Origin of the sequence: Streptomyces canus (assembly GCF_030816965.1) — a bacterium.
Classification (GTDB): Bacteria; Actinomycetota; Actinomycetes; order Streptomycetales; family Streptomycetaceae; genus Streptomyces; species Streptomyces canus_E.
The window spans coordinates 1-57,671 of sequence record NZ_JAUSYQ010000002.1 but is presented as its reverse complement, the minus strand read 5'-3'; the positions used below and the strand labels follow the sequence as shown (position 1 = coordinate 57,671).

Below are 57,671 nucleotides of genomic sequence, written 5' to 3'. Positions count from 1 at the left end.
GGCCCCAGGGCAACAGGCCGTTGGTGCAAGAACGGGAGACGTACTTCCTACTTGTGGATCAAGGAATGAGCTTTGCCGAGGCTGCCAGGACCGTCGGCATCAGCACCCGCACCGGCGAACGTTGGCGCAACGGACGAGGTGCCTCGGGTCGGATCAAGGCGTATCCACCGCTCAACGCGGCACCCGTCGAGGAATCGAGCAATCCCTCGCGCTATCTCCGCGAGGCCGACCGCGTTCACGTAGCCGACCGGCTACTGGAGAAGGCCACCATCCGGGCGATCGCTGCCGAGCTGGGCCGCAGCCCATCGACGATCAGCCGCGAAGTCCGCCGCAACGGCACCGTCCTGGCCGACGGCCGCTGGCACTACCGGCCCTATACCGCCCAGCGCCGCGCTGACGCCCGCCGGCCTCGTCCAAAGACGGGGAAGATCGGCCAGAACCCGGAACTGCACGACTTCATCCAGTCGCACCTGACCCTGCGCTGGAGCCCTGAGCAGATCTGCCACGCTCTGCGCAGACGCTTCACTCATCGGCCGGACATGCACGTGAGTCACGAGACCATCTACCAGGCCCTTTACACCCAAGGCCGCACAGAACTCCGCCGCGAACTGACCCAAACTCTACGCACCGGACGTGTCAGACGGCTCCCTCGCCGCCTGGCCGATCGTCGGCGCTTCCGGGCAGTCAAGAACAAGGTCATGATCAGCCAACGGCCACCCGAGGCAGCCGACCGGGCCGTCCCCGGGCACTGGGAAGGCGACCTGATCCTCGGCCGCAAGAAGCACTCCGCGATCGCCACCCTGGTCGACCGCAGTACCCGCTACCTGATCCTGGTCCACCTGCCCGACGGCTACAACTCCGCAGCCGTGCGCGACGCCCTCATCGCCGCGGTAAACCCTCTGCCACCTGACCTGAAACGGTCACTGACCTGGGATCAGGGCACTGAAATGGCCGCTCATCGCGGCTTCAGCATGGCCACCAACGACCCGGTCTACTTCTGCGACCCCGGCAGCCCGTGGCAGCGCGGCTCGGACGAAAACACCAACGGCCTGCTCCGCCAGTACTTTCCCAAGGGCACCGACTTGTCCGTCCACACTCGCGAACACCTGAACGCGGTCGCCGCCGAACTGAACAGCAGGCCCCGCAAGACGCTCGGCTGGGAAACGCCGACCGAGCGCCTGTCTACACTGCTCAAGGCCCAACAGAGCCGGTCGTCGGCTTTCCGTCGACACACGGCAGAACCGCGGCAGGGGGAGCGGTGAGAGTACCTGCGGAGCTGGTCGGCACCCGTGTCACACGCACGGCCTTCGACCACCAGGTCCGGATCAGCTTCACCGATCACGCCCCAGACAGCCGCATCCGCATCGAGGGCGAGCTCGTCATCGAGACACCGTTCACCCTCACGGACTCCTCGGGCCACCAGGCCCTACTGATGCCAGCCACCGGACCGTCCCTGGCGCCGGTACTCGACCTGTTCGCCAAGTGCGTCACCGAAACCGAGGTCACCGGGCAAGGCACCCTGTCCCTCGGCTTCGACGACGGCACTCGGCTCAGCATCGAGCCAGACCCCGACTACGAGTCGTGGAGCCTCACCGGCTCAGGAATCGATCCCGTCCTGGTTGGCCCAGGCGGCGAAACCGACTGGCAACACTGATCATCGCCGCAACCCACACACCGTTGCGGCACTCAACCTGTTGCAACGACCCCTGGAATCCGCCCCAGGGATCCGACCATGAGGCCGACCACGGCTCCCGCCCGCACCGCACGCAGCCCGACCACGGCTCGTCAGCGCGGTGCGGGGTTCTCCCTCCTGCCGCCTCCACCCGACCGAGTAGGGCCCGGCACATGGTGACCATCAACGAGGTGCTGGCGGCGCTCACCGAACTGCGCAGCGATCTGGAAACCCACGCCTGGCAGCCCGATGAGCACGAGCACGCATCGCAGGACGGACGCGAACTGCGGCTCGCCCCGGACGACGTCCTGGACCTGGGCGTGCGCGCGACCGGCGACCAGCTCCAGATCGTGGGCACCGAATCGCAGGGCGACACCGTGACCAGCCCGCCCGGCCGCCGCTTCACCTCATAACGCCCGGTGTTGCGGTAGAGGTTGCGCCAAGTGTTGCGGTAGGTGTTGCGCTGGCCTCCACAGCGCCCCGAAGTCCGCCGAGGTCACCATGATGAGGATCTCTGGAATCGGCCAGGGCTACTCGTCGCCCCACTCGCTTCGCCCCTCAACCGAGTGGGGAGCGAAGACGAGCGCCTCGCAGGTGAAGGCCGGGCCCGCACGGAGCGGGGTGTGCGGGCCGCGCCGAACCGTCACGGTGTGCTCAGGCTCCCCAGTCCGGGGCGACGGCGCGGCTTACGCAGTCTCGGAGCAGGGTGCGCCGCTGTTCGTGGACGCTCGCGGGCTCCTGGGCGGAGGCGGCGTAGACGTTGCTCACCGGAGACCAGGCCATGGACATGGCGATGACCATGGCCATCACGTCGAAGGGGTCTCCCTGTCTGATGCGCCCGGCGGCCTGGGCCTCTGCGATGGCGCGGAGTTTGTGGTCGTCGTAGCGGTCGTGGTCCGCCACGAGATACCCGGACGGGCGCCGCTCCAGGCGCGCCCAGGTCGCGAGCCGGATCAGATCGGGGCGGCTGAGGTACTCGTCGTAGAGGCGCACCGCCCAGTCGGCGAGACCCGTGGCGTCGATGGGGACGACATTGGTGATCCGCTCCAGTGAGGCGAAGAAGATCGCGTCGAAGAGCTGCTCCTTGTTGCCGAAGTAGCCATAGAGCTGCGCCTTGTTGGTGCGTGCGGCGGCGATGATCCGCTCGATGCGTGCACCGGCGATGCCGTACTGCGCGAATTCCTGGGTGGCGGCATCGACGATGCGCTGGTAAGTCGCTGCTCCGCGGCTGCTGGATGGCTGGTCAGGCATACTCCGCACCTTAACAGACAGACTCGTCTGTTTGCTTCTTTGCTCGCATGTGTCTACTGTCAGACAGACCGGCAAATAGACCGAACAGTCTGTCTTAGGAGTCAGAGATGCGTTCCACGACCGGATGGCAGGCGGACAGCACGACGCGGACTCTGCGCCGCGCAGCGCTGGAGCGCCGGGACCTACGCCCGGACGACATCGCGGTACGTGTCGAGTACTGCGGTGTCTGCTACACAGACCTTCACGCGCTGCAGGCGCACGAGAGCGACGCGAACGGCGTGCTCGTACCTGGGCATGAGTTCACAGGCGTGGTAACCGAGGTCGGCAGCGCGGTTCCCGACTTCTCCCCGGGCGACCCCGTGGCCGTCGGCAACATCGTCGACTCATGCCGCATGTGCCGCATGTGCCAGGCCGGCCAGGAGAACTTCTGCCGTGAGTTCCCGACACTGACCTACGGCGGAGCCGACCGGCAGGACGGGGCGACCACGCTGGGCGGGTACTCCCGCGAGTACGTTGTGAGCAATCAGTTCGCCTACCATCTCCCTGCGGGCCTCGACCCGGCCGCCACAGCCCCCCTGCTCTGCGCCGGCGTCACCGTCTGGGAACCGCTGCAGGCGCTCGGAGTGGGCCCAGGCAGTACCGTCGCCGTGGCCGGGCTGGGCGGCCTGGGACACCTCGCGGTCAAGATGGCGACCGGGCTCGGCGCCACGACCTCCGTCATCAGCCAAACCCCGGACAAGGCTGACGAAGCGCGCGGCCTGGGAGCGCAGGGATTCGTCGTGTCCACCGACCCGAAGGAGATGGAAGCGGTCCGCGACCAGTTCGATGTGATCATAGACACCATCTCCGCTCCCCACGACCTGGCTCCGTACCTGCGGGTGGCCGCCATGGACGGCACCCTCAGTCACCTCGGCCACCTCGGGCCGGTCACCGTGGAAACCATGGACCTGCTCATCGGCCGCAAGAAGCTCAGCTCCGCAGGCAGCGGCGGCCGCCCCTCCACCGCCGCCATGCTGCACTTCTGCGCTGAGCGCGGCATCACCGCCGACATCGAGCTGCTGCCGTCGTCCCAGGTGAACAGGGCTCTCGAACGCCTGGCTCGCAACGACGTCCGCTACCGCTTCGTGCTCGACATGTCCGACCTGGACTGACCGACGGTGCGGCTTGCCCGGCGATAACCACGAGAGCCGCCCGGACGCAGGCCAGGTGCCGCATGGGTGGGGAGATCCATCGAGCAGGTCCGGGTCACCCCCGAGCAGGAAGTGGTCGTTTTCAAGGCTCTGTCCGCAGTTCCGTGAACCCCCAGATCCGCGGCGGGAACGCGGGATCGTTTCGGCAGAGTGTTTCCTGCCGTGGCGGGCAGGACGGTCGATGATGTGCTGATTCCCGGGATCAATGTGCGGGTGGAGGGGGTGAGTCACTGCTCCGACATCCTGCCGGTGGAAGCGGTGTCGACGGCTCGTCCGGGCCGCTGTCCGGACTGCCAGAAGCAGGCGCGACGTGTACACAGCATGTATCAACGTACCTTGAATGAGCGGCCGTTGGGCCCTCGCCGGGTCATAGTCCGGCTGCGGGTGCGCCGGTACTTCTGCGACCGGAAGTGCTGTTCCCGCAAGACGTTCGTTGAGCAGGTGCCGGGCCTGTCCGAGCGGCACCGCCGCTCCAGAACCGGGCTGACGGGCTGGCTGAGGTCGATCGCGATCGAGCTTGGCGGTCGCCCTGCCGCTCGGCTGTGCCGCCGACTGCGGCTGACCGCGGGCCGGACTCAGCTGCTCAGGCTGCTGAGGGCGCCGATGGTGTCGGCCCGTGCACCGCGGGTGCTGGGGGTGGACGAGTTCGCCTTCCGCAAGGGCTGCACCTATGGCACCGTGCTGGTCGACGTCGAGGCCGGCCGGGTCGTGGACGTGTTGCCCGACCGCACCTCCGAGACGTTCGCGGCCTGGCTGACCAAGCACCCTGGAGCCGAGATCATCTGCCGGGACCGGGCCACCGCCTACATCAAGGCGGTCAAAGAAGCTGCCCCCGACGCCGTCGAAGTCGCCGATCGTTGGCATTTACTTCAGAACCTGTCCGCCGCGGTGGAGAAGACCTGCCACCAGCACCGCGACTGCCTGCGTAAACGCGCTGAGGAGGAGACAGTGACCGAAGTGCCCGAGGCAGCACCGATGCTGTTATCGCCCGCGGAGCTGCCACGCACCCAGACCATCGAGCGCACCCGTCACCGCTACGAGGGCATCCACCACCTGCTGGAGAAACGCTGGACAATCAGCGCGATCGCCCGCCGGCTGAACCTCGACCGCAAGACCGTCCGCCGCTTCCGCGACACCGACCTCGACCAATTGCTCGTCTCGGCGCGCGACCGCCGTCCCAACGGCGTCCTGGAGCCGTTCAAAGCGTACCTGGACACCAGCTTCATCGAAGCGCAAGGCCAGGTCAGCGGCACCCGGCTGTTCATGGAGATCCAGGCTCGCGGCTATCGGGGCAGCCGCCAGGTCGTCCGCAAACACCTCGCTGCCCTGCGGGCGGGCACGGCCGGACCGGTCCGGGCCGACATGCTCAGCCCTCGCAAGATCACCTCCTGGATCATGCGGCCCCGCGACACGCTCACCAAGAGCCAGGACGAGCGGCTGCTTCAGGTCCGGCTCGCCTGCCCGGACATCACCCGGGCCTGCGACCTCGCCCGAGCCTTCGCCGATCTGGTCCGTCACCGGCGCGGATACCTGCTGCTGGAGTGGATCCGCCAGGCCGAGCAGGACGCCCCGAAACCGATGAAGGGCTTCGCCGGCTTCCTCCGCCAGGACCTCGATGCCGTCACCGCCGGACTCACGCTGCCGTGGAGTTCCGGTGCTGTCGAAGGGAACGTGAACCGGGTCAAAACACTCAAGAGAGCAATGTATGGCCGAGCCTCGTTCGAACTCTTGCGAACCCGCATCCTCACCCAGTCATGAACTGCGCCATGAAAACCGCCTCGTCAGTCGCCACCACGCCGGGTACGTTCGTCTCGTGTGTTACTACGCCGAGAGGCCCTACAAGCTTCATTACGTGTGCGTGCCCTGCCGCGTCGCGTTCAAGCGGCACCACGGGCCCGGCGGGCACCGGTGCACCCGATGCGCCGAGCCCATGCTCTGTGCTGGCCATGACTTTGCCGCACCACGGCGCCGAGACACCAAGGCGTGGACCGTCGTGGCTGCGGTGCTGGACGCCGGACTGCGTTACGAGAGCCGCGAACCCTGCGGCTGCGGCAAGGAACTCAAGTTCCGTCCCCGTACCCGAGCCCAGTTGCGAGCACGTCGAATCGCAGCAGTACGAACCGGGACTCCCCTCGCCGACATGCTCGGACGCGCAGATCCACAGACGCCCGCATGACCTGACACTCCGGTAACCCGCTGCACGTGGCCTGCCGCTGCACCCGCGAGATCATTCACGGAACAGCGGCCAGAGCCGTTTTCAACAAGTGCCATCACACCAAGGGCGGTGTCCCGATAGGAGCCTTGGCCTTGAAGGCACCGTCACAGTCCTGACCGCTGCTCTCACCCACCGGATCATCCGCATCTGTGAGCGTCCGCGAGATGCCGAACGAGCTGGTCCACACGGCGAAGGCCTTTCGCGCGCGCCCACCACTACAGCGGCTCGTGGCCCCGCCGTCCTCGCTGGAGCGTGATCACCCCTGTCGCCTACGGGCCCGCTCAGCCTCAGCCTCGATCGGCCGAGCTTCCCGAGCCCGCACTCAGTAACTCTCGGTGAAGCCGTACCCAGTTTCACCGGTGTCAAAGTCATCTACTTGACCCCAGGCAAGCGAAGTCACACCGGCGTCGTTGACCATCGCGGTGTAACAGGTGAATCCGTTCAGGACGTCGCTCCAGTCCGTGTTGTCACAGTAGTAGGACTTTTTGTCGGAGATGCGGACCACGTGCGCTTGCCCATTGCCCGCAAGGTAGTACGCCGTGACGCGCCCCCAGGCAGTCCGGCAGCTGGTGCTGTACCGGAGTTCGATCTTCCCGATCTTCTCGCCGTCCACGTAGATGTTCTCCGCGCGCGCTGTGATGGCGCTGTTGGCACACCCTGACGTCACCGGGCTCTGCCCGTCGTAGGCCGCGGCCGACGCCCCTGTCGCTGGCAGGATGGCGAGCCCGCTGCCCAGGGTGAGGGCGGCCGTAGCCAAGGCGAAGCGCTTACGGATGATCATGCAGGCTCCTTCCGGCCGCGGGCCGGGTCCCAGGTTGGGCCCCCCGAGCAGCCCACGCGGCTGCGGCTGCACTCGACGAGCGTGCCGATGGGCTTCACGGTAGGAGCGTGCCCGCAGCTGACGCATCCCGCAGCAGGTGGAACTCTGGCTCCACCGCACGCGGTATCCGCGAGGGTTGTACAACTCCCGTGGTACCGCAGAAGATCCTTGAGCTTCCCGGCGCCCGTCGGCAGCGACGGTGCGGGCGGGGACGGCTCCGACGGTAAACCCGTACCCAGGTACAAGGTGCAAACCCAACTCAGGGCAGGTGCCTCCGGTTGTCGTGAATGGAGTGAACCGATCAGACGGGTTGGGCTGACGGATTCTCGACTACTCGGCCGCAGCCTGGTCTCCACCGCGACGCACAGCTCGGCGGAAGCCGCGGCGGGCGGTGCCGCCGTGGCATGAGGGTAGGAGCGGTGGCGCACCTGTCACGGGACGCACTGGGTGGAACTCCCGTCCCACCCAGTGCGGTAGCTGCGCGGATCTGCAACTTTCGCGGTAGTGGTTGCTGCAACTTCCGTGGTAGCCCGCAAGGTTGACGCTTTCGCGTGTACACCGGCGTTACGCTGCGGCGATGTGCATGCGTACACCCCGCCCGCTGTTCGTCGACACGTTGATCGCGCTCGCCATGGTCTGGGTGGCCTTCCGGCTGGGTCAGGCGTCGGTGGCGCGAGGTTGGCCGGAACTCGATGCGCGGGCCTATGGGCTGCTCGCTCTGGCGCATCTGCCCGTCGCTCTGCGGCGCAGGGCACCGCTCACGGTCTTCGCCGTCGTGCAGTTGGCCGGCGTCGCCTACATCAGCCTGGCGTACTGGCCGGTGGCGTCCGCGTTGGGCTCGATGCTCGTCCTGTACACGGTGGCGTCGTTGTACCCGACTCGGATTGCCGTCGGCTGTGCGGCCGTGATGACCGCCAAGTGGCTGTACGCCGGTGTGATCAGCGACAACCTGTCCATGACGCTGGTGGTGAGCCAGGCCCTGCTGTTCAGCTTGGTGCTGGTGTGGTCCGGCACTCTGGCCCGCCGCTCCCGCGAACTCGCCCGGCAGCTGCGCGCCGAGCTGGCCGAGCGGGCCCGCCGTGAGGTCACCGCCGAACGCGGGCGCATAGCACGTGAGCTGCACGACGTCGTCGCCCACCACATGTCGGTAATCTCCGTGCAGGCAGGCCTGGCCCGGTTCGTCCTGGACTCCGATACCGTGACGGCCCGGGGCGCGCTCGGCACCATCGAGGACACCAGTGCCGAAGCCCTGGAGGAACTGCGGCGCATCCTGCACGTCCTGCGGGAACACGATCTGGGCGGCGCCGAGTCAGCCGCGCCCATGCCCACCCTCGCCCGCCTCGGCGACCTGCTCGAACGTATCCGGGCCGGAGGCATCCCGGTCGAGTTAAGCATCCAGGGCACCGTGCGCCCGCTCGCCCCGGGCGTCGAATTGTGCGCGTACCGCGTCGTCCAGGAGGCCTTGACCAACGTCCTCAAACACACTCAGCACGCCGACGCGCAGGTGCGACTGCACTACCGGCAGCATGAACTGACCGTCATCGTCACGGACAACGGAACGGGCAACAAAGACGGGCTGAATCCGGCCAGAGTCCCGGCAGGCACCGGACACGGCTTGATTGGCATGCGGGAGCGGGCCAAGCTCTACGGCGGGACGATCAGCGTCGGCCCACACGCCGAGGGGGGTTTCGCGGTCCGCCTGACCCTGCCGACGTCGACAACCGGCACACGGTGGGGAGACGAGCGTAGGAGATGACCAGAGTCCTCGTCGTCGACGATCAGTTCCTCATCCGCGCTGGCCTCGTCGGCCTGCTCGACGCCGCGGCAGGCTTCGAGGTCGCCGGCGAGGCGGGGGACGGCGAGGAGGCGGTGCGGCTGGCCGCCAAAACGCGCCCCGACGTGATCCTTATGGACATCCGCATGCCCGGCATGAACGGCATCCAGGCCACCAAGCGCATCATCGCGGACGCGGCCGGCCCCGCGCCCAGGGTGCTGATCCTGACCACCTTCGACCTCGACGAATACGTCTACGGAGCATTGCGCGCCGGCGCGTCCGGCTTTCTGCTCAAGGACTCCGGCCCCGAGCGGCTGCTTGCCGCGGTGGCCGCGGTCGGGGGCGGCGACGCACTCTTCGCCCCCAGCGTGACCCGGCGGCTCGTCGAGGCATACGTTCCACAGAACCGATCCACGCCCGACGCGCAAAGCCTGCCGGACCTCCACACGTTGACCCCCCGCGAGGTCGACGTCCTCAAACTCACCGCACGCGGCCTGTCCAACCCGGAGATCGCCGACCAGCTCTCCATCAGCGAGGCGACGGTCAAGACCCACCTCAACCGCACCATGACCAAGCTCGACCTGAACAGCCGGGCCCAGGCGGTAGTGATCGCCTATGAGACAGGGCTAGTGACACCGGGAGGGTAGGAGGGCCACGCGGCAAGCTCCCTCAACGGCATGGGAGTAGTCTCGTGGCCCAACGTGGCCGGTATGGGCCTGATACCCCAACTCGGCCGTGATGGCGATGAATCGGCAGGTAGGCGCGCAGGCACGGTTTCCGGTGATCACGGAGTGTCGAGTTCGCTGATCACCAGAACGGAAGACCGTGCCTGCCGTGTCATCATCGCCCATTCCTGCAGGGCTGGGCCAACTCGCCGGATCCGATCCGGCCCGCTCCGATGAACTGCACGACCTGCTGGACCGGTTGCGCCGCCTGCCCGACCCGCGCCGCCTGCGGGGCCGGCGCCACCCGCTGTCGTACGTCCTGGCCCTGGCCGCCTGCGGGGTCCTGGCCGGAGCGAAGTCCCTCACGGCAATCGAGGGGCCGGACAGCGGGCCCTCCCTGGACCAAAGATCCGCCCCAGCCACAGCAGCGTCCTTCGCGACAGCGACGCTCTTGGACCAGACACGGCGCACCACCGAACGCCATTCAGCCCGATACCAATGCGCCGTATGAAACCTCGAGATGACAGGCCGTCGCGCATCACACCTCGGACCGAGACTAACTAACCTCGCGCTTTCACGAGGTGGGCTGTCCAAGAGTCGATCAGAAACACGGAAAGTGCCCTTGAACTGCAACGATAGGACTTGCTGAGGTTCCTGTTGGCTGCAAGGAAAAGAGCACTTTCCAGGTGAGAGAGCCTATCTCGTCGTACCCACGTGTCCGTGTCCGGGGAGACGGTCGGCAGGTGGTCTCGCAGGCCGGTGCGGTCCTGCTGCTGGAGACGGTCCGCAAGACGGGCCTTGCCCATGCCCCCGGGCAGGCGGCGGTGTGGGTCACGCCAGGGAAATTCGACGCTCAGCTGCCGTATTGGCATGCCTCGGCAGGGGCATTTGCATAACTGGCTGTGAGGTACTCGTTGTCTTCGTAAACCACCGGAAAGTTGTACTGACCCAACTCATCGCGCCAGAACCCTATCTCACCATCGTTTCCACCGTAGGTGACATCATCAATCGCACCACCCGCAAAGAGGACCAGTTCATTGTCTGCTCTGCTGAAGGTGTCCTTGCCGACAATCCCGTCCTGGCTGAGGTGCCATCGAGCCTGGAGTTGCTTGGTCGCATAGGTGGTGGTCGAGCCGAAACGGCAGTCGATGTCTCCCATGTCGAACTGTGTCCCGTTCGGCTCCTTCACTCCCTCCGCCCACAGCACCCACTGCCAAAGTCCCACGGCGTAGGATTTGGAGTGCTGCGACGCCGACAGCGGCCCCTCGTCTCCCCAGTCATCCGTGGCCGCGCCCACGCCTATGACGTAGCCCTGAGAGACGGACGCCGATGCGGGCGTGGGAGCCAGAGCCAGTACGCCTCCGGTGGCGATGGCGGCTGCAGCCGCGAGAACTCGCTTGCGAAGTGCCATGTTTCCCCCCGTGTTGATCGGCAGCAGTGTCGTTCCGGTGACGCGCTCAAACATGGACATGTTGGCTTCTTCCGGCCGCAGGCTGTGCGGCACCGCTGGGTCGGGCGGTGCCGATGCGCTATGACGGTAGGTGCAACGGCGTGGCCGTCGCGTCCCACTGTGGGTGGAACTCCCGCCCCACCGGGCGCGGTAGCCGCGCGGTTGCTGCAACTTCCGCGGTACCGCGAAAGGTTGACTGCCGCCGTGCGCGTGGACATCACAGGGGGGTGCGGTCGTCGGGTCGGACGGTGACCGAGGTCGCCCGGGAGCTCGGGATCCGCTCGGAGTCCCTGCGAGGCTGAGTGAAGAAGGCCCGGCCTGCGGGGCGGCCCTCAGACTCGTACACGGGACACCGGGGCTACGGCACGAGGACCTGCGTAAGGCCGCCCATCCCCCTGACCTCGGCCCGCGTGTCCCATCACTACGGCCGGGTCGACACCGAACTCCTGCGGAAGACGCCGCAGTCGACGGCCCGCGAGATCCTCGGAGAGCGCCGGCAACGGGATCCACTCGGGCCGCGGGAAGCCAGAGCCTCACGACCGCCGTCCCGCCGCAACTGGTGCCAGTGGCACGCCGACTTCACGCTCATCCGCAGCCGCCCCGCGACCTCCGACGACTTGGTCTCCTGCTCGTACAACTAGTCCGCCTGCATCCGTACCGACTCCCGGCGGCGACGTCCCGCAGGGGTCAACTCGCCCCCATCCGCTTATCTCACACCACACGGATACAGCCGCCCACCCACGCCCATCAGGGTCTTCGCAAAGATTTACCCCGACGAGCTGAAGTCAGTAAGGGGACGCGGGGGTCAGGGGGCGGAGTCCTTGACGTTGGGGCTGATGTCGTAGGCGTGGCTCGGGGACGTGGTGTGCACCGGATGCGACGAGGTCGTGGTGTGGTACGCGTAGTCCAGTCCGATCACGTCGGTCGACGTGCTGACCGTGGCGCATTGCTTGTGGTGGCCGTTCTGCTGGTGGGTGTTGTTCAGCGCCGCCTTGGTGTCGACCGGCACCGGCGTCTTCGAGCCGGGGAAGGTCGCGCCGCTCGGCCAGTCGGAGCCGATCACCAGCACGATGCCGGTGCCGCTGCCCGAATCAGGGCGGAGGACGGCAGCCCCAGCGCCTTGGCGACCGCCTGCGCCTGCGGCATGCGCGCCGAGGGGTAGGTGAGCAGGGTGGTTGCGGACGGGGTGCCATTGCCGGTACTGGTGTCCTGGCTGAAGCCACCATCCTTGAGGGCCTGCGCGACCTGCGCCGCACGGCCGTCGATCCCGGTGCCGTTCTCCACCTGCACACCTACAACCACCACCGCTGCCACACCGCACTCGGCGGTCAGCCACCCATCAGCCGCGTGAACAACCCTGCGGGTCAATACACCTAGCTTGATCTTTAACCTGTGCGGCGTGGTCGTGGGGTGGTCGACTTCTTGTTCCGGAACGTGGCGCTGCCGGTCTTGCGGGGTGTGTGGACGTCGTGGCGGGGGGTGGGTCGGGTGTTCTTCCGACCCGATGGTCGTCCGGGTCCGGGGCGGGTGGATTTCGGTGCTTGGGCCGGGCAGGCGGCTGTCGGGCGGATGTGCCGGAAGTCACGGCGGACTCGTGCCGGGGTGAGCCTGTCCGACGAGGCGGGCCTTTCTGCGTCGGTCGGCTGCCAGTGGCCGGGCGAGGCGGAGCTGGGTGTAGGCGGCGAGGATCAGCCAGGTCCAGCGGTCCGCCGCCTCAGGTGTGCGGATCTTCGGGCAGGTCCAGCCGAGGGTCTGCTTGAACAGGCGGAAGGTGTGCTCGATGTCGAAGCGTCGCAGGTATGCCTGCCAGAGCCGGTCGGTGTCCGCTGCGTCCGCGTCGGTGCCTGACCACCACAGCCAGACCGGCTTCGGGGTGGCTCCGCTGGGCAGGTGCTCGATGTCCAGGCGGATCACGGTCCCCGCGACGATCGGGAGAGTGCCGTCGGCCGCGGCCCAGGACGAGCGGTGGGTCAGCTTGGGGTGGAGACGGTCCCAGGACCGGGCGAGGGCGGTGCCGTAGAGGCGTGTGTCGGTGACGGTTTCGGTGTCCGGGGTGCCCCAGGTATCGGGTTGCCCGAAGACGAACTCGCCGCCGTGCCGGGGCGGACGGCCCCTGGTGTGAGGCTCCCGCGGCGGCGCCGGCCGACGCAGGACACGGTCCGACCGCATCCGGGCCAGCACCTGCACCGGCAGATCCTTCAGAAGGAAGGCGACGCGGGGTGCGTCGTATCCGGCGTCCGCGACAATGAGGATGTCCGGGTCGCCCATCTGCCACTGACCTGCGGCGATCAACCGCTCGACCAGGTCCCGCAGCTGCCGGGCGGTGACGGTGGCGGCGTCGTCCCCGGGCACCAGACGCAATGCGTCCAGCGGCGCGGTCCACGAGCTGCCGGCCGGGCTCCAACGCGCAGACGATCGAGTAGGGCCAGCCGGGAACGGGGATGTGCTGGTCCTTGCCACGGCCGTAGGTATGACACAGGATCCGCTCCGGTGAGGTGTGGGCGTCCGGCCGCAGCCAGCAGGTGATGTCGACGGCCAGGACCAGTCGGCCGTCAGCCGCCCGCGGCAGTGGCACCGAGGCCAGGATGCGTCGCAGCCGGTCGGCGTCGACCCGGCCTTGGGCGAGTGCGGCGTAGAGCCCTCCGTGACCGCGGCGGTGTTCGCCCACCAGCGACAGCTCGGCCAGCGACCTCACCGGCCCGTCACCGCACAGAACCGCATCCGCCAGCTCGAACAGGGCATCCGAACGAGCGGTGAGACAGGCGTAGAACTCACCCCGGAAGCGTGACAGTTCGGCCAACGGCTCTCGCCGGGCACCGTGATGCAGCAGACTCATCCTCACGGCCTTCATGCTGGACGTGTGTGTTCCTTGGTCGGAACACATGTTCAGACGAAGGCCGCTTCCGTGTACGGCGGTTACCGAGCCGAGTGATCAAGTACGACGCACCGTTCGAAGAGCGGCTTCTACCGGCGGCGCAGAGATCCGGGCCCGCATTGAGTGGACCAGTCACCGGCCGGCGACAGCCGCACTCCACCGGCCCGCACGACGACAAGCCTGCCGCCTTCGAAGGCGATTCGATCACCAGCAGCCAGGAAGAGCGGGCTCGCCAGCTCGAAGGCATACCCATCGTCGGTTTCGAGGTCCTTGATCAGTACCAACCGCGAGGTTGGCGTGGCTCCGTCAGCTACCAGGCGCATGCCGAGATGGTCCCACGCGGCCTGAGATCACCTTGACCCTATTCAGCGGCTGGCCAACGGCCCAGACGTTAAAGATCAAGCTAGGGCCTGTTGCGAAAGTCGATCAAGGTCGCCTGACGTCTTAGAGGTGCCTAAGGTGGTGGCCGCGGGGCTGGGTACGCGCGAGGGAGGGGGCGTCATCGACCGGGTGGAAGTCAACGGTGCCGAAGCGGACAACGAGGACCTGAAGGTGCTCGCGCGGGCCAACTACTCGCATTTCTCCTCGATGCAGGTGCGGGACAGAGCAGTCCGAGGACTGGATCTGCACCTGAAGCGGCTGGACGACAGTACGCGGGAGCTGTTCGGAACGGGCCTGGACGCCGATCGGGTGTGCTCCGTTGTGCGGCACGCGCTCCATGCTTCCCCGGACGCGGTGACGCTTCGGGTGACCGTCTTCAGCCGCCACCAGGATGCCGTGCTGCGCGGCGAGGACGTGAATCCGGACTTGGCCGTGACGACGAGCGCTCCCATCACGGCGCGGACCTCACCGGTGCGGCTGCGGACAGTGGAGTACGAGCGGGACCTTCCCCACGTCAAGCACGCCGGGACGTTCGGACTCAGCCTTCGCCGACGCCGGGCGGTGCTCGCCGGATACGACGACATGCTGTTCACCGATCGCAACGGCCGCATCAGCGAGGCCTCGATCTCGAACATCGGCTTCTTCGACGGCGAGCGTGTCATCTGGCCCGAGGCCGCCGTACTGCCGGGAATCACGATGCAACTGCTGCAGCGAGGACTGGCGGCCAAGGGCATCCCGTCCGACCGGCGTGAGATCCACCTTCGCGACCTCGGAGTCTGGGCGTCCGACGCCCTCGCCCTCGCAGCGTTCCTCTCGAACTCCATCTCGCCGGCCGTCCCGGTCGCGGGTATCGACGAGGCGGCGTTGACCGTCGATCCCGACGTGAGGGACCTGCTCGTGAACTGCTACGAGACCAATCCCTGGCAAACCGTGTAGGTGCTGCTGGGACCGTGCTGGTCACAACCACTCGTTGAGGACTGCGACCAGCACGGTCGCCTCGTAGCGGACGGCAAGCTTGTCGTATCTCGTGGCCACGGCCCGGTGGCGTTTGAGGCGATTGATCCCGCACTCGACGGCATGCCGCTCGCGGTAGTCGGTCTTGTCGAACTTCGGCGGCCGACCACCCCGGGAGCCGAGCTTCCGACGGTTGCGGAGCCGGTCCGCGGGACGGCGGTGCGGCGGCCGGGGTCAGGAGTCGTCGGGGGCGCGGTCCACATCGAGCAGCGGGACATCCGCCGGTGCTTCCTCGCAGTCCGGTGCGTGCAGGACGGAGCGGGCCGGGCCGCGGCCGTCGCGCACCTTCTGCAGCACCCAGTCCGAAGGCCGGCGCTCCCCGAGGACCTCCCCACAGCCTGCGGCGACCGCTCCAGCTTCTCGGTGACGACCGGGAGATCTACGAGGAGCGCAGGTACGGCCCGCATGACGCCCCGTCCTCCGCACCGACCGGACCGGCAACTCCACGGCACCGTCAGGTGACCGTTCCTGCCCGGGTGCTGCCGCGACGCACACCGCCCGACGTCGCGACGGCGGCCTTCTTGACCTTGGTGTTTTTGCTGGTCAACTGCATGGAGCGGGTAGCGGTCGCCGTCACTGCCATGGTCGGCCCTGCGGTGTGACGCATGTCGAACCCCGGGTTCCGGTGGATGGCGAGGGAGCCCAACTCGGTCTTTAGGCAGTGAGGTTGGGCTCTCTCGTCGCATGCGGGCAGCCGATCTCTTGGGATCGGTCACCGGTCGGGTCTACGACTTCGCTGGGGGTCAGCCGATTCCGGTGACCTGGAGTGCGGTGGTCCAGTTGTATTTGATGGCGCTGCGGGCGGCGGAGAGCGTGATGGTGCCGTTGCAGACGGCGTTCTTCAGTTTGGTCTCGGTGCCGTCCTTGGTAGAGGCGGTCTTGGTGCCGTAGTGCGGTTCGGGCCACAGGTTGCCGGGGTCGCGGGGTGCACCGCCGAGTTCCAGCGGCACGAGGTGGTCCCCTCGTAGTCCGACATGGTGGTGCCGGTGTACCCGTAGTCGATGATGCCCTGTGCCTTGAGGGGGTTGGTGCAGGAGGTGGGGGGGGCCGGATGGTGCCGGTCCAGCCGGACACGCAGATGGTGCTGTCGAGGTCGACTGGGTGACGTCGGGGTTGTATGAGCCGGGTGTGCAGGATGCGTCGGGCAGTGGCAGGTAGGACTGGGAACAGGCGGAGGGCGTGGGCGGTACCGGTGGCAGCGATGATGAGGCCCGCGGCGGCCATGCCGAGAGCGGTGGTGGTGGCGGTGAGGCGGCGCAGAGGTCGCATGTGGGGGTTTCCCGCTTCGGGCCCGGAGGCGAAGTGCCGGGCGTCTGACGGAATGACACCGCCACCCAGGTCTATGCGGGTAGACATGAACGGTGAACTTCCGGTTACCGGCACCATCCCTTACCGGCGCATGAACAAGCCTTGCCCAAATACCCGGTTTCGCTGGGGAGTTGGGTTGATGTGGTCGCGGGCGAAGGGCTTGCCGAGCACCTCGCCAGTCCTCTGCCCCGGGGCCGCGGATCCAACGGACCAGGGCTGACGGGCCGGCAGGCCGCCGACGTCTGCGGTACGGAGAGCACGGCTTTGTGCGGGAGGGCCGTGACTGGATCCCCCGGGTACAGCCTGGAAGCGCGGCGGGACCTGGGCCTGTAGGGAGGGCAGCCGGAATACGCCGGAAACGTGCCGTAGGCCGGGCGGAACGGTGAGTTGCTCGCCGCTACTGACCTGAACCGTCGCTGGGCGGGGGCTCGCCCGCCCCGGCCGTGGGAGGCGCGAGGTCGGGGGCGGTACCGACCGGAATATCCGCGTTCTGCGCCAACTCGAAGGTGCCAAGAGCTGATCCAACTGCGGCTTGTCGGGCAGTTGCGGGTGTGGGGCGGAAGGTGCGGCGGTATGCCTGGGGTGTGACCCCGATGGCGGCATGAAGGTGCTGGCGCAGGGAGACACCGGTGCCGAATCCGGCGCGGTCGGCGACCAGGTCGACGGGCCAGTCAGTGGTCTCCAGCAGGTGCCGGGCCAGGTCGACGCGCTGGCGGATGAGCCACTGGCCGGGGCTGGTGCCGACCTCGTTGCGGAAGCGGCGGGTGAAGGTACGCAGGCTGACGTTGGCGTGGGCGGCCATGTCAGCCAGGGTGACGGGTTCAGAGAGGCGTTCCATGACCCACGCCTGTGTGGGGGCGGTGCCGGAGGCAGTGGGGTCGGGGACGGGGCGCTGGATGTACTGGGCCTGGCCGCCGTCGCGCCAGGGCGGTACGACGCAGGAGCGGGCGACCTCGTTGGCGATGTCGCTGCCGTGGTCGCGGCGGACGATGTGCAGGCACAGGTCGATGCCGGCGGCGACCCCCGCGGAGGTGAGGATCTCGCCGTCGTCGATGAAGAGGACGTCGGGGTTGATGCGCGCGGTGGTGAACATGCGCTGCAGACGGTCGGCCTCGCGCCAGTGGGTGGTGGCGGGGCGGCCGTCGAGCAGTCCCGCGGCGGCCAGCACGTAGGTGTCGGTGCAGATCGCCACGATCCGGGTTCCGGGGCGGATGGCGGCCAGGGCCTCGCGCAGGGTGTCGGGCAGGCGGCCCTCCTCCCGGATGGGGCCCAGCGCGTGGGAGGGCGGAATGACGACGGTGTCGACGGTGGCCAGCAGGGAGGCGTCATGGGAGACGGTGAGCTGGTAGTCGGCTTCGGTGCGGACGGGGCGGCCGTCCAGGCTGCACGTGGTCACGGAGTAGAGCCGGTTGCCCGTGCCGTCGCGGGCGGCGCCGAAGATCCGCGCGGGGATGCCGAGCTCGAAGGGGACGACGCCGTCCAGGGCCAGAACGCCAACGTGGTGCATGACCCGATCCTTTCATTCCATGACCATCGGGCCACTGCTGCGGGGCTGTCCGCCCAGGCAGTCTGAGGACGTGCCCAGGAGAAAAGGCACCAACGACAAGAAACGCACTGCTGAAAAGAGCACGTCATCATGGACCACGCCACCAGCCCCTCGACCATGCGCGCCGTCTCCCAGGACGCCGCCGGAGCCCCGGAGGTCCTCAAGGTCGTCGAGACGCAGCGTCCGGTCCCGGGCCGGGGCGAGATCCTGGTCCGGGTGCACGCGGCAGGCGTGAACCCAGCCGATTGGAAGACCCGCGCGCGCGGCGTGTTCGCCACCGGGGCCAGGCCGCCGTTCACCCTGGGCTTCGACGTCGCTGGGGTGGTCGAGGCGGTCGGCGATGGGGTGACACTCTTCCAGGTCGGCGACGAGGTGTTCGGGATGCCGCGCTTCCCTCACCCGGCGGGCGCCTACGCCGAGTACGTGGCCGCCCCGGCCCGGCACTTCGCCCCGCGCCCCAAGGGCCTGGACCACATCCAGGCCGGTGCCCTGCCGCTGGCCTCGCTGACCGCTTGGCAGGCCCTGGTGGACACCGCGAGCGTCCAGTCCGGCCAGCGCGTCCTGATCCACGCCGCCGCCGGAGGCGTCGGCCACCTGGCCGTGCAGATTGCCAAGGCCCGCGGCGCGTACGTCATCGGCACGGCCAGCGCTGCCAAGCACGAGCTGCTGCGCTCGCTGGGCGCCGACGAGCTGATCGACTACCGCACCCAGGACTTCACCGAGACCCTCCGCGACGTCGATGTCGTCCTGGACGCCCTCGGCGGCCCCAACTGGGCTCGGTCCCTGCAAACGCTGCGGCTGGGCGGCACGTTGATCTCGATCCTGCCGCTGGACGACACCTTCCCCGCCAAGGAGGCCGAAGCGGCCGGTATCCGGGCGGTGTTCATGCTCGTCGAGCCCGACCATGCGGGGTTGCGCGAGATCACTTCCCTGGTCGAGGGCGGCCGCCTGCGCGTGATTGTCGACGAGGTCTTCCCCCTCGAAGAAGCCGGCCGGGCCCACACGCTGGGTGAGACCGGCCGCACCACCGGCAAGATCGTCCTCTCCATCACCCCCTGACCCACCCCGCTGCTTCTGCCCTGCGGCAGCCATGCCGCCGGCTCCCCGGCCTGCGTCAGGCTTGGCGGCCTGCGCAGGCCCCATCCCACCCGCACCACGCACCAGACAGAACGGAACCACCATGAGCACCATCGCCGCCCCGGCCAGCCCCGTGACGTTGTCGACGCGTCTTCGCCCGCTTCGGCGAAGGCGACATGCCGGCCCTGCTGGACCTGTTCGCCGACGGCGTCGCCTTCCACGTCGGCGGCGCTCGTTCACCTCGGTGCGGATCGCCGCGGCCATCTCGTCCAGGGGGCTGTAACCGGGCAGCTCCAACCGTGCCGTGACCAGTTTCTCCAGCGCCACGTTGATCAGGTCGGCCGGATTGTCCTTGGTCTTGCACCGCCTCAAAGATCGCGGCCGATGCCACCTCGCGAGCCGCGGCGGTGCAGGCCGCGTCCGGATGGGGATCAGAAGCGTGAGCGACGCTGAGCCTGCCCCTTCCCTCCTGATCGGACCGGTGTGCGCAGGGCGCCGTCGAACGCTCGGCATCTCGCGCGGTGCACACCCTGGACCTGAAAGGCGGCCTGGAAGCGGGGTCCCAGGGGCCGGGTGGCAGGGGGGCGCGTGAGGCGTTGGCGTGGGCAGGGGTGTGCGCCGGGCGGGTTCGAGGGGTGCTCTGTGTGAGCGGTTGCCCGAGGTGTCTGAATGATCGTTTCTATGCTGAACACTCCGGCTTTGCGTGCCCTGTGTGCTCAAACTGGAGGCCCCGTCAAGCAACTGACGGGGTGAAAGTTTCTGCTGAGTAGCGCGAACGGCCGGGAGAGCGGGGGCGGCTGACATGAAGCTGACGTGCGGTGACTTTGTTTTCTACAGTAGGACCCGTGTTGCACTGGGTGTTGCGGTAGATGTTGCGCAGCCCCTCAGAGCGTCCTGGAGTTCGCCCAGGTCACCACGGGTGTACGGCGTGGTCGCGTTGCTGACATCCCCGTTGCGGCCTGCTTTGCCCATGTCTCTGGCTTGAGTTGAGGGAGAGGGAGGGCTGGGATGGGCGGCGCGGACGCACCCGGGGATCGGGGCGCGCCGGTCGTGTCGCGCGTCGGCGCGGCCGCCGCGCTCTGCCGCCGCCGGGCCCGGCGGCCCGGTCGGTGCCCCGGTGTAGCTGAGGCAGTCTCAGTCCTGCGTGGGCGGTCCTACGTGGAGTGACCAGTGCCCAGTGAATTCGTCCAGGTCGATCCGCAGCGGCTCCAGCGCATCGGCCCCCTGGACGTCGGCCCGGATGATGCGGCCGGTCCCCAGATACAGCGACACCCGCAGCTGGCGGCCGATCCGGTTGGGCACTTCCATCCCCATCAGGGGGAGCGACAGCAGGGCGCCAACCAGTGGGGCGCGCTCGTCGCGTATGCCGTACGACGGGACACGGACGCGGTGATCTGCCGACTGCGGTCCCACATCTCCTGACCTCTGCGCCCGAACGGCCCGCACCTCACCGGTGTGGGCCGTCGGCGTTCCCCGGGAGGAGCTGGTCCGGCACCCCCGGGGGACTCCGGCATATGGGTTCCGTCAAAAGCGTACGGGCCGCCGTATGGAAGGCGTCAACGCCCGCCGAATTCGGCCAGCGAGGAGCTTTCCTCTAATCGTCCGTTCGATCCGAACCTCATCTAGGAGCTCGCGATGGCCGACCTGGCCTTCGTCGTCACCACGATCGCGGTCTTTGCGCTGGTGGCCCTCGTCGCCAAGGGGGTGACGAAGCTGTGACCGCCGAAAATGTCGTCGGCCTGATCGTGGCCGTCACCCTGCTGGGCTATCTCGTCCTCGCCCTGGTGTTCCCGGAGAGGTTCTGAGTCCTGATATGAGCCCCTTCCTCGCCGGTGTGCTCCAGCTGCTCGCGCTGATCGCGGCGCTGGCCCTGGCATACCGCCCGCTCGGCGACTACATGGCCCGGGTCTACTCCTCCGACCAGCACCTGCGTGTCGAGAAGTGGATCTACAAGGGCATCGGCGCCAACCCGAACGCCGAGATGCGCTGGCCCGCCTATCTGCGCGGTGTCCTCGCCTTCTCCGCGGTGAGTGTTCTCTTCCTGTATGTGTTGCAGCGGGTGCAGGGCAGCCTGCCCGGCTCGCTGGGCTTCTCCTCGATCGACCCGGACCAGGCGTTCAACACCGCCGCGTCCTTCGTGTCGAACACCAACTGGCAGTCGTACTACGGCGAGCAGGCCATGGGGCACGTCGTGCAGACCGGCGGCCTGGCGGTGCAGAACTTCCTCTCCGCCGCCGTCGGTATCGCCGTCGCGGTGGCACTCGTACGAGGATTCGCCCGCTCCCGCACCGGTGAGCTGGGCAACTTCTGGGCCGACATGGTGCGCGGTGTCGTCCGCATCCTGCTGCCGCTCTCCGTGATCGCTGCGATCGTGCTCGTGGCCTGCGGTGCCATCCAGAACTTCTCCGGGATTCATTCCGTGGGCCAGTTCATGGGCGGCTCGCAGGAGTGGAACGGCGGCGCGGTTGCCTCGCAGGAGGCCATCAAGGAGGTGGGCACCAACGGCGGCGGTTACTTCAACGCCAACAGCGCCCACCCCTTCGAGAACCCCAACGCGTTTGCCAACCTCTTCGAGATCTTCCTGATCCTGCTGATCCCGTTCGCGCTGACGCGGACCTTCGGCCGGATGGTCGGCTCGCTGCGCCAGGGTTACGCGATCCTCGCGACGATGGCGACCATCTGGGTCGGCTTCATCTGCCTGATGTGGTGGACCGAGTTCGCTCACCACGGCCCGGCGTTCGAGATCGCGGGCGGGGCGATGGAGGGCAAGGAGGCCCGCTTCGGCATCGGTGCCTCGTCGATCTTCTCGATCTCCACGACGCTCACCTCGACCGGTGCGGTGGACTCCTTCCACTCGTCCAACACAGGTCTTGGCGGCGGGCTGAATCTGCTGGGCATGCAGCTCGGTGAGATCGCGCCCGGCGGTACCGGCTCCGGCTTGTACGGCATGCTGATCATGGGGGTCATCGCGGTGTTCATCGCGGGTCTGATGGTCGGCCGCACGCCCGAGTACCTGGGCAAGAAGATCGGCACCCGCGAGATCAAGTTCGCGGCCTGCTACATCCTCATCACCCCGGCACTGGTGCTCATCTTCACCGCGGCGGCGATGGCGCTCCCGACGCCCGGCAACTCGATGACCAACTCGGGCGCGCACGGTTTCTCCGAAATCCTGTACGCGTACACCTCGGGCGCCAACAACAACGGCTCGGCCTTCGCCGGTCTGAACGCGGACACGCAGTGGTTCAACACCACGATCGGCATCGTGATGCTGCTCGGGCGGTTCCTGCCGATGGTGTTCGTGCTGGCGCTGGCGGGTTCGCTGGCCGAGCAGCAGCCGGTGCCGGCCACCGCGGGCACGCTGCGTACCGAGAAGCCGCTGTTCACCGGGCTGTTGGTGGGCGCGATTCTGATCATCACCGGTCTGACCTACTTCCCGGCGCTGGCGCTGGGGCCGCTCGCTGAAGGGCTGGCGTCATGACCAGCGACATCAAGAAGCACGACGACGCAAAGAAGCAGGACGCCATGTCCACCTCGACTCCGACGGTAGCCCCCCACCGGGATGCACCGACCGGCCACAAGGGCGGCGAAGGCCGGGTCGGCGCGGGCCTCTTCGACCCCAAGCAGCTGGTCAGGTCGCTGCCGGACGCTCTGCGCAAGACCGACCCGCGGGTGATGGTCAAGTCACCTGTCATGTTCGTGGTGTTGATCGGCTCGGTCCTGACGACGGTGTTCTCGTTCATGGACCCGGGCGATTGGTTCGGCTGGGCGATCAGCGCCTGGCTCTGGCTCACCGTGATCTTCGCCAACCTTGCGGAGGCGGTCGCCGAGGGCCGCGGCAAGGCCCAGGCGGACACCCTGCGCAAGGCCAAGACGGACACTGTGGCGCGCCGGGTGTCCCAGGACGGCAGGGCCGAGGAGCAGGTGCCCGGCACCGAGCTGCGCATCGGCGACCTGGTCGTCTGCGAGGCGGGCGACATCATCCCCGGCGACGGTGACGTCGTCGAGGGCGTGGCATCCGTGGACGAGTCGGCGATCACCGGTGAGTCGGCCCCGGTCATCCGCGAGTCCGGCGGCGACCGCTCGGCGGTCACCGGCGGCACGAAGGTGCTGTCCGACCGCATCGTCATCAAGATCACGACGAAGCCGGGTGAGACCTTCATCGACCGGATGATCAACCTGGTCGAGGGCGCCGCACGTCAGAAGACGCCCAACGAGATCGCGCTGAACATCCTGCTCGCCTCGCTGACGATCGTCTTCCTGCTCGCGGTGGCCACCCTGCCGCCGTTCGCGGACTACGCGGGCACGCATCTGAGCATGGTCGTGCTGGTGGCCCTCCTGGTCTGCCTGATACCGACCACGATCGGCGCCCTGCTCTCCGCGATCGGCATCGCGGGTATGGACCGGCTGGTGCAGCGCAACGTACTGGCCATGTCGGGCAGGGCGGTCGAGGCTGCCGGCGATGTGTCGACCCTGCTGCTGGACAAGACCGGCACTATCACGCTCGGTAACCGGCAGGCCGCCGAGTTCGTACCGGTAGCCGGCACGGCCGAGGCCGAGCTGGCCGATGCCGCCCAGTTGTCGTCGCTGGCCGACGAGACGCCCGAGGGCCGCTCCATCGTCGTCCTGGCGAAGGAGAAGTACGGGCTGCGCGAGCGTCACCAGGGCGAGCTGGCGCAGGCAGAGTGGATCGCCTTTACTGCGCAGACCCGCATGTCCGGTGTCGATCTCACAGAGAACGGCACCGCCCGCAAGGTCCGTAAGGGGGCCACCGGTTCGGTGCTCGCCTGGGTCCAGGACCTGGGCGGCACCGTCGCCGACGACGCCGACACCATCTCCAACTCCATCTCCGAGGCGGGCGGCACACCGCTGCTGGTGGCGGTCGAGGACGCCGACGGGGCCCGGGTGCTGGGCGTGATCCACCTCAAGGACGTCGTCAAGGAGGGCATGCGCGAGCGGTTCGACGAACTGCGCCGCATGGGCATCAAGACCGTCATGATCACGGGCGACAACCCGCTGACCGCCAAGGCGATCGCCGAGGAGGCCGGCGTCGACGACTTCCTCGCGGAGGCCACCCCCGAGGACAAGATGGGCCTCATCAAGCGTGAGCAGACGGGCGGCAAGCTCGTCGCGATGACCGGCGACGGCACGAACGACGCGCCCGCGCTCGCGCAGGCCGACGTCGGCGTGGCGATGAACACGGGTACGTCGGCCGCCAAGGAGGCCGGCAACATGGTCGACCTCGACTCCAACCCCACCAAGCTCATCGAGATCGTCGAGATCGGCAAGCAACTCCTCATCACCCGGGGCGCGCTCACCACCTTCTCGATCGCCAACGACGTCGCGAAGTACTTCGCGATCATCCCGGCGCTGTTCGCGGCGGTCTACCCGGGCCTGGACAAGCTCAACATCATGAGCCTGTCCTCGCCCGACTCCGCGATCCTGTCCGCGGTCATCTTCAACGCGCTGATCATCATCGCGCTGGTCCCGCTCGCCCTGCGCGGCGTGCAGTACCGGCCGGTCAGCGCGGACAAGATGCTCCGCCGCAACCTCGGGATCTACGGCCTGGGCGGGCTGATCGCACCCTTCATCGGCATCAAGATCATCGACCTGCTCATCTCACTCATCCCCGGGATCGGCTGACCGCCATGAACAACTCGGTTATGAACACTGCCCGGTTGCTTTGGGCCGGCCTGCGGGCCCTCCTCGTGCTGACCGTGGTGACGGGCATCCTCTACCCGCTCGCCATCACCGGCGTCGCCGAGGGGCTTTTCCCCGGCAAGGCGAACGGCTCCGAGATCAAGGCGGACGGCAAGGTCGTCGGCTCCTCGCTCATCGGCCAGGCGTACAACCTGCCGCTCAAGAAGGGCCAGGAGACTCCCGAGCCCGACCTGAAGTGGTTCCAGGGGCGCCCGCAGAACGGCCTGGGCACCAACAGCGTCAACACCCAGTACAAGCTGATCCTGTCCGGCGCCACCAACCGTTCCGGTGACAACGCCGACCTGATCAAGTGGGTCAAGGACGCCAAGGCAGCGGTCATCAAGGACAACTCGACCTCGGACTACAAGGTCAAGCCGTCCGACGTGCCCGCCGACGCCGTCACCTCCTCGGGCTCCGGCCTGGACCCGGACATCTCCCCGGCGTACGCCGACCTCCAGGTCCACCGGATCGCCGAGAAGAACGGTCTGTCCGTCGCCCAGGTCCACAAGCTCGTGGATGAGCACACGGACGGCCGGATCCTGGACTTCATGGGCGAGCCCACCGTCAACGTCCTCGAACTCAACATCGCGCTCAAGGAACTCGTGGCCAGGAGCTGATGGCCTTACGCGACCCGGGCGGGAGTTGGCGGGCCAGGAGGCATTCTCGATCCGTCAACTCCCGCGGGCCTGACATGGGTTCGGCATCCTCTGGTTCTCCGTGCAACAGGAAAGGCGCACACCGATGATCCGGGTACTGGTCGTAGAGGACGACCCCCAGCTCGTACGGGCGCTCGTGATCAACATGCAGGCACGGCAGTACGGCGTCGACGCGGCCCCCGACGGCGCCACCGCGCTCCGGCTCGCCGCCGCCCGCCAGCCCGACGTGGTCCTCCTCGATCTGGGACTGCCGGACATGGACGGCACGGACGTCATCAAGGCCCTGCGCGGCTGGACCAAGGTCCCGATCCTGGTGCTGTCCGCCCGCCAGGCCTCCGACGAGAAGATCGCCGCGCTCGACGCGGGCGCCGACGACTACATCACCAAGCCGTTCAGCATGGACGAGCTCCTGGCACGGCTGCGGGCCGCGGTCCGCCGCACGGAGACCGTGCCGCTCACTTCCGAGAGGACGCTGGTCACCACGGAGGACTTCACCATCGATCTGCTGGCCAAGAAGGCCATCCGTGCCGGCCGCGATGTGCGCCTCACCCCCACTGAGTGGCATCTGCTGGAAATCCTGGTCTGCAACCCGGGCCGGCTCATCACGCAGAAGCACCTGCTGCAGGAGGTGTGGGGTGCTTCCCAGAGCAACAAAACCAACTATCTGCGTGTGTACATGGCCCAGCTGCGGCGCAAGCTGGAGGCGGACCCGGCCCACCCCCGCTACCTGATCACCGAACCGGGCATGGGCTACCGCTTCGAGAGCTGACCCGCTCCCACCCGCATACGACGTAGAGACGAGACCATGGCACGCGGCAAGTTTCGGATATACCTCGGCGCGGCGCCGGGCGTCGGCAAGACGTACGCGATGCTGTCCGAGGCGCACCGCCGTGTCGAGCGGGGCACCGACTGTGTGGTCGCTTTCCTGGAACACCACAACCGGCCCCGCACCGAGGTCATGCTCCATGGCCTGGAGCAGATCCCACGCAAGGAGCTGGAATACCGGGGGAGCGTGTTCACCGAGATGGATGTCGACGCGGTCCTGGCCCGGCACCCCCAGTTGGCTCTCGTCGACGAACTCGCCCACACCAACATTCCCGGCTCCCGCAACGCCAAGCGCTGGCAGGACGTCGAGGAACCGCTCGCGGCCGGGATCGACGTCGTCTCGACGGTCAACATCCAGCATCTGGAATCGCTGGGGGATACCGTCGAGTCGATTACCGGGGTGCGGCAGCAGGAGACCGTCCCAGACGAGGTCGTCCGGCGGGCGGACCAGATCGAGCTGGTCGACATGTCGCCGCAGGCCCTGCGCCGGCGGATGGCGCACGGCAACATCTACAAGGCCGACAAGGTCGACGCGGCCCTGTCCAACTACTTCCGCCCGGGCAATCTGACCGCGCTGCGGGAGCTGGCGCTGCTCTGGGTGGCCGACCGGGTCGACGCGTATCTGACCGAGTACGGCAGCGAACATCGGGTGTCGAAGATCTGGGGCTCGCGTGAGCGGATCGTGGTCGGTCTGACCGGCGGTCCCGAGGGCCGCACGCTGATCCGCCGGGCCGCCCGGCTCGCCGAGAAGGGCGCGGGCGGCGAGGTGCTGGCCGTCTACATCGCCCGCAGCAACGGACTGACCAACGCCTCGCCCAAGGAGCTGGCCGTCCAGCGCACCCTGGTGGAGGACCTGGGCGGCACCTTCCACCACGTCATCGGCGACGACGTCTCGTCGGCTCTGCTGGACTTCGCGCGGGGGGTCAACGCCACCCAGATAGTCCTCGGCGTCTCGCGGCGCAGGGGGTGGCAGTACGTCTTCGGGCCAGGTGTCGGTGCCACGGTCGCCCGGGAGTCGGGCCCCGACCTCGACGTCCACCTGATCACCCACGACGAGGCCGGCAAGGGCCGCGGGTTGCCGGTTGCGCGAGGTGCGCGGCTCGGCCGTGTGCGGATCATCTGGGGCTGGCTGGCCGGGATGGCCGGCCCGGCGCTGCTCACGCTGCTGCTGACCAACGTCGACGCCGACCTCGGTCTCGCCAACGACATGCTGCTGTTCCTGACGCTGACCGTGGCGGCGGCCCTGCTCGGCGGCCTGCTCCCGGCGCTGGCCTCGGCGGCCTTCGGGTCGTTTCTGCTGAACTACTACTTCACCCTGCCCCTGCACCGCCTCACCATCGCCGACCCCAAGAACATCGTCGCCCTCGTGGTCTTCTTCGCCGTGGCGGTATCGGTGGCCTCCGTGGTGGACCTGGCCGCCCGTCGTACGCATCAGGCGGCCCGGCTGCGCGCCGAGTCCGAGATCCTCTCCTTCCTGGCGGGCAGCGTGCTGCGCGGCGAGACCAACCTGGAGGCCCTGCTGGAGCGAATGCGGGAGACCTTCGGCATGGAGTCGGTCGCCCTGCTGGAGCGGCAAAGCGATGTGACCCCGTGGATCTGCGCGGGCAGCGTGGGCCCACAGCCCTGCCAGTACCCCGAGGACGCGGACGTGGACATGCCGGTCGGCGACCACATGGCCCTCGCGCTGTCCGGCAGAGTGCTGCCCGCCTCCGACCGCCGGATCCTCGCCGCGTTCGCCGCCCAGGCCGCCGTGGTCCTGGACCGCCAGCGCCTGCAGTCCAAGGCCGACCAGGCCAAGGAACTCGCCGAGGGCAACCGCATCCGCACCGCCCTGCTCGCCGCCGTCAGCCACGACCTGCGCACCCCGCTCGCCGGGATCAAAGCTGCCGTCTCCTCCCTGCGATCGGACGACGTGGCCTGGTCCGAGGAGGACCAGGCCGAACTCCTCAAGGCCATCGAGGAGGGCGCCGACCGCCTCGACCACCTGGTGGGCAATCTGCTCGACATGTCCCGGCTCCAGACCGGCACCGTGGCCCCGCTGATCCGGGAGATCGACCTCGACGAGGTGGTGCCCATGGCCCTGGGCGGCGTACCCGAGGACAGTGTGGAGCGGGACATCCCGGAAACTTTGCCGATGGTCGCCGTCGACCCGGGCCTGCTGGAGCGGTCGGTGGCCAACCTGGTCGAGAACGCGGTCAAGTACAGCCCCGCCGACGAGCGCGTCCTGGTAGCTGCCAGCGCCATGGCCGACCGGGTGGAGGTGCGGGTGGTGGACCGCGGCCCGGGCATCCCAGACGAGGCCAAGGACCGCATCTTCGAGCCGTTCCAGCGCTACGGCGACGCCCCACGCGGCGCCGGCGTCGGACTCGGCCTCGCGGTCGCCCGCGGCTTCGCCGAAGCCATGGGCGGCACCCTCAACGCCGAGGACACCCCCGGGCGGCGGCCTCACCATGGTCCTCACCGTCCCGGCCGCGTCCGACCGCCGACCGCTCCCCTCCGACCTTCCGGCAACCGGGGCCCTGGGAGTCAACTCGGATGACTCCGACGCCCTGGGCTTCTTGCGCTGGTCAGATGGCAGGGACCGGTCTGCGTCCGAGGTGCGGGCAGCCCGAAAAGGCGTGGCACGCGGTCGCGTGCTCCGCATAGGTTGTGCGCTCGTGACTGATGATCCGGTGCGTTCGTCCAGTGGCCTGCCTGCATCCACCGAACCGAACGTGGAGGTCTCCGACACGACAACGGCGGCTGAGCGTCCGCTGGCGCAATCCGAAACAGCCGAGGGATTGTTCTCCGGGACGTACCTTGCCGCCACGTCGTGTTTCGCCGCGGTGATGTTCCTGACCGGGCTCGCCGCGCTGGCAGTGGTACCCACACTGCCGACGGCCGCACGAGACTTGGACGGGGTGTCGCTCTACCCGCTGGTGGCGGGATGCTTCGTGGCCGCGAGTCTGCTCGGCGGGGTCCTGGGAGGCCATTGGGCAGACCGTGTCGGGCCGCAGCGTCCGCTGGCGGCGGGCATGGCGCTGGCCGTGGCCACCCTGCTGGTCTCGGGCGCCAGCACGTCGATCTGGCAGCTGGCGGCTGGACGCTTCCTGGACGGGCTGGCGGGCGGGATGGTCGCGGTGTCGATCAACACCGCCATTGGCCAGGCATATCCGGACCGCCTGCGGCCGCGCGCGCTGGCCTTGATGAGTGCCTGCTGGATCGTCCCGTCGCTCATTGGTCCCCCGCTGGCGGGACTTGTGGCCGAGTGGTGGTCCTGGCGCGCGGTGTTCTTCGGCCTGGCCGCGCTCACCGTGCTGCCCGCGTTGGTGGTGGTGGCTGTGCTGCGTGGCCCTTCCTGGGCGGCCACGCCCGCCCTGTCGGACCACCGGCCGCCGCGCCCTGCGCTGATGGTCGCGACAGCGGTAAGCCTGGGTGCGGCGTTGGGGCAGTACGGCGTCTCGGGCTGGGACATACGCCATCTGCTGTTCGCAGCGGGCGGCTTCGCCCTGTTGGTGGCGTTCGCGTCACGACTGCTGCCTGCGGGCACTTGGTGTGCCGCGCGGGGCCTGCCTGCCACGGTGCTGCTGTGTGGCCTGGGTTCAGGGGTGTTCTTCACGCTGGAGGCTTACGTGCCCCTGCTGCTGGTCACTGATCGGGGCGCGCCTCTCTTGGCGATCGGCCTGGCCTTCACCGGTGCTGCCGTGGCCTGGGCTGGCTCCTCCTGGGTGCAAGGCCGTCTGCTGGAGCATTGCCCTCGCCACCGCCTGGTCGCGGCCGGTGCACTCGTGCAGGCAGCTGCGGTCGTGGTCGCGATCACCGGAACGATTCCCGCGACGCCCACGTACACCGCCGCATCGGCCATGGTCATCGCGGCCATCGGCATGGGCATATATGCCCCTTCCCTTACCATGCTGTCACTCACCCACAGTCCGCCCGGGCGGCAGGGCTATGCCAGCAGCGCGATGCAGACCACCCAGAACCTGGGCCAGACAACAGTGTTGGGCGTCTCCTCGGCCCTGTTCAACGCCTGCCTGGGCGCCGGCTCAACCGACGCCGCCAGCTACGGTGTCGCCTTCGGACTGCTGCTCGCGCCGTGCCTCCTGGCCTCACTGCTGGCCGCCCGCGCCCGCAGCGCGTGAGCCCCCGTCAACTTTCGCCGCTCAATTGTCAACCGATTGATGAGCAAGATCCCTGAGGACCAACCCCACCCCGGTGCTCCACGCCGGGAAGTGCTCTCCAGTGACCAGCCGATGAGCTGTCCATGCGCCCAGGTGACATCGAAACTCGCCGACATTCACAGGCCCACCGACCCTTGAATGACATCCGAACTCATCGACAAACGACACTCGTCGAGAACTACGTAGCCACTTGGCTTTGTTCACGACCCTCGACAGCAGTTCGGCCACTGCACGGCGGCCCTTCCGGGGCCTGGCAGTGGCCGACAGCTGCTGGTGCGCGGTGCGGGTCAGAGCAGGGTTTTGACCCATCGGTGATCACGTCGACGTACCGCTGAGCCTCGGGCTCGTACATGGAGCCTCATTGTGTGGTGACGGTCCTGACGCCGGCTGCGGGCGCCACGTCAGGACCTTGGTTGCGAGGGGTGATCCTCCGGCGGGGCTTCGTTCTGGGCTGCTGGCCCGATGCACAAGGTGCCCGGACGCCGCCGTGGGCCAGGCTCACGGGCGCAGACCGTCGTCACTCGATACGCACCCGTGCGCCCCGTCAACTGGAGCCATCGGAAGCCGACTTGACGGGGCCGCTTTGCCAACGTCGCAGCCATTCCCAGTCCTATGGGCCGTCGGGTTCGCGCCATCGACGAGTCGCAAACAGCCCCGTTTTAGGCAGAAAAATTCCTATTTTCTATCAAGATTCAGCCAAGGAGTGGTCCGCCTGGAAGCCTCGTGTGACTTCCAAAGAAGGTAAGAAAATGCACAAACTGCCCCCGGTTCGCTGGCCTTGATTACTCGCGAACCAGCCATCAGCCGCACTGCTTGATCTTCCTTTTACCGGAATAAAAGATTCCACATGTGGGTGTCAATGAGTGGATGTAAAGATCCGCGCATCTATCTCCGGACATGACACGCGGGGGGCCAGGTATGCGTCGCAGACCCATGCTCAGAAGCAAGCACAGACAGATCCGTCAAGTCGCGGCAGCGCTTGTGCTGCTCCTTGCCGTGGATGCGGCCCTCATCACGGAGGGCACAGGGATGGCCTTTGCCACGCCCAGTTCCACGACCGCCGTCAGCGACTCCTCGGACTCCACTCAGAGCTACGGTCCAGCCGAGGCGCAGGACGAGACGTCGGCCCTGCTCATGGCCCGGCTGCAGAATCGCCGCATTGAGGCGCTCAGCGACCGCACGTCGGATGCCACGACGTACGCGCTTCCGGATGGAACCTTCTCCACCGAGGTGTATGCGGGTCCGATCCGGGTCAAGCAGGACGACGGCAGTTGGCAGAATGTCGACACTACGTTGTCCGATGCGGGTGCCGAGCTTGCCCCGGAGACGGCAGCCGCCGACATCGCGGTCTCCGACGGTGGCGACAAGCAACTCGCCTCGGTGACGAAGGGCAAGACCAGCTTCGGGATGGACTGGGCGTCGAAGCTGCCGGATCCATCAGTGAAGGGCAACACCGCCTCATACGACCTCGGTGATGGCCAGACCTTGAAGGTCGCGGCCCTTGCTCAGGGCTTCTCCGAGGATCTGGTCCTCGCCCAGCAGCCGACTGACGCCACACCGACGTACCGGATCCCCCTGAACCTGCACGGGCTGACGCTGTCCCAAGCGGACTCGGGGCACCTGCTCCTCAAGGACAGCGACAACAAGCTGGTTGTCGAAGCGCCGGCGCCGACGATGTGGGACGCGTCCAAGGACCCGGCTTCGGGAGAGTCTGCCAACACCGAGCAGGTGGCCACCAAGGTCGAGACTGCCGACGACGGCTCCCAGACCCTGGTCCTGACCCCTGATCCGGAGTTCCTGGCCGCGGCGACCTACCCGGTCACGGTCGACCCGACCTCCACGCTGGCCGTCACCACCGACACCTGGGTGCAGAACCCCGACTACCCGGACTCACAGATCTCTTCGCAGGAGCTGAAGTCCGGCACATACGACTCCGGTACGGACACCGCCCGCTCCTATCTCAAGTTCGACGTGTCGAAGTTCGCCGGCAAGGACATCACGTCGGCGACGATGTCTCTGTACAACTACTACTCCGCGACCTGCTCCACCTCTGGCGCCGCCACGCAGGCCCGCCGCATCACCTCCACATGGTCCTCCAGTTCGATCACCTGGGGCGCCCAGCCGTCCACCACGACCACCGGGATGGCGACCAACACCGGTCACTGGGGGTACTCCTCTTCCTGCCCGGCAGCCTGGTCGAACTGGGATCTCCAGTCGATCGTGCAGGCATGGGCGGACGGTTCCACCAACTACGGTCTCCAGCTGCGCAGCGCCGACGAGAGCGATTCGACGACCTGGCGCCGCTTCCGCTCGGCGAACTACACGACCTCCGGCTATGCGCCGAAGCTGGTGGTGAACTACAACTCCTACCCGGCGACACCAACCTCCCCAGCGGTCTCCCCGTCCTCGGTGAATGCCTACAGCGGCAAGCGGTACGTCACCACCTACACCCCGACGCTGTCCGCCAAGGTCACTGACCCGGACGGCTCGACAGTCAAGGCCCAGTTCGAGATCACCAACGACCCGGCCTACACGGGGGAGACCTCGTACTCCTACACCGCCACCTCCTCCTCGGTCTCCTCAGGGGCCACCGCCACCGTGACCATCCCGTCCGCGAGTCAGCTCGCGGCCTCGCACCTGCGGATGCGGGTACGCGGCTACGACGGCACCGACTACGGCACTTGGTCGTCCTACCTCTACTTCGTGCCGAACGTCGCCAAGCCCGCTGCCCCCACGATCTCCTGCGACGCGTATCCGTCCGGCGCCTGGACGGACAAGTCCAGCAGCGGTGCGACCTGCACACTCGACACCTCTTCGAGTGACGGGCAGGGCTACGAATGGGGCCTGGACAACTCAGCCGTCCCCAACAAGGTGTTCGACACCACTGACGGCAACGGCGGAGACCCGCTGACCGTCCACATCACCCCGGCCAACGGCTGGCACACCTTCTCCGCGAAGACCATCGACTCCGGCGGCAACCTCTCCACCTCCACCACCTCCTACTCCTTCGGCGTGGGCAAGGCGAGCCTCAACTCCCCGACGACCGGGGACACGACGGACGACGACGTGACGCTGTCTGCCACCCAGTCGGGAGCGTTCACCGGGGTGACGTACCAGTACGAAATCGGGTCCGCCGACCCCTATGGCTGGCAGCCCATTCCGCTCACCTACGTCACCAAGTCCTCGGACGGCTCGGCCCTCTCGTCCTGGCCGCTGGCCTTCTCCGCGTCCTCCCAGCCTGTCGGCCTGGACTGGGCCGCCACCAGCCAGCTCTCCGACGACGGCCCCGTGCAGGTGCGGGCGCTGTTCACCGACGGCACGAACACCTACGCCACCAGCTCGGCCACCGTCACCATCGATCGCAAGGCCGACAACGCACCCACCGAGGACATCGGTCCGGGCGCCGTGAACCTGCTCACCGGCGACTACAGTCTGGACACCACGGACGCCTCCGCGTTCGGGGCGTCGGTGACCCGAACGTTCTCCTCCCGTGACCCGCAGGGCGCGTCCGGGCAGGACGGCCAGGTTGCGATCTTCGGCCCCAACTGGATCTCCGGCATCACCGCCACCGCTTCCGACTGGGGATACATCAAGCAGACCTCTGCCAGCTCGGTCGCCGTGGTGAACTCCACCGGTGCCTCGACCGGCTTCACTCTCCTGAACGCCACCGCCGGTACTTGGACCCCGCAGCCGGGCTCCGAGAGCCTGACCATGACTGGCACGTTGTCCGGAGCCACGTTCACACTGCAGGGAACCGACGGCACCACGGCCACTTTCACCAAGCCCAACAGCAGCTCGGCGACCTGGCAGCTCGCCACGTCCTACACGGTCTCCAGCGCTTCGGCGAACACCACGACGGTGGTCTCGCGTGCGGTCGCGGTGTCCGGCGGTAGTGGGTACCTGGCCGAGCCGCAGTACGTCATCGCCCCCAGCAGCGCCGTCTCCGCGGCCGCCTGCGCCGGTGATCCGTCCACTGTGGGCTGCCGTGTGCTGGAGTTCGTCTACGCGCCATCCACCACCGCGACCGCCTCGACGCCCGGCAATTACGCGGGCCAGGTACAGCAGATCAACCTGTGGTCCACGGCCCCGGGCGCCTCGGCCGCCACCTTCACGCCCATAGCTGCTTATGACTACACCAGCAGCGGCCAGCTCACCCATGCCTGGGACCCACGGCTGTCCACCCCCCTGAAGACCGGCTACACCTACGACAGTGCCGGACGGGTCGCCACTCTGACCCCGCCCGGCCAGCTGCCGTGGACTTTCACCTACGGCAAGGTCGGCACCAACGGCGACGCGGGCGACGGCATGCTGCTGACCGCATCGCGCCCGACCCTCAAGTCCGACACCACCAACACCACCGACGGTGGAACAGCCACCACGAGCGTCGTCTACGACGTCCCGGTCTCCGGCTCAGCAGCCCCCTACGATCTGTCAGCAACGACAACCGCGAAGTGGGCACAGACCGACAACCCCACCCTGGGCACCGCCATCTTCCCGCCCACCTCCGTCCCGTCCAACCACGACGGCACCACCCTCGGGTCCGGCGGTTACGCCAAGGCGACCATCAGCTACATGGACGCGAACGGCCTGCACGTCAACACCGCGAGCCCGGGCGGCCACATCACTACCACCCAGTACGACACCCTGGGCAACACCACTCGTCAGCTGACCGCGGCCAACCGTGAACTGGCCCTCGGCACCACGACCAGCGCCGACCCCCTGGTAGCCGGCGCGATCGCCAACGCCGGCAGCACGGCCGACGCGGCACTGTTGTTGTCCACCGCAACGAGCTACACAACAGCAGCGGACGGCTCCTCGCTGGTGACGGATGTCTTGGGGCCCCTGCACACCATCACCCTCCAGCACACCGTGTCCGGCGGGGCCAGCGCGGCCGACCTGCCACCGGGTTCGGAAACGCTCGCTCGCTCCCACACCGCCATTGCCTACGACGAGAACCGTCCCAGCAACGCCGGCGTCTCCGACCTGCTGACCTCTGCCACCACCGGAGCTGCCGTCCCCCTTTACCCGTCCGACGGCGACCGGCAGATCACGGCCACGACCTACAACTGGACCACCGGCCGTCCGCTGACCACGGTCACCGATCCCTCGGGCCTGACCATCACTACCACCTACAGCTACGACAGCGACGGCAACCAGACCAAGGAAATCCAGCCGACCTCCTCCGGCTCCGACGCCAAGACCACGCTGACCACCTACTACACCGGCACCGGCACCGGAACCTGCGCAGGCCACCCCGAGTGGGCCGGCCTGGTGTGCACCAAGACCCCCGCGAGCACCATCACGGGCGCCGGCAGCAACCCGAACCAACTTCCCACCCAGACCTACACATACGACAGCTACGGCCAGGTCAAGACCCTGACCGAGACAGCAAACGGCACCACCCGCACGACCACCACCGCCTACGACAGCGCCGAGAGAACCCACACGGTCACCACCACCGGTGGCGCGGGCACCGCCACGCCAGCTACGACCTACACCTACGACACCGCCACCGGCGCCGTTTCGTCAGTGACCTCCAACAGTCAGACCATTACGGCAACCTACGACAAACTCGGCCGCCAGATGACCTACGACGACGGCGCCGGTAACTCCACCACCACCGCCTACGACCCCTCTGACCGCCCCGTCAGCCGCACCGACTCGGCGCCCTCCACCACCACCTACACCTACGATGCCACCACCGGCCTGCCCGCAACTCTCACCGACTCCGTCGCCGGCGCCTTCAGCGCCGCCACCTACGACGCCGACGGTAACTTCACCGGTGAAACCCTCCCCGGCAGCTACACCCTCACCCAGACCTACGACACCACCGGCGCACCGACCACCCGCGCCTACGCCGACGCCAGCAAAACCCCCGTCCTGACCGACAACGCCGACTACACCGCCAACGGCCAAGAAGCCGGCCACACAGAGAACAACGGCGTCACCACCGCCAGCGCCTACAGCTACGACGTCGCCAACCGCCTCACCCAGGCCAGCGACGACACAGGCTCCGCCTGCACCACTCGCAGCTACAGCTTCGCCAGCAGCGCCAGCTTCAACCGGACCGGCCTGGCCGCCACCTCCAGCAGCACCGACTGCGCTGACACCACGACGGCCACGAGCACGACAACCACCACCGCTCACACCTACGACAGCGCCGACCGCATCACCGACACCGGCTACACCTACGATGCCTTCGGCCGTACCACCTCACTGCCCGACGGCACCAGCCTCGCCTACTACACCAACGACCTCGTCCGCCAGGAAACCACCAGCACGACCAAACAGACCTGGGCCCTCGACGCCGCCCACCGCCTCGCTTCCTGGACCACCCAGACCAGCACTGACGGGGGCAGCACATGGACGACCAGCGCATCCCGCACCACCCACTACGCGGATGACGGCGACAGCCCCACCTGGGCCGCCGAAGACACCAACGGCAACATCACCCGCAACGTCGAAGACCTCACCGGCGCCCTGGCCGCCACCACCAGCGCCAGCGGCAACACCACACTCCAGATCGCCAACCTTCACGGTGACATCGCCGTCCAACTCGCGCTCAGCACCACTACCGCTACGGCACTCAGCTACGACGAATTCGGGAACGCCACGGGAACGGCTCGTTACGGATGGCTGGGCCAGGCACGCCGCAACTCGGAAGCATCATCCGGGATCATGCTCATGGGCGTTCGCCTCTACAACCCGGACACCGGACGATTCCTGTCTGCGGATCCTGTCTCAGGAGGCAGCGCAAACCCATACGACTACACCAACCAGGACCCGGTGAACCAGGTGGACCTCGCCGGCGCCGCCGCAGTCCACCACACCTGCGGATACATCACCTGCACGTTCTACCTGTCGCGCAAGGCCACCGAGTCGATGTACAACTACTTCGCCCGGCACGGCTGGGTCTTCGCGGCCGGGGGTGCGGTCCTGGGCGCCATCGTCGGAACTCTGATGTGCGACGGAGACGCCTGGTGCGGAGTCGCGGTCGCGGGCGTCTTTGCGATCTGGGCGTCCTGGCTCATCGACGTCGCCGATGAGGCCCACATGGATCACAAGTGCATGGCGATCAAGACGACGTTTCCTCAGTACGGGTATTACGGCCGGCATGTGTTCCGCTGGTACGCCCCGCTGTATCCGGAAGAGGTTGGAGGCAAGAATTGCGTCAAGAGGTAAGCAGTGCCGACGGACACCCCCTCGTACTCGCGGTGCGGATGCTGCTCGCCCAGGCAGCCCTCGCGTTCCTGATCATCGGCGTGCTGCTCTTCGCTGAAGGACTGATCTTCTTCGGAGCAGACACGGCGCTGCGTCACGCGGTCGAGCGAGCCCCGTTCGCGGGGATGGCGGCGGCCCTCATCGTCACCATCCCACGGCTGGTGAAGGCACGAACGGGATCGGGACTGGAGGCGCGTTCGATACTCGGCATCGAACGCATCGACATTCCCATCCCGGCGGCCTCCACCCCGCAGGGCATCGAAGAGGCCCTGATGGCGGCACCGAGAGTCGACGGCGTGACCTCGCTCGGCGACCAGCGGTGGCATGTGATCCTCCGCGCCCCCGCCCGATGGCTCGGCACCGCCCACGTGGCCGTGACCGGCGACCGGCTGGCCGTGGAAACAGCACCACGGCACCCCTTCTTCTTCCCCAGCTGGACCGGAAGGCGGATAGCGGCCACCCTGGCCGAGAAACTGCAACGATAGTGACAACGTGGCCGGGTGCGCGGGACTGCGGACCGCCTGCCCGGCCCACCCCCGCCCGTACATCCAGGCGCCCACAAAACCGCAGACCACCCAGTAGATTGCGGAGCGACCCACCCTCCGCACACGGCCCCGGCTGGCCTCCCCGTCCAGCCGGGGCTTCGCGTTGTCCCTGCCGAGGGCTCCGCCTGCCCGGACAGGGCTGCTATCGGGCGAGTGTGAGGTCATGGCACACGACCACCCTCCCGGCCTGACGCACGAGGACGGGGCCGACGGCCGCACGGGCGGCCGAGCCCGGAACGTGGAGCGGGAGCGGCTGACCGAAGCGAAGGTCAACGAGGTGACGGCCGCGGTACGCGGCGCGTTGAAAAAGGCCGCCCACGAGCGCTCCACCACTTCCTGGTCACGGCTGCACCGCCAGCTCGGCTCCGCCTTGCCCCCGCACCTTCACCCCGACGACCAGGTCGCCGTTCTCGCCCAGGTCGACGCCCACACCCCGGCTGACGAACCCCTCCTCACCGCGCTCGTGGCGGCCACCGAAACCACGTCGACGTCGGTGCAGACGGGTGAGGTGCTGCTGGTCGAGACAGTCCGCAACACCGGCTCGCATCAGGCGATAATGATCAGCTGCCTGTACGTATCACTTGGGGGGTCTTGTGAGTCTGAGTCCGCGTGAGGTGTTTCTCCGCCTTGTTCATGGGGTCGCCGACGGGAACTCAAGCGAGTTGCCTGACCTGTACGGCGAGGTTACCGATGTCCGGCATCCGATGGCGACGCCGGAGTCCGAGCCGTTGACGAGTCGGCGTGCGCTCCGGGAGCACTTCACGGTGCCGCCGGAAATGCGGGAGTCCTTGCCGAAGAGGAGTGTCGTCGATGTCGTCGTCCACGAGACCGCCGATCCTGAAGTGATCGTCGCCGAGTTCGCCTACGAGTTCACGTTGCCGGACGACGCCAGGTCCAAGGTGCCCTGCGTCTTCGTCATGCGTGTGCGGGACGGTCAGATCATCGAGTCTCGCGACTACATCGACCCGATCCGTACGTACACGGCACGCGGGGACCTCGACCGCCTCCTCGCGTCGTTGCGCAAGGGCGTTTCCTAACCTCGCGCTTTCCGAGGTGGGCTGTCCATCTGTTGATGATGAACGTAGAAAGTGCCTCTGACCAGCGAGAATGAGGATTGCTGAGGTCCTTGTTCCCGCCACCGCCGGAGGCACTTTCCAGGTGAAGAAGCGTATCGGGTTCTATCCGCGTGTCCGCGCCGAGGGCGGTGGTCGCGGCGTGGTTTCGCAGGCCGGTGCGGTGCTGCTGGCCGAGACGGCCCGCAAGACCCGTCTGGATGCGGCGATGTCGGCGGCGCTTAAGCCGTGGCGCAAGCTGCGGGCGGTGCACGATCCGGGAAGGATCCTGCTCGATGTGGCGCTTGCCCTCGCGCTGGGCGGGGACTGCCTAGCCGACGTGGCCCTGTTGCGGGCTGAGCCGGCCGTGTTCGGGCCGGTAGCCTCCGACCCGACGGTCTCTCGCCTGGTCGGACAGCTGGCCTCGGGCGGCAAGCGGGTCCTGGCCGCGCTGCGCACCGCCCGTGCCGAAGTGCGTGAACACGTCTGGCGGTTGGCCGGTGACGCGGCGCCGGATGCGGGCGGGCAGGTGATCGTGGACATCGACGGGGTCCTCGTCCTGGCGCACTCCGAGAAGCAGGACGCCGCCGCGACCTGGAAGAAGACGTTCGGGCACCACCCGCTGATGGGGTTCATCGACCACGGCCGCGGCGGGTCTGGCGAGCCGGTCGTGGGCCTGCTGCGGCCCGGCAACGCTGGCTCCAACACCGCCGCCGACCACATCGAAGCCACGAAACTGGCCCTGGCCCAGCTGCCGAAACGGCTCCGGCGCGGGCCTCAGACGCTGATCCGTACCGACTCCGGCGGCGGCACCCACGAGTTCGTCGCCTGGCTCGCCCGGCGCGGGCGGTGGCTGTCGTACTCGGTCGGGATGACCATCACCGACGCCGTCCACCAGGCCGTCCTGAAGGTCCCGGCCTCGGCCTGGACGCCGGCCGTGGAACCCGACGGCGACATCCGCGACGGCGCCTGGGTGGCCGAACTCGCCGGCGACTGCCTGACGGGCTGGCCGAAGGGCCTGCGGCTGATCGTGCGCAAGGAGCGGCCGCACCCCGGTGCCCAGTTGCGTTTCACCGACGCCGACGGCATGCGGTTGACCTGCTTCGCCACCAACACGGCTAGCGAGGCGATCGCCGCCCTCGAACTGCGCCACCGGCAGCGGGCCCGTGCCGAGGACCGCATCCGCGCCGCCCGTGCCACCGGTCTGCGCAATCTCCCTCTCCACGACACCGCGCAGAACCAGATCTGGCTGGAGATCGTCCAGATCGCCCTCGACCTGCTGGCCTGGATGCCCCTACTCGCCCTGACCGGCCAAGCCCGGCTCTGGGAGCCCCGCCGCCTGCGGCTTCGGCTGTTCTCCACCGCCGCCCAGCTCGTCACCACCGGCCGCCGCCGCTACCTCCCGCCTGGCCAGGCACTGGCCCTGGACTGACGTGATCACCGATGCCCTGGACCGGCTCCAGGCCCTACCGAACCCCGGCTGACCAGTACATTCCCGCCCCTGCGAGCAGCACCAGCCCACCGGAGCCGTGGAACCCGGCGCACACCCGACGCGACAGCCGGGCACTCAACCTGCCCAGACTCCGGAATTCCGCACCAACACTCGCCACAAAGGGTTCGTCAGCAAGCTGACGGACCCTCATGCAAGATCGAGGTTAGTTCGTGATCCGGACACCTAGCCTCGGTCGGTTCCACCGCATCAGAAGTCGGCGAGCCTTCCGGCCGCACCGGCATCGGCAGAGCCGACGTGCCGACCCGGGCGGTGCTTCTGTGCAGTGGGTGTCGTTGCTCCTTGTTCAGCCTTCCGGGACTGGTCGCCCTCGTAGCCCTGTTGTTCACGTGGATGCAGGTGGGCCAAACCAGTAAGGAACTGCGGATCAGCGAGCAAGGGGAGATCACAACCCGGTTCAACTCTGCAATCAACAACTTGGGATCCGACTCCACAGATGTACGCCTCGGTGGGAGCTACGCCCTGGAGCGCATCATGCATGACTCAACCCGCGATCACCCGAGGGTAGTTTCAGTGCTGTCGGCCTACCTCCGGCTCCATGCTTCTGTGGCGAAAGCCGGCAAATCCGCGAACGACCGGCCGCCCGCTGATGTCGATGCGGTGATGAACGTCTTGGCCGGACGCAAAGCCGAGCGCGACAAAGGGTTGACAATCAACTTGAGCCACATCGACCTGAGCGGGTGGGCGCCGGCGTATTCACGTACTCGGCGCGGTATCAATCTGGTGAGCGCGGACCTTACGGGTTCCGAACTCAGGCAGGCGGATTTCAGCTATGCCCAGCTTGACCATGCGTCCCTGGATGAGGCCGACTTCAGCGCGGCGGAACTGACCGGAGCACGGCTGAGAAATGCGCAGCTCCTGGCCGATCTCCGGGAGGTGAGTTTCCTGGATGCGGACCTGAGCGGTGCAGTGTTCTGCGATGGTTCCACACCTGCTCAGTGTGCGGACATGGGCGACGTTTCGTTTGAAGGTGCGAATCTAAGTCAGGCCACTCTCACTGGGGCAAATCTCACCGAAGCGACATTTTGTCCAGCTCCGGGGGTTTTTCTCCAGGAAGTCAGGAGCGGGAAGCAAGTTGGTGTCAGGTGCGCTCGCCTGCGGGGCACGGGCCTTCAGCGTGCGAACCTCGAAGGGCTGAATCTGTCCAGGGCGGATCTGACTGATGCCGTCCTGATCGAGGCACGATTGGCCAGAGTTGACCTGCGCCGAGCGAACCTGGCCGGGGCGAAACTATCCCGTTGCGACCTGTCCGGAGCGCGCCTGGCAGAGGGGGATCTCACCGGAGCCAACCTCGCCGGGGCAAATCTCAGGGGGGCGAACCTGGATGGGGCCACACTCGACGGTGTGCGCGGTCTGCCGCCGTCCCTGCGTCCAGCCTCCCAGCAAGGTACTAACTGAGGGTCAGCGGGCAGCATCTCCTCGCGTGGGCGTGAAGAAAATCGGCGCTGTCACTGCGGCAGGCCCAAGTCGAGCACGGGCGCTGGAGAACCAAGCGTGTGTGGATCTGCTGGCCCGCTCCTCCGGCCTGACCGCCGCTGGCACCTACATCGAGATGACCTCCCGCCTGACCGAGCCCCTCCTGTTGGGACTGGCCGGCACAGGGCTCCGCCGGGCCGGGCCAGGGCAGTCAGCGTTTGACGCGGTTGCGGGCTGCGGGGCGCCAGGCGCACGTCCGCTGCAGCGCCGAACTGCGCCTGATCACCTGCGGCGGCGCCTTCGACCGGCCGAGCCGCGGTTACTCCGCGAACGTCGTTGTCTCGGCGTATCTGACGGGCGGTCGGTAGAACTCGGGGGCAACCCTCGGTAGCCGCCGGATGTCTGAGTGGCTGGCGGAGCGAGACACGCTCCACGGGGAGGGACCCAGGATGATCAACTGCCGACGCATGGCGGGGGCCGTGCTGACCACCGTCGCGGCCGTCGTCGTCGCATGGCTGCCCGCGACATCGGCGCAGTCCGCGGACGGCCCGGTCGTGCACATCAAGATGCGCCAGGACAAGATCGCGTTGCCCATGCCACCGAGCGATGATCCGCCACAGGTGAGCTGGCTGCTCCGCAACGACGGGCCCGGTGTCGCGAAGGACGTCACCATCAGCATGGACCTGACCGACGTCAAAAGCTGGCTCACCGTCAACGGCAAGCCTGCTGACGACGTCTACACGGGGCCCACCCTCGCGGAGGTTGCCGAGGGCGATACCGCCGGCGGCATCGCGGACATCAACCCCAAGCCTGACACGCCGCCCGGCACCACCGGCACGGTGATCATGAAGGGCACGTCGTCCAACGGCACGGTGGTCTCCACCTCCGTCCAAATGACGGTGGGCTCCGCCGAGTTGACGGTGAACAAGTTGGCCGACCGCAAGGGCGACAAGCCGGGGACCACGATCGGGACGCCGGTCATCATCAGCAACACCGGTTCCGTGCCCGCCGACGGGGTCCAGCTGAAGGTGCTCACCACCCGAGGCCTCGCGTACGCCGACCGGTTCTCCAACTGCGCCTACTCCACGGTCAACGCAGACCCGTACGGCGGCCCCTCCGAGCAGGCGCTGTGCACCTTCGACACGGTCGTCGAGCCCGGCAAGAGCTACCGGCTGGACCAGCCGCTGGACCTGGAGGTGACCCACCAGGCCCTCTACGAGTTCGTCCGCCGCGAGGCCCTGCCCCTGTCGGGCGCCAAGGCGCCGTCGGGGAGCGGTCCGAAGCTCTCCCTGGTCGCCGCCGGAGCCGCGGACACCTCCGGCACGAAGATCGGCAGGCAGTACGTGCTGGCCGACAACTCCGCCGACATGGCCGCGGGCGGCGACACCGCCGAGGGCGCGCCGGGCGACCTGGTGCACGTGAACCTCTCGTTGAGCAACGAGGGCCCCGCCCGGATGGACAACAACTTCAGCGACGACCAGCCGGCGCTGCTGTTCACCGTCCCCACCGGCACCAGGGCCGTGGAGATCCCCAAGTGGTGCAGCGTGTGGCTCCCCGACGTGCAGATGGGCAACGGCGAGCAGACCCCCGGCGAGCCGCAGTACGTCTGCAACCCTCTGGAGACCGGGTTCGAGGTCGGGGACACCCGTACCTTCAGCTTCGGCCTCGAGATCCGTGACGGTGCCGACACCACCACCGGTGCGGCCAAGGCGACCACGGCGTACGACAACACCCTGGAGTTCGACGACAACCAGGCCAACAACACCGCGCCCGTCACCGTCGAGGTCGAGGACGCCGACAGCGCCACCGCCTCGGCCTCCGCGTCCCCCGCCGCCACGGGCGACAACGGCAACGACGTCAAGACCCGGACGGTCGCCGACGCGGCCGTGACCGGCTCGCTCGCCAGCACGGGCAGCAGCAGTGCGCTGCCCGTCGCCGGCGCGGTGGGCGCGGGCGCCCTGCTGATCGGTGGCGCGCTGGTGTTCTTCGTGCGGCGCAGGAAGGCCTGACGAGAAGGACTCACGGCACCTGGCCCGGTCGGCGACCCGCTCCCCCGAAGTCGCCAGTTGTCGACGAGGTAGCGCACCGCGTCGATCATCTGCCGGTGGCAGTAGCCCTCCGGACGGCTGCCCCGGCCCGCCAGCCATCCCGGAACCGGCAGCAGATCCCGCACCAGTGCCCACTCCGTATCGCTCATGTCCGAGCCGTACCGGGGTCGGCGCTCTGGCCGGTCGGCCGCGTTCCCGAACCGATGGGCGAGACAGTCACACCCAGGAGTGGACGGACTGGACCCGGCAACCACGACCACGCGACACTTCGACAACAGGGCCTCTTGTTTCTCGCTGGACTCGACAACCGCGAGCTACCAAGAGGCCCTTCCTCTATGCCCCACCAGCCAACAAGTCACCCGATCCAGGATCCCGTTCGAACCAGAAGGAGCGCACGACCGGATAGAGAACGGCCAGTGAGGTTGTGGCGGAGGCATGAGGACAAGGACAGCGCCCACCATCAACGACAGCCTGGGAGACCGCTCACCTTGGCAGACGTCAGAATCACCTACGACAAGACCGTGGACGCAGCGTACGCATACCTCACCGAACCGCAGGCTCGCGTGAAAACCGCGCGCATGTATCCCCGCGATCCAGTGGACGTCGACGGCATGATCAACCTCGACTTCGACGAGCAGGGCCGCCTCATCGGCATCGAGGTGTTGGGGGCCAGTTCAAAGCTTCCCGAGTATCTGCTCCAGTCCGCGGAGCGACTGGACACCGAAGGTGCATAACCAGTCGAACCCCACGCTCGGGGCGGGCAGACTGGAACAGGCTCACTGGCTGATGAATTCCCCCAGATCACGTGCCCCTCGCCCGGCCGAACGAGAGGCCCTGTTGCAGCACTGGACGGAGACCCCGTGACCCACCGCCGTGTCAAGCCATCGCCCTCGGCAGCGACGTCACTACCCGTCGTCGCCTACGACGCAGTGCCGCCGCGCGGCGCGTGAGGGCCGCCGTGCGACGCATTCCGACCTGCGTGTTCAGCAACACGGGCCCGCCGGCTTGCAGCAACGGTCACGCCGTCGACCGCTTCGTTCAGATCGCCTCGCTCACCAAAGTTGTCACGGGCACAGCGCTGACCCGTATGGCCACGTCCGGGGCGCTGGCGCTCGACGACCCCGTCGAGCGGTGGCTTCCCGTTGCCCCGGGCACAGGGATCACGCTTTTGCACCTGGCCCGGCATACCTCTGGCCTTCCCCGCCTGCCACCCGGTCGTCACTCCCGCCGTGACCCGTACGCAACGTTCAACCGCGCCGCGTTGGACCGGCTGCTGCCCCGACTCGACACGCTCGCCACGCACCCAGCTGGCGAGATAGAGGAGTACTCCAACCTTGGCTACGCAGTGCTCGGCGCGGCCCTGACCGCCGCCTCGGGGACGACGTACGAGAAGCTGGTGACCGAGTACGTCCTGCGGCCGCTCGGCATCACAGAGGTGACCTCCAACCCCGATCCTGGCCGACGTCTGCCGACCCCCGGGCTTCTCGGCCGCGCCCGCAGGCCGTGGAAGATGGGCGGCGCGATCTTGCCGGCGGGAGGCCTGTGGGCAACTCCCCGTGCGGCGGCCGACCTGGTGGTACGACTCTTGGTGGAGCGCCGACTGGGGGAGCCCGCGCCGAGCTGGCAGACGTCCGGCTCCTTGCGGTGGCACAACGGGGCGACACGCCACGCCTCCCTCTTCGCCGGAGCGATGGACGACGGTCGCTGGGTGCTGATCCACCGCCTGAACGCGGTACCGGAGGACACAGACCGAGTGGGTATCGAGATACTCCGGGGAATCTGGACTGCTCCGTAGCCCACTGCACTTGTCGTGCTCCGCAGGTTTGACCGGGGGCAAAGGCAAGATCCAGGTCCGCATCGAGCGCTTGCCGTGCGCAGCGGAGCCGGTGCCACCTTGAGGTCGCCGGCGAGGGACAGGAACGTGCGCACCACGGTCATCTGCGTGGCAGCAGCTCGATTATCCGTACGACAGAGGACAGACGACAGCGGCCCGCTGGCCGCGAGCGAAGTTCCCGTGAGAAGCCGGGAGATGACCTCGCCCGGCTTCCACCAGGCGCTCGCCGCACACCGGGCGGCATGGAGCGAGCGGCGCCTGGACCCGGCCATCGCGGAGCCGGTCGAGCGGCAGAACGGCCGCGCTGCGCCGGCAGCGGGAAGTTGCCTTCGCCAACGAGGCCTCAACAGCGGCTGGTGCAACGCCGATCGAGGCCACGCGGGTGAAGATTGAGACTCGTTCGCGCCTTGTCGGCGGCACGCTGGTAGAAGAGGCTCGCTAGCTGCGAAGAACCGCCGCCAACTTGGAAGAATGCTCCGTTATCTGCACTTTCTCAGGCTCGTTGATCGCGTGACCGACTCACGCGATCAAGGAGTGTGGAGTGGATCTCCGACAGGAACTGATGGAGGGACGTGCTGTCGTCCCCTCGGCCGGGGCAGTCGTCCCGGCCGAGGGGCAGCACCCTCCGTACATCGTCGTGAACGGCTTCAGCAGCGAAGTGGAGCCGGTGACCGCCTACTTGCGAAACCTGGCCCTGGGCGACTGCAGCCCACTGACCGGGCGGAGCTACGCCTACGGGCTCCTGCGCTGGTTCCGGCTGCTGTGGCTGCTGGGCACGGCATGGGAGAAGGCGACGGAGGCCGAAGTCGCGGTCCTTGCGGGGTGGCTGCGGTCGGCCCGCAATCCCCAGCGTCAGCGTCGCTCGTCCCAGAGCAGCGCGGCGGGAGCCGTGAATATCCGTACAGGTAAGGCGAGTCTCGGCCCTGGGTACGCGCCGCGAACGATCAACCATGCGTTGTCGGTCGTCAGCGGCTTCTACGAGTTCCACGGGCACCAGGGCCGAGGGCCGGTCGTGAACCCAGTGCCGGCCTCGCCGCAGCGTCGGCGGGTGCTCGGCCATCGCAGCCCCCTGGAACCGGCGCCCGTGCTGGGCAGGGCCCGGCTGCGGCAGAAGGTTGCCGACCGGCCGCCGCGGTCCATCCCAGATCTCCTTTGGGACGAGCTGTTCGCCGCCATGGGCTGCGAGCGCGACCGGGCTCTGCTCGACTTCTACGTCTCCAGCGGCGCAAGGGCGGAAGAGCTCCTCGGGGTGGGCCTGGAGGACATCGACTGGTCCGGCCAGAAGATCTACGTCATCTCCAAGGGCACCCGGGCCCGCGAGGCGGTGCCCGCTTCTCCGGCGGCGTTCCTCCGGCTGGCCAGCTACCTCGATCAGCGCGGAACTCCTCCCCCAGGCGAGCCTCTCTGGCGGACCCGGCACGGACAGGACAGGCCACTGAGCTACTGGGCGATGCGACGAGTTATCCAGCGGGCCAACGCCAAGCTCGGGACGAACTGGTCGCTGCACGACATGCGGCACACCGCCGCCTACCGCATGGCCAACGGCGGCACGCTCAAGCTGGAAGAGGTCCAGGCCGTCCTTCGGCACGCGAACATCCAAACCACCAACCGGTACCTGACCGTCCGCGTCGAAGAACTCTTCGACGTGATGGCCGCGCACTACGCCAAGCCGCGCACACCCACCCACTACGCGGTCGGCTACGACCCGTCCGACATCGCGGCGGTGTTCGGTGCCTGAGACCACGACCTCCCTGCCGGCCACGGGCCGCACGCGTCGACACGAGTACGCCGACAAGGATCTGAGCTTTCCCAGCCGCTTCATCTCCGGCTCTCTGGAAGCGGCACCCGCGGTCGCGGCCACGCTCCCGCGGCCCCACGGGGACCTGAGCACGGCGTCCGCGCAGAGCGTCGCTGAAGTCGTACGCGGCATCGGGGAGATGTCCGCCAACACTCGCAGCAAGCGGGTCCAGGTGACACGGACGATGCTCGACTACCTGAGCGACTTTCCGGGAGCCACCTGGCAAGAACGATGGGACGCCTGCCCGATCTCGCCCGGCGGCGTCAACTCCAGCGACCTCAGCCAGGAGCTCGGCTACGGCCGGGACCTGAACACCGGCCTGCGCTCCCTGATCTGCCTGCGGGTGATCCAGCCGTCCTTGAGGGCCTTCCGCAGCCAGACCTTCCCCAGCTTCGCCACTCCGTTCCACGAGGCACAGAACGACCCACTGCTCGACGCCTTCCACGACCGCGTCCAGGCACATGACATGTCCTGGCAGCACAAGCGCAACGCTCTCAACGACATCTGCGCCCTGCTCGCGGTCCAGGGCGTCTCACTGTCCGATGTCACCCCGGCGGCCATGCTGCACCACGGGCACGAGAGCCGACGCGCCGCAGTCGCTCTCGGGCTGGGCGAGGCCCGGAAGGTCGTCTTTCCTGGCATCGGCGCCTGGAACGTCCTGCACGCCATGGGGCACTTCCCGCCCGACACACCAACGACGCTGCGGGCAGCGCTCACCCGCGGCCAGCTCAGCGTCGAGGACTTGATCGATCGCTACCCGATCCGCAACCAGGGCATCCGCCAACTCCTGATCGACTACTGCAGCCGCCGCATGGTCGAGACCGACTACGCCACCTTGTCGCACATCTGCTACCTGCTGGGATCGATGTTCTGGCGCAAGGTCGAGCAGATCAACCCCGACCAAGCCGACCTGCGCCTCACCTCGGAGACCTATGCGGCCTGGCGCCAAGCAATCACCGTCCGGGACGACGGCAAGCCCCGCAGGCAACAGGACGACATCATCATCACCGTCCGCAGCCTCTACCTCGACCTGCACACCTGGGCCGCGCAGGAACCCGAACGATGGGCCCACTGGGTCGTCCCATGCCCCATCCCGCCCGGAGAACTACGAGGTCTGGGCAAGCGTCGGCGCCGCCATGATGAGCGCACTGCTGACCGAACCCGCCAGCGCCAGCCTCTTCTGCCGGTCCTCGCCGAGCACGTGGAGAACCGCTACGACCACGCCCGCAGGCTGCTGGAGCAGGCAACGAGCACACCTGACGGCGTCAGCTTCGTCCTGGACGGCAGGACCTACCGGCGGACCGTGACCGAGTCCGACCGAAAGATCGCACGCCACGAAACTCCGCCCCTCAAGGTCACCGACGAGGCAACCGGCCGGCTCATCCACATCACGACCGATGAGGAGACGGCGTTCTGGGACTGGGCCAGCATCGAGGTGCTGCGGCACTCCGGCATCCGCATCGAGGAGTTGTGCGAGCTCAGCCACCTCAGCATCCGGCAATACCAGCGCCCCAGCGGCGAAGTCGTCGGCCTGCTGGTCATCGCACCGTCCAAGACGGACCGCGAGCGCGTCATCCCCATGTCACCCGAGCTGTTCCACGTCATCGCCTGCCTCATCCGCCGCCACACCCGCGACGGACAACCGATCCCGCTGGTCAGCCGCTACGACCCGCACGACAAGCTCTGGAGCACCCCTTTGCCGTTTCTGTTCCAGCGCCGCATCGGAGCGAACCGCGGGGTGATCGGCACCAACACCGTCCTCAACATGATCCGGCGCCGCTGCGAGGCGCTCGGAGAGACGCACCCCGGCTTCCGGGACCTGCACTTCACCCCGCACGACTTCCGCCGGATCTTCGCCACCGAACTGGTCAACAGCGGACTGCCCATCCACATCGGAGCTGCCCTGCTCGGCCACCTCAACATCCAAACCACCCGCGGATACGTCGCGGTCTTCGACGAAGACGTCATCCGCCACTACGTCACCCACCTCGACAACCGACGCAAGATCCGCCCCAGCGACGAATACCGCCCCGCCAGCACCGAAGAGTGGGACGAATTCACCGAGCACTTCGACAAGCGCAAGGTCGAACTCGGCTCCTGCGGCCGCCCCTACGGAACCCCCTGCCAGCACGAACACGCCTGCATCCGCTGCCCGATGCTGCACGTCAACCCCAAGATGCTGGCCCGCCTCGACGAACTCGAGAAGGACCTCCTCGCCCGCCGGGACAGGGCCGAGCGGGAGGGCTGGGACGGTGAGATCGAAGGACTGAACCTCACCCTTGCCCTCCTCCGCTCCAAGCGCGACGAAACCCAGCGCATGGCACGCCGACCCGCTGTCGACCTCGGCATCCCTGCACACCGCCGTCCGAAGGAGTCGGAACGACCCTGCCCATGCCGGCACCTGGAACCGACCATCGATCAACGAAGGATGACGCTCACGCCCCGTTCCTCCAAGATCTCCAGGAGCAGCGCAAACAGCGAAACCTCGCCATCACCGGTGGGCACGCGCTCTGCCAACCGCGCCCTGGCCTCGGCCGAGGAATCCCAGTGCAAGGTGAACGGAGCGGTGGCGCCCCAGCCGCCTCTCAGACAGTCGTCCAGAGCATCAAGGTTCCAGCCGAAGTATCCGCCCGGCCCATTGATGGCCTCACCGATCGCGCAGTAGAAGCTGTCCCTGTCAACGATGTGCCGGCCGTCCAAGGTGAACACCTGGCCTGCAGGAGTGTCGGGCCGTCCCTGACGTTGGTACTCCCGAGACCACAGCGCCACTGACAGCCACGCATGGCGGTCTTCGGGCGCAAGATCGTGCCACATGCCGGTGCGATTCAGTTGCCCCGCGCGGATCAAGTCCCAGACCCGGTCCGCTCCAGCCAAGGCGTTCTCGCACCACAACGTCACCGTGAGGTCGACGAGGCCGGTCCCACGGGCGGATGGCTTGACGCTGACGACCGTGACCTCGTTGACGAAGTAGGACCCCATGGTGGCGCCATCGCCGTCGAGGAGGTCGAACCAGGCGTTCCCCGCCACGGCACGACGACCGCCGACGTGGTCAACGCTTTTCAGTAGGCCGCCCTGCGGCAGGCAACCCATGAGGTGCACTCGGCGTGCTCCCTCTTCATCCGCCAGCGGCGTGAACAACCCCTCGGCCTCGTGAGCAGAACCCCAGAAGTCAGCATCGTCCTCGTCCGAGGTCAACGCGTACTTCTGTCCCTCGCCACCCCGCCCTGAAGTTCGCATCGCACTCCCCATGAGGGCGTCGATCTTACCGGCGCCCCGCAACTTGCCGGGCGGTCGTCGATGACGCCACCACCCCCACCCCTCAACTCATCCATCTCGGAGGCCCTTTGACGACTCGCGTAACCCTATTCACCCGTGAGAGTGAAGTGCAGAGAAGCATACGACAGCGCAACATTCTTACCCAGCCGCTCGATCGCGATGCAGCCGTTGACGAGCACACCTTGGTGTGTGGCGTCCATGCGCACAGCAGACGAATCTGAACTGCCAAAGTGGATCGGCGTCAGCGAGAACTTGATCGTTTGGACAGTGGATACGAGGCTGATGGAATCACAGGATTCCAGAGCTTGCTTGGCCTTCGCATAGTCGGCGGCGAGAGCGCCGGTCGGCTCAGCCGTTAGCGCGTCAGATACGGCAACCAGGCCGTCCCGACTCTGGAGCGTCGCCACGGCCTGAGGGTAGTCCGAGCGGCCACTCCCTCCATTCAACTGCCGTGCCAGCGGCTGGCACCCTTTGAATTGGCTGTCGTTCTGGCCCTCGGACGGCGACGGGGCATCGGTCGGCTTCCGGGCGAAGGCTGGTCCCAAGTCGTCCGCATCGAGTAGCGCCGACTCCAGTTGGTCACTCGTGGGGAGTCTCACCGTGGGAGCTGAAGAGGCGGCTATCTGTGTTGAGGCGTGGGTCCTCGTCTCCGACGGCTTGGATGACGCATAGCTGTTACAGCCGCCGACGAGGGTCAGAATGCCGACGAACGCTGCAGCTTTGATTTTCCAAGCAGTGCGAGAACTCCTCATAGTGCCTCCCGTGACCTTTATGGGTTGGTCAGCGGGCTCATAGGGCGGAGCCGGTCTCAGCCCTGTACATCAATAGTCACACCGGATGGCGGCGAGCAGACGGAGCGCTGGAGGGGCGAGCTGGCGGACTGTGTCTGCCAGCTTGAGCGGGTCAGGTGGCCGGGCGGGCCTGGGTGGCGCTGTGCTGCGCGGGTGCGGTGGTCTTTTGCCAGGTGCGGCAGATGGTGATGACGGCGTCGCAGCCGGCGGTGAGTGTGGTCAGGGCGAGGGCCTTGTGGGTGTCGCTGTGGTGCAGGACGTGGGTGAAGTGCAGGGTGCCGGTGGTGGCGATGGCCGGGAGGGCGAGGCTGCCTGTGGGCCGTGACCTGGAGGTACATTGCTGTGACCGGTACCACCCCCGCCCTTCCCGCCCTGGCCGACCTGGGGCAGTTGCGCAACCAGGCCAAGGACCTGCGCCTGGCCGTCCAGGGCAGTAAGCCCGGTGCCGCCGAGCGCGCGGCCAAGACCGGCCCGGTCGACCCGGTCGATTTCTCCATACGCGACGCGCAGCATGTCATCGCCCGCGAACACGGCTTCGCCCGCTGGCAGGACGTGGTCTTTGCGTTCGGTAACCGCCAACCGCGCGCACGTGATCTGCACCCATGGGTTCGCCGTCGAGCTCAACCACGCGCTCGGGGGCCTGCTCTTCGACCTCACCCCCGGACACCTCGCGCGCCGAGCAGGACCGGGCCCTCTACCAGGCCTACGCGGCGTGTTACCACTGGCTGGAGGCGGGCACCCCGGCCCACCACGGCCGCGGCGAATACACCATTGCCCAGACTGCCCTGGCCATGGGCCGCCCTCAGGTTGCCGCCCACCACGCCCCGCGCTACGCGGAGTTGATCGCCGAGCACCCGGATGACTTCACCGACTGGGACCGGGCCTTCGCCACCGAGGTCCGGGCCCGGACGGCCGCCGCCACCGGCACCCCGGACGCGAGGGAACTCAAAGCCCGCGCCCAGCGCCTCGCCGACCGCCTCGCCGACCCCGACGCGCGCGAAGTCGTGCAGGACCGCCTGGACCGCGGACCTTGGTTCACACGGGAAGGGCAGCCCGACGCCACGGGCCCAACGGAATGAGCATCCCTCAGTCTGCCCTCTCCTCGCCGATACGAGAGTGCAAGCGGGTACGGGTACGGGGGCGGGCACGCGCAAGCCGTGGGAGATCGAGGACGGGTTGTGGGAGCGGATCGAGCCGTTACTGCCGGTGGTGGCGCGGCGCTGCCGTCACCCCGGACGCATGCGGCTTGAGCAGCGCAAAGTCATGTGCAGGATCCTGTTCGTGCTGTACACCGGGATCCGGTGGGAGGTCCTGCCGCAGGAGCTGGGCTTCGGCTCCGGGATGACCTGCTGGCGGCGGCTGCGCGACTGGAATGAGACGGGAGTGTGGCAGCAGTTGCACGAGCTTCTGCTCGCCGAACTGCGCGCCGGCGACATCCTCGACCTGTCCCGCGTCTCCGTCGACGGCTCCCACCTGCGGGCCCTGAAGGGCGGGGACGCCACCGGGCGTTCACCGGTAGACCGGGGCAAGACCGGCAGCAAGCACCACGTCATCGTCGACGCCCACGGCATCCCGCTGGCCGCCACCGTGACCGGCGGCAACCGCAACGACGTCACCCAGCTCCTGCCCCTGATCCACGCCGTGCCACCGATCCGCGGCAAGCGCGGGCGACCCCGCCGGCGCCCCGATGTGCTCTACGCGGACCGCGGCCACGACCACGACATCTACCGCCGCCAGGTCCGCGAGCTGGGCATCCGCCCGCGCATCGCCCGCCGCGGCACCGGGCACGGCAGCGGACTGGGCAAGAGCCGATGGGTCGTGGAAGCAGCCCTCGCCCTCCTGCACTGGTTCCGCCGACTGCGCCTCCGTTGGCAGATCCGCACCGACATCCACCAAGCCTTCCTCACCCTCGGCTGCGCGATCATCTGCCGGCGACGCCTGAAGACCTCATTTTGATCTGAGTCCTTGAGCACGCAGACAAAGGAACGCCGGAAGAGCGCGAACAGCTCGTGACCGTGCTGTCAGCCTCGAAGGTGCACTCATGCGGGGACTCACCATAGGCAAGTACTCCGCCCAGCCCACAGCCGTCCCGGACCTTCCTGCGGCCTGCAAACACCGCTAGAGCGTGTCTCTTTGATGGGTCGGTCAGTTGATCGGATGTGTCTGTCCGATTAGTGAGCACTACGGTCCAGCCGATGTCGTCGACGGCAACCGCTGCGGCGAGGACGGCGGCGAAGATCTTCTCCCATGTGCCGTCGACGGCCCACCTGATCAGCCGCTTATGGGCCGTCTGGAACGAGCCGAGCTCCTCGGGGGTGTCCCGCCAGGGCGAGTTGGCGCGGTACTTCCACGCGATGGCCTCGAGCGTGCCGCGGTGATCGGCCCAGCGCCGTCCCCTGGCAATGTGAACCTGGCCAAGCTCACCAGCAACACCGACGTTCCGCCGCGAGCCACCGAGCTTTCCGTCCGGATGCTCCGCCACGGCTTCGCTCTCTACGAGAAGGCCGCGGTCGCCACATAGCCCGAGCGGGGAGCGACCCGGGATCCCAGTGCCTACACGCACTCCAGTGCAATGCCGCTGGCCCGGGCCAACGAAAGACCCCGGGTCGTACAAAGCGTCCGGGAGCGGCCCAACAGCGTCAGGATTCCGCCCAGTTGAGGCCGAGGTCGGCGAGTGCGGTGAGTTTGTCGGTGGTCAGCTTGGCGCGGCGGCCCTTCTGGTTCATGATCCACACTCCGAGTCGGACTTCGGTTCCGTCTTCCAGTCGCTCTACGTGCCCCCGTGGGACGGTCACGGAGCCCTCCCGGGCCTTGTACCGTGCCAGGGCCGCTACACCCCGCTCGAAGGCCCCCACGGGCGTCGTGGACGGCTTCGCGGGTGCCTCCGGCTCCGGGGCCGGGGCGAGCGGTGTGATGCCGAGTTGTTCCATGCGCTCGCGCTGCCCGTCCGTCAGGCCCTCCCAGACCTTCGGCGTCCGCTGCCGGGCCAACCACTTCCCGATGTCCATGCCGTGGACGGTGACGCCGGGCAGGACTTCCACCGCGCCGGCTTGGCCTTCTTCGTCGCGTACGAGTTCGCGCAGTGCGGCGTAGTGGCGTTGCCATTCGGCCGGCCACTCCGGGTTCCAGTCCTCGTCGACGGCTTCCAGGGCTGTCTTCCATTCGGGATGGCCCTCCAGCGTGCCGGGTCGCCGCACATTCGCGAGCCACATCCCCAACGGCTTGCCCAGCATCGTCGCCGACCTCGGTGCGCAGAGGGTCCAGTGCTGGTCGTAGTACGCCTTGGCGGCCTCCAGGTTCTCCTGGAACCGCTCATCCGCGACGGACCAGACCATGCCGAGCTGTTCCAGCCGCTGGGCGCGCCGGCCGGTCATCTCCCCGGCCCCGTACGCGCGTCGCTGTTCTGCGACCCATTGCCCCAGTGGTGTCGCGCCCTCGCGGTGTCCGTAGGGCACCCTCGCGTTCCCGACCCGCTCGACGTACGTCTTCAGCTTCGCCCAGCCGCGGGCCCAGTCCTGACGCTCGGTGTCGATCACGTTGAAGGAGACCCAGTCCGCGACCATCACCGGATCCCGGGGGGCCGCGAAACGCAGCAGCAGGCGAGACTCGTCCTCGCCCTCTTCTGGGGCGACACCGATGTTCACGGACGGCTGCGCCACGTCCTTCTGCGGCTCCTGCGGAATCGCGAGCAGTTCCACGGCCTCTTCATCGTGGGCCCGCAGGCCCTCCAGGACTTTCACCAGGGGCCGGTAGGAACCGGAGGTGAACATGTCCTCAGGCTGCTCTCCCGGCTGGAGGAACACCGGCACGATCAGGGAGGCGAGCTTGCCCTGCCCGGGCTTCTGCCGCAAAGCGCGCCCGATGGCCTGGACGATGTCGTGCGGCGCCCCCTTGGGGTCCAGCAGGGCAACTGAATCCACGGCTCTGATGTCGACGCCCTCACCCAGGACCCGGCAGTTCGAGAGCACGGCCCGCTGCGCCGTGGACCCGAACGAACCCAGAACCTCCCGCCGACGCTCGGGGACATGCTCCCCGCACAGCCAGTCCGCCCAGATCCGAGCCGGGAACGTCTCGGGCTGATCGGTATGCAGCTTCGCCGCAACCCGCTCCAGACCCTCCGCGTACGCCTGAGCCTCGATCGTCCGGTGATGGAAGGTGATGCACGTCGACAGGTCATGCTGCGCCATCGTGTGCAGCAACGCGGCCTGCAAGGCTCCAAGGCGCTGCCCGCGTACCTCTTCCGTGTGCCGCTCCTCGCCCATCAGCTTCTCCGGCGTGACGACCGGGTCCTTCAGCTCCAGCACGATGATCTGGTACCGCGCCAGCAAGCCCCGGGAGACGGCCGACGCGAGCGAGAGCTTGTACAGGACCGGCCCGAAGACCTTCTCGTCATCCATGGAAGCCGCCATCTGACGCGGCAGCGGATCCCGCACCCCCTCAGCAACCTCCCGGCCCAGCCGCTCCTCCCAGATCCGCGGCGTCGCCGTCAGATACAACCGCCGCAACGCCGGGATCACACTCTGATCGTGGATGTCCGCCCACGCCTTACCCATCGACCCCGACGTCCGGTGCGCCTCATCCACCACCGCCAGATCCACCGGATCAAGCTTCTGCCCGTAGACACCCTCGAACGCCTCCGCCAGAACACCCAAAGACGCATAGGTGGCGTAGATGGTGACCGGCCCCTGCCCGTGCCACAGCGCCAACTGGACCGGGTTCGTCGTGGAACGCACCTTCAACGACCACAGCTCCGGGTCGTCCTGGAGCGAACACACCGCAACCGCCGGCCCCCTGTGCCCAACCTCGTGCCACGCCCTCACCGTCTGCGCCAGCAGATCCAGCGTCGGCACCAGCACGAGCACACGCCCCCTGGGCACAAGCCGCCTCGCCGACACCGCAGCCATAATCGTCTTCCCCGTCCCACACGCCGCGTGCACCTGCCCACGAAGACCATTCCAGGGAATACCACCCGGCGGAACATCAAGACCCCGCACAATGGCGGAAACGGCCTCGATCTGGTGATCACGCAGCTTCACGGCCATGCCCCGTGTTCTCCTTTTTCTCGGAATGCGGCACGTAATAACAAATAGAATCCAGGCGCAAGGTGCGCGGCGGTAGGGGTGTAGCATCTGATCCCAGACTCTACACAGCCACAAGTCATGATGCATCACCCATACGCCAACTTCACACCCGAGGATGGCACAGTGACTCAATCTCACCCACGAACGGTCGACTGTCCTATATACAGACAGGGTTTTGATGAACAGTGGGGACAGGTAGACGGTGGGGGAGAGGTTCAGGGTGGAGCGCAGCGGAACCCCGTCACTACAACAAGGCGCCGGCACTCCGTCAGGCCGACAGTGCGTCACATCCCTTGCAGAGGTAGTGGCTGGGAATCCCAAACCCTACACAGTCCCGCGCGCGATGCACCCCCTCTTGCCGCCAGCCCCAGGAATCCCGCTTGCGGGATTCCCTCAATTCGCGCTTACGCGAATTGAAACGCACTCAGAATTCCGCTTGCGGAATTCGATTCCCGCGCTTGCGCGGGAATCTGGCGGAGCGTCAGCGGAGCCGCTCCCTATGCAGCGCGCCAGCGCTGCATAT

At 67.7% G+C, this 57,671-nt stretch carries 41 protein-coding genes and 8 pseudogenes (1 of these 49 running past the window's edge); 33 read left to right on the top strand and 16 right to left on the bottom strand.

Going from position 1 to position 57,671, the window contains the following annotated elements; translation table 11 throughout:
• The 3 genes from QF027_RS00980 to QF027_RS00970 all read left to right on the top strand — a co-directional run.
• A protein-coding gene (locus tag QF027_RS00980; protein WP_444876082.1) for an IS30 family transposase crosses the window boundary here: on the top strand, window positions 1–1,262 show its 3' portion. It extends 28 nt beyond the left edge of the window; only the last 1,262 of its 1,290 coding nucleotides appear in the window; the start codon falls outside the window, past its left edge; the stop codon is at window positions 1,260–1,262.
• Entirely contained in the window at window positions 1,259–1,654 is a 396-nt protein-coding gene (locus tag QF027_RS00975; protein WP_307072121.1) for a DUF6188 family protein, read from the top strand. Before QF027_RS00980 ends, QF027_RS00975 begins: the two co-directional genes overlap by 4 nt.
• 191 nt (window positions 1,655–1,845) lie before the next feature.
• On the top strand, window positions 1,846–2,085 hold the full coding sequence (locus QF027_RS00970; RefSeq protein ID WP_307072120.1) for a hypothetical protein: 240 nt from the start codon (window positions 1,846–1,848) through the stop codon (window positions 2,083–2,085).
• Between the two features lie 241 nt (window positions 2,086–2,326).
• Here the strand turns inward: QF027_RS00970 and QF027_RS00965 are convergent, their stop codons facing one another.
• Window positions 2,327–2,923 (bottom strand): TetR/AcrR family transcriptional regulator, encoded by a 597-nt coding sequence (locus QF027_RS00965; RefSeq protein WP_307072119.1) that lies wholly within the window; start codon window positions 2,921–2,923, stop codon window positions 2,327–2,329.
• 107 nt (window positions 2,924–3,030) lie between these two features.
• Here QF027_RS00965 and QF027_RS00960 point away from each other — a divergent pair, with 107 nt between their 5' ends.
• Window positions 3,031–4,074, top strand: a complete 1,044-nt coding sequence (locus QF027_RS00960) for an NAD(P)-dependent alcohol dehydrogenase (protein ID WP_307072118.1) — start codon at window positions 3,031–3,033, stop codon at window positions 4,072–4,074.
• 189 nt (window positions 4,075–4,263) lie between these two features.
• The gene (locus QF027_RS00955; protein WP_307072117.1) at window positions 4,264–5,871 is read left to right on the top strand and encodes an ISL3 family transposase; all 1,608 of its coding nucleotides are present in this window, start codon (window positions 4,264–4,266) and stop codon (window positions 5,869–5,871) included.
• A gap of 779 nt (window positions 5,872–6,650) precedes the next feature.
• Here QF027_RS00955 and QF027_RS00950 read toward each other — a convergent pair.
• Complete coding sequence (locus QF027_RS00950) at window positions 6,651–7,109, bottom strand: DUF2690 domain-containing protein (protein ID WP_306986913.1); 459 nt, start codon at window positions 7,107–7,109, stop codon at window positions 6,651–6,653.
• 616 nt (window positions 7,110–7,725) lie between these two features.
• Between QF027_RS00950 and QF027_RS00945 the strand changes: the two genes are divergently transcribed.
• The 4 genes and pseudogenes from QF027_RS00945 to QF027_RS49975 all read left to right on the top strand — a co-directional run.
• Window positions 7,726–8,904 (top strand): sensor histidine kinase, encoded by a 1,179-nt coding sequence (locus tag QF027_RS00945; RefSeq protein WP_373432388.1) that lies wholly within the window; start codon window positions 7,726–7,728, stop codon window positions 8,902–8,904.
• Entirely contained in the window at window positions 8,901–9,569 is a 669-nt protein-coding gene (locus QF027_RS00940) for a response regulator (RefSeq protein ID WP_307072116.1), read from the top strand. The genes QF027_RS00945 and QF027_RS00940 overlap by 4 nt, the downstream gene beginning before the upstream one ends.
• A gap of 187 nt (window positions 9,570–9,756) precedes the next feature.
• Complete coding sequence (locus QF027_RS00935; protein WP_307072115.1) at window positions 9,757–10,098, top strand: transposase family protein; 342 nt, start codon at window positions 9,757–9,759, stop codon at window positions 10,096–10,098.
• Between the two features lie 175 nt (window positions 10,099–10,273).
• A pseudogene (locus QF027_RS49975) lies at window positions 10,274–10,426 on the top strand (IS1380 family transposase); the annotation flags it as partial.
• 14 nt (window positions 10,427–10,440) lie between these two features.
• On the opposite strand, the gene QF027_RS00930 reads toward QF027_RS49975, so the two are convergent.
• The 6 genes and pseudogenes from QF027_RS00930 to QF027_RS00905 all read right to left on the bottom strand — a co-directional run bounded on the left by QF027_RS00930 (window position 10,441) and on the right by QF027_RS00905 (window position 14,235).
• Window positions 10,441–11,052 carry a peptidoglycan-binding domain-containing protein gene (locus QF027_RS00930; protein WP_307072114.1) on the bottom strand — a complete coding sequence of 204 codons (612 nt, stop codon included), beginning with the start codon at window positions 11,050–11,052 and terminating at the stop codon, window positions 10,441–10,443.
• A gap of 466 nt (window positions 11,053–11,518) precedes the next feature.
• Window positions 11,519–11,728 (bottom strand): annotated as a pseudogene (locus QF027_RS49970) (IS630 family transposase); the annotation flags it as partial.
• A 114-nt stretch (window positions 11,729–11,842) separates the two neighbouring features.
• On the bottom strand, window positions 11,843–12,100 hold the full coding sequence (locus QF027_RS00920) for a hypothetical protein (RefSeq protein ID WP_306986907.1): 258 nt from the start codon (window positions 12,098–12,100) through the stop codon (window positions 11,843–11,845).
• The gene (locus QF027_RS00915) at window positions 12,097–12,321 is read right to left on the bottom strand and encodes a LytR C-terminal domain-containing protein (protein WP_307072112.1); all 225 of its coding nucleotides are present in this window, start codon (window positions 12,319–12,321) and stop codon (window positions 12,097–12,099) included. Before QF027_RS00915 ends, QF027_RS00920 begins: the two co-directional genes overlap by 4 nt.
• 101 nt (window positions 12,322–12,422) lie before the next feature.
• Window positions 12,423–13,873, bottom strand: a pseudogene (locus QF027_RS00910) (NF041680 family putative transposase).
• Between the two features lie 128 nt (window positions 13,874–14,001).
• A complete protein-coding gene (locus QF027_RS00905) occupies window positions 14,002–14,235 on the bottom strand; it encodes a hypothetical protein (RefSeq protein ID WP_306986904.1) in 234 nt (77 codons plus the stop codon).
• 127 nt (window positions 14,236–14,362) lie between these two features.
• On the opposite strand from QF027_RS00905, the gene QF027_RS00900 reads away from it, so the two are divergent.
• A complete protein-coding gene (locus QF027_RS00900) occupies window positions 14,363–15,229 on the top strand; it encodes an aminotransferase class IV (RefSeq protein ID WP_307072111.1) in 867 nt (288 codons plus the stop codon).
• A gap of 252 nt (window positions 15,230–15,481) precedes the next feature.
• Here the strand turns inward: QF027_RS00900 and QF027_RS00890 are convergent, their stop codons facing one another.
• The 4 genes from QF027_RS00890 to QF027_RS00875 all read right to left on the bottom strand — a co-directional run bounded on the left by QF027_RS00890 (window position 15,482) and on the right by QF027_RS00875 (window position 18,122).
• A complete protein-coding gene (locus QF027_RS00890) occupies window positions 15,482–15,604 on the bottom strand; it encodes a hypothetical protein (RefSeq protein ID WP_307082770.1) in 123 nt (40 codons plus the stop codon).
• Between the two features lie 157 nt (window positions 15,605–15,761).
• Complete coding sequence (locus tag QF027_RS00885; RefSeq protein WP_307072110.1) at window positions 15,762–15,914, bottom strand: hypothetical protein; 153 nt, start codon at window positions 15,912–15,914, stop codon at window positions 15,762–15,764.
• A 136-nt stretch (window positions 15,915–16,050) separates the two neighbouring features.
• A complete protein-coding gene (locus QF027_RS00880; RefSeq protein ID WP_307072109.1) occupies window positions 16,051–16,257 on the bottom strand; it encodes a hypothetical protein in 207 nt (68 codons plus the stop codon).
• Window positions 16,258–17,012: 755 nt separating this feature from the next.
• On the bottom strand, window positions 17,013–18,122 hold the full coding sequence (locus QF027_RS00875) for a GlxA family transcriptional regulator (protein WP_307072108.1): 1,110 nt from the start codon (window positions 18,120–18,122) through the stop codon (window positions 17,013–17,015).
• A 129-nt stretch (window positions 18,123–18,251) separates the two neighbouring features.
• On the opposite strand from QF027_RS00875, the gene QF027_RS00870 reads away from it, so the two are divergent.
• From QF027_RS00870 to QF027_RS00770, 21 genes and pseudogenes are all read left to right on the top strand, one after another.
• The gene (locus tag QF027_RS00870; protein ID WP_306986898.1) at window positions 18,252–19,220 is read left to right on the top strand and encodes an NADP-dependent oxidoreductase; all 969 of its coding nucleotides are present in this window, start codon (window positions 18,252–18,254) and stop codon (window positions 19,218–19,220) included.
• Between the two features lie 1,188 nt (window positions 19,221–20,408).
• Window positions 20,409–20,660, top strand: coding sequence for a hypothetical protein (locus QF027_RS00865; protein WP_307072107.1), 252 nt, complete (start codon window positions 20,409–20,411; stop codon window positions 20,658–20,660).
• A 293-nt stretch (window positions 20,661–20,953) separates the two neighbouring features.
• The gene (gene kdpF, locus QF027_RS00860; protein ID WP_306986896.1) at window positions 20,954–21,043 is read left to right on the top strand and encodes a K(+)-transporting ATPase subunit F; all 90 of its coding nucleotides are present in this window, start codon (window positions 20,954–20,956) and stop codon (window positions 21,041–21,043) included.
• An 8-nt stretch (window positions 21,044–21,051) separates the two neighbouring features.
• Window positions 21,052–22,716: a potassium-transporting ATPase subunit KdpA gene (gene kdpA, locus QF027_RS00855; RefSeq protein ID WP_307072106.1), complete on the top strand. Its 1,665-nt coding sequence runs from the start codon at window positions 21,052–21,054 to the stop codon at window positions 22,714–22,716.
• On the top strand, window positions 22,713–24,878 hold the full coding sequence (kdpB, locus tag QF027_RS00850) for a potassium-transporting ATPase subunit KdpB (RefSeq protein ID WP_307072105.1): 2,166 nt from the start codon (window positions 22,713–22,715) through the stop codon (window positions 24,876–24,878). The genes kdpA and kdpB overlap by 4 nt, the downstream gene beginning before the upstream one ends.
• A 5-nt stretch (window positions 24,879–24,883) precedes the next feature.
• Window positions 24,884–25,552, top strand: a complete 669-nt coding sequence (locus tag QF027_RS00845) for a potassium-transporting ATPase subunit C (protein WP_307072104.1) — start codon at window positions 24,884–24,886, stop codon at window positions 25,550–25,552.
• 124 nt (window positions 25,553–25,676) lie between these two features.
• Window positions 25,677–26,360: a response regulator gene (locus QF027_RS00840; protein WP_307072103.1), complete on the top strand. Its 684-nt coding sequence runs from the start codon at window positions 25,677–25,679 to the stop codon at window positions 26,358–26,360.
• Window positions 26,361–26,396: 36 nt separating this feature from the next.
• A pseudogene (locus QF027_RS00835) lies at window positions 26,397–28,908 on the top strand (ATP-binding protein); the annotation flags it as partial.
• Between the two features lie 336 nt (window positions 28,909–29,244).
• Window positions 29,245–30,537, top strand: coding sequence for an MFS transporter (locus tag QF027_RS00830; protein ID WP_307082223.1), 1,293 nt, complete (start codon window positions 29,245–29,247; stop codon window positions 30,535–30,537).
• Window positions 30,538–31,605: 1,068 nt separating this feature from the next.
• Window positions 31,606–37,758 (top strand): DNRLRE domain-containing protein, encoded by a 6,153-nt coding sequence (locus QF027_RS00825; protein ID WP_307072102.1) that lies wholly within the window; start codon window positions 31,606–31,608, stop codon window positions 37,756–37,758.
• Window positions 37,743–38,282 carry a hypothetical protein gene (locus tag QF027_RS00820; RefSeq protein ID WP_307072101.1) on the top strand — a complete coding sequence of 180 codons (540 nt, stop codon included), beginning with the start codon at window positions 37,743–37,745 and terminating at the stop codon, window positions 38,280–38,282. The genes QF027_RS00825 and QF027_RS00820 overlap by 16 nt, the downstream gene beginning before the upstream one ends.
• A 223-nt stretch (window positions 38,283–38,505) precedes the next feature.
• On the top strand, window positions 38,506–38,955 hold the full coding sequence (locus QF027_RS00815) for a hypothetical protein (RefSeq protein ID WP_307072100.1): 450 nt from the start codon (window positions 38,506–38,508) through the stop codon (window positions 38,953–38,955).
• Window positions 38,936–39,379 (top strand): nuclear transport factor 2 family protein, encoded by a 444-nt coding sequence (locus QF027_RS00810; RefSeq protein ID WP_307072099.1) that lies wholly within the window; start codon window positions 38,936–38,938, stop codon window positions 39,377–39,379. Before QF027_RS00815 ends, QF027_RS00810 begins: the two co-directional genes overlap by 20 nt.
• A 121-nt stretch (window positions 39,380–39,500) precedes the next feature.
• A pseudogene (locus tag QF027_RS00805) lies at window positions 39,501–40,878 on the top strand (IS1380 family transposase).
• Window positions 40,879–41,186: 308 nt separating this feature from the next.
• Window positions 41,187–42,302 carry a pentapeptide repeat-containing protein gene (locus tag QF027_RS00800; RefSeq protein WP_307072098.1) on the top strand — a complete coding sequence of 372 codons (1,116 nt, stop codon included), beginning with the start codon at window positions 41,187–41,189 and terminating at the stop codon, window positions 42,300–42,302.
• 284 nt (window positions 42,303–42,586) lie between these two features.
• Window positions 42,587–42,688 (top strand): annotated as a pseudogene (locus QF027_RS00795) (class F sortase); the annotation flags it as partial.
• Window positions 42,689–42,769: 81 nt separating this feature from the next.
• Window positions 42,770–44,329: an LPXTG cell wall anchor domain-containing protein gene (locus tag QF027_RS00790; RefSeq protein ID WP_307072097.1), complete on the top strand. Its 1,560-nt coding sequence runs from the start codon at window positions 42,770–42,772 to the stop codon at window positions 44,327–44,329.
• A 527-nt stretch (window positions 44,330–44,856) separates the two neighbouring features.
• A complete protein-coding gene (locus QF027_RS00785) occupies window positions 44,857–45,102 on the top strand; it encodes a DUF2283 domain-containing protein (RefSeq protein ID WP_307072096.1) in 246 nt (81 codons plus the stop codon).
• A 245-nt stretch (window positions 45,103–45,347) separates the two neighbouring features.
• Window positions 45,348–46,163, top strand: coding sequence for a serine hydrolase domain-containing protein (locus QF027_RS00780; protein ID WP_307072095.1), 816 nt, complete (start codon window positions 45,348–45,350; stop codon window positions 46,161–46,163).
• Window positions 46,164–46,743: 580 nt separating this feature from the next.
• Complete coding sequence (locus QF027_RS00775) at window positions 46,744–47,940, top strand: tyrosine-type recombinase/integrase (protein WP_307072094.1); 1,197 nt, start codon at window positions 46,744–46,746, stop codon at window positions 47,938–47,940.
• Window positions 47,933–50,665 (top strand): tyrosine-type recombinase/integrase, encoded by a 2,733-nt coding sequence (locus tag QF027_RS00770; RefSeq protein ID WP_373432387.1) that lies wholly within the window; start codon window positions 47,933–47,935, stop codon window positions 50,663–50,665. Before QF027_RS00775 ends, QF027_RS00770 begins: the two co-directional genes overlap by 8 nt.
• On the opposite strand, the pseudogene QF027_RS49430 reads toward QF027_RS00770, so the two are convergent.
• Together QF027_RS49430 and QF027_RS00760 are read right to left on the bottom strand one after the other, a co-directional pair.
• A pseudogene (locus QF027_RS49430) lies at window positions 50,569–50,814 on the bottom strand (barstar family protein); the annotation flags it as partial. The gene QF027_RS00770 and the pseudogene QF027_RS49430 overlap by 97 nt on opposite strands.
• 548 nt (window positions 50,815–51,362) lie before the next feature.
• Complete coding sequence (locus tag QF027_RS00760) at window positions 51,363–51,683, bottom strand: hypothetical protein (protein ID WP_307072093.1); 321 nt, start codon at window positions 51,681–51,683, stop codon at window positions 51,363–51,365.
• A gap of 986 nt (window positions 51,684–52,669) precedes the next feature.
• Between QF027_RS00760 and QF027_RS00755 the strand changes: the two genes are divergently transcribed.
• Together QF027_RS00755 and QF027_RS00750 are read left to right on the top strand one after the other, a co-directional pair.
• Window positions 52,670–53,146 (top strand): hypothetical protein, encoded by a 477-nt coding sequence (locus tag QF027_RS00755; protein WP_307072087.1) that lies wholly within the window; start codon window positions 52,670–52,672, stop codon window positions 53,144–53,146.
• An 85-nt stretch (window positions 53,147–53,231) separates the two neighbouring features.
• Window positions 53,232–54,023: an IS5 family transposase gene (locus QF027_RS00750; RefSeq protein ID WP_307072091.1), complete on the top strand. Its 792-nt coding sequence runs from the start codon at window positions 53,232–53,234 to the stop codon at window positions 54,021–54,023.
• Between the two features lie 226 nt (window positions 54,024–54,249).
• On the opposite strand, the pseudogene QF027_RS00745 reads toward QF027_RS00750, so the two are convergent.
• Window positions 54,250–54,465, bottom strand: a pseudogene (locus QF027_RS00745) (transposase); the annotation flags it as partial.
• A 241-nt stretch (window positions 54,466–54,706) separates the two neighbouring features.
• The gene (locus QF027_RS00740; protein WP_307072092.1) at window positions 54,707–57,109 is read right to left on the bottom strand and encodes a DEAD/DEAH box helicase; all 2,403 of its coding nucleotides are present in this window, start codon (window positions 57,107–57,109) and stop codon (window positions 54,707–54,709) included.
• Window positions 57,110–57,671 lie beyond the last annotated feature (562 nt).

Coding starts and splice junctions, on each gene's coding strand:
- QF027_RS00970 (WP_307072120.1), top strand. CDS start 1,846: ATGGTGACCATCAACGAGGTGCTGGCGGCGCTCACCGAACTGCGCAGC.
- QF027_RS00965 (WP_307072119.1), bottom strand. CDS start 2,923: ATGCCTGACCAGCCATCCAGCAGCCGCGGAGCAGCGACTTACCAGCGC.
- QF027_RS00960 (WP_307072118.1), top strand. CDS start 3,031: ATGCGTTCCACGACCGGATGGCAGGCGGACAGCACGACGCGGACTCTG.
- QF027_RS00950 (WP_306986913.1), bottom strand. CDS start 7,109: ATGATCATCCGTAAGCGCTTCGCCTTGGCTACGGCCGCCCTCACCCTG.
- QF027_RS00945 (WP_373432388.1), top strand. CDS start 7,726: ATGTGCATGCGTACACCCCGCCCGCTGTTCGTCGACACGTTGATCGCG.
- QF027_RS00940 (WP_307072116.1), top strand. CDS start 8,901: ATGACCAGAGTCCTCGTCGTCGACGATCAGTTCCTCATCCGCGCTGGC.
- QF027_RS00930 (WP_307072114.1), bottom strand. CDS start 11,052: ATGTTTGAGCGCGTCACCGGAACGACACTGCTGCCGATCAACACGGGG.
- QF027_RS00905 (WP_306986904.1), bottom strand. CDS start 14,235: ATGCGCCTGGTAGCTGACGGAGCCACGCCAACCTCGCGGTTGGTACTG.
- QF027_RS00885 (WP_307072110.1), bottom strand. CDS start 15,914: ATGCGTCACACCGCAGGGCCGACCATGGCAGTGACGGCGACCGCTACC.
- QF027_RS00875 (WP_307072108.1), bottom strand. CDS start 18,122: ATGCACCACGTTGGCGTTCTGGCCCTGGACGGCGTCGTCCCCTTCGAG.
- QF027_RS00870 (WP_306986898.1), top strand. CDS start 18,252: ATGGACCACGCCACCAGCCCCTCGACCATGCGCGCCGTCTCCCAGGAC.
- kdpA (WP_307072106.1), top strand. CDS start 21,052: ATGAGCCCCTTCCTCGCCGGTGTGCTCCAGCTGCTCGCGCTGATCGCG.
- kdpB (WP_307072105.1), top strand. CDS start 22,713: ATGACCAGCGACATCAAGAAGCACGACGACGCAAAGAAGCAGGACGCC.
- QF027_RS00845 (WP_307072104.1), top strand. CDS start 24,884: ATGAACAACTCGGTTATGAACACTGCCCGGTTGCTTTGGGCCGGCCTG.
- QF027_RS00840 (WP_307072103.1), top strand. CDS start 25,677: ATGATCCGGGTACTGGTCGTAGAGGACGACCCCCAGCTCGTACGGGCG.
- QF027_RS00830 (WP_307082223.1), top strand. CDS start 29,245: ATGTTCCTGACCGGGCTCGCCGCGCTGGCAGTGGTACCCACACTGCCG.
- QF027_RS00825 (WP_307072102.1), top strand. CDS start 31,606: ATGGCCTTTGCCACGCCCAGTTCCACGACCGCCGTCAGCGACTCCTCG.
- QF027_RS00815 (WP_307072100.1), top strand. CDS start 38,506: ATGGCACACGACCACCCTCCCGGCCTGACGCACGAGGACGGGGCCGAC.
- QF027_RS00790 (WP_307072097.1), top strand. CDS start 42,770: ATGATCAACTGCCGACGCATGGCGGGGGCCGTGCTGACCACCGTCGCG.
- QF027_RS00755 (WP_307072087.1), top strand. CDS start 52,670: ATGGGTTCGCCGTCGAGCTCAACCACGCGCTCGGGGGCCTGCTCTTCG.
- QF027_RS00740 (WP_307072092.1), bottom strand. CDS start 57,109: ATGGCCGTGAAGCTGCGTGATCACCAGATCGAGGCCGTTTCCGCCATT.